General features: G+C 34.9%; 52 protein-coding genes and 1 tRNA gene (1 of these 53 only partly in view). 25 read left to right on the forward strand and 28 right to left on the reverse strand.

Annotated elements, in window-relative coordinates; all coding sequences use genetic code 11:
- The 13 genes from BUB95_RS04295 to BUB95_RS04355 all read right to left on the reverse strand — a co-directional run.
- On the reverse strand, positions 1-1,145 hold the beginning of the coding sequence (locus BUB95_RS04295; RefSeq protein WP_073083560.1) for a leucine-rich repeat protein. 3,214 nt of this gene lie to the left of the window's left edge; only the first 1,145 of its 4,359 coding nucleotides appear in the window; it begins with the start codon at positions 1,143-1,145; its stop codon lies off the left edge, out of view.
- 58 nt (positions 1,146-1,203) lie between these two features.
- Entirely contained in the window at positions 1,204-1,938 is a 735-nt protein-coding gene (locus tag BUB95_RS04300; RefSeq protein WP_073083561.1) for a hypothetical protein, read from the reverse strand.
- A gap of 226 nt (positions 1,939-2,164) precedes the next feature.
- On the reverse strand, positions 2,165-3,820 hold the full coding sequence (locus tag BUB95_RS04305; protein WP_073083562.1) for an alpha/beta fold hydrolase: 1,656 nt from the start codon (positions 3,818-3,820) through the stop codon (positions 2,165-2,167).
- A 156-nt stretch (positions 3,821-3,976) separates the two neighbouring features.
- Complete coding sequence (locus tag BUB95_RS04310) at positions 3,977-5,611, reverse strand: tetratricopeptide repeat protein (protein WP_083573311.1); 1,635 nt, start codon at positions 5,609-5,611, stop codon at positions 3,977-3,979.
- 25 nt (positions 5,612-5,636) lie between these two features.
- Positions 5,637-6,542 (reverse strand): DUF5777 family beta-barrel protein, encoded by a 906-nt coding sequence (locus BUB95_RS04315; protein WP_073083564.1) that lies wholly within the window; start codon positions 6,540-6,542, stop codon positions 5,637-5,639.
- The gene (locus BUB95_RS04320) at positions 6,532-7,077 is read right to left on the reverse strand and encodes a YceI family protein (RefSeq protein WP_073083566.1); all 546 of its coding nucleotides are present in this window, start codon (positions 7,075-7,077) and stop codon (positions 6,532-6,534) included. Before BUB95_RS04320 ends, BUB95_RS04315 begins: the two co-directional genes overlap by 11 nt.
- Complete coding sequence (locus BUB95_RS04325) at positions 7,070-7,516, reverse strand: OB-fold protein (RefSeq protein WP_073083567.1); 447 nt, start codon at positions 7,514-7,516, stop codon at positions 7,070-7,072. The genes BUB95_RS04320 and BUB95_RS04325 overlap by 8 nt, the downstream gene beginning before the upstream one ends.
- A gap of 92 nt (positions 7,517-7,608) precedes the next feature.
- Positions 7,609-9,114, reverse strand: coding sequence for a hypothetical protein (locus BUB95_RS14385; RefSeq protein WP_073083568.1), 1,506 nt, complete (start codon positions 9,112-9,114; stop codon positions 7,609-7,611).
- 232 nt (positions 9,115-9,346) lie between these two features.
- Complete coding sequence (locus BUB95_RS04335) at positions 9,347-9,598, reverse strand: hypothetical protein (RefSeq protein ID WP_073083570.1); 252 nt, start codon at positions 9,596-9,598, stop codon at positions 9,347-9,349.
- Positions 9,599-9,609: 11 nt separating this feature from the next.
- Positions 9,610-10,455 (reverse strand): DUF5777 family beta-barrel protein, encoded by an 846-nt coding sequence (locus BUB95_RS04340; RefSeq protein ID WP_073083572.1) that lies wholly within the window; start codon positions 10,453-10,455, stop codon positions 9,610-9,612.
- A 10-nt stretch (positions 10,456-10,465) separates the two neighbouring features.
- Positions 10,466-10,861: an OB-fold protein gene (locus BUB95_RS04345; protein WP_073083574.1), complete on the reverse strand. Its 396-nt coding sequence runs from the start codon at positions 10,859-10,861 to the stop codon at positions 10,466-10,468.
- Entirely contained in the window at positions 10,858-11,421 is a 564-nt protein-coding gene (locus tag BUB95_RS04350) for a YceI family protein (RefSeq protein WP_073083575.1), read from the reverse strand. Before BUB95_RS04350 ends, BUB95_RS04345 begins: the two co-directional genes overlap by 4 nt.
- Positions 11,422-11,556: 135 nt before the next feature.
- A complete protein-coding gene (locus BUB95_RS04355; protein ID WP_073083576.1) occupies positions 11,557-11,976 on the reverse strand; it encodes a hypothetical protein in 420 nt (139 codons plus the stop codon).
- 415 nt (positions 11,977-12,391) lie between these two features.
- On the opposite strand from BUB95_RS04355, the gene BUB95_RS04360 reads away from it, so the two are divergent.
- Positions 12,392-13,495, forward strand: coding sequence for a LytR/AlgR family response regulator transcription factor (locus BUB95_RS04360; protein ID WP_073083577.1), 1,104 nt, complete (start codon positions 12,392-12,394; stop codon positions 13,493-13,495).
- Between the two features lie 164 nt (positions 13,496-13,659).
- Positions 13,660-14,253: a DUF4136 domain-containing protein gene (locus BUB95_RS04365; protein ID WP_159432636.1), complete on the forward strand. Its 594-nt coding sequence runs from the start codon at positions 13,660-13,662 to the stop codon at positions 14,251-14,253.
- 164 nt (positions 14,254-14,417) lie between these two features.
- Here BUB95_RS04365 and BUB95_RS04370 read toward each other — a convergent pair.
- A tRNA-Asn gene (locus BUB95_RS04370) sits at positions 14,418-14,491 on the reverse strand.
- Between the two features lie 85 nt (positions 14,492-14,576).
- Complete coding sequence (rseP, locus tag BUB95_RS04375; RefSeq protein WP_073083582.1) at positions 14,577-15,917, reverse strand: RIP metalloprotease RseP; 1,341 nt, start codon at positions 15,915-15,917, stop codon at positions 14,577-14,579.
- Between the two features lie 191 nt (positions 15,918-16,108).
- Between rseP and BUB95_RS04380 the strand changes: the two genes are divergently transcribed.
- The 3 genes from BUB95_RS04380 (at position 16,109) to feoB (ending at position 19,192) form a co-directional block, all read left to right on the forward strand.
- The gene (locus BUB95_RS04380) at positions 16,109-16,789 is read left to right on the forward strand and encodes an SCO family protein (RefSeq protein WP_073083584.1); all 681 of its coding nucleotides are present in this window, start codon (positions 16,109-16,111) and stop codon (positions 16,787-16,789) included.
- Between the two features lie 80 nt (positions 16,790-16,869).
- Positions 16,870-17,100: a FeoA family protein gene (locus BUB95_RS04385; RefSeq protein ID WP_073083586.1), complete on the forward strand. Its 231-nt coding sequence runs from the start codon at positions 16,870-16,872 to the stop codon at positions 17,098-17,100.
- Positions 17,093-19,192 carry a ferrous iron transport protein B gene (gene feoB / locus BUB95_RS04390; protein ID WP_073083589.1) on the forward strand — a complete coding sequence of 700 codons (2,100 nt, stop codon included), beginning with the start codon at positions 17,093-17,095 and terminating at the stop codon, positions 19,190-19,192. The genes BUB95_RS04385 and feoB overlap by 8 nt, the downstream gene beginning before the upstream one ends.
- 169 nt (positions 19,193-19,361) lie before the next feature.
- Here the strand turns inward: feoB and BUB95_RS04395 are convergent, their stop codons facing one another.
- Positions 19,362-19,790 carry a hypothetical protein gene (locus BUB95_RS04395; RefSeq protein ID WP_073083592.1) on the reverse strand — a complete coding sequence of 143 codons (429 nt, stop codon included), beginning with the start codon at positions 19,788-19,790 and terminating at the stop codon, positions 19,362-19,364.
- 121 nt (positions 19,791-19,911) lie between these two features.
- Between BUB95_RS04395 and BUB95_RS04400 the strand changes: the two genes are divergently transcribed.
- From BUB95_RS04400 to BUB95_RS04425, 6 genes are all read left to right on the forward strand, one after another.
- On the forward strand, positions 19,912-20,571 hold the full coding sequence (locus BUB95_RS04400; RefSeq protein ID WP_073083594.1) for a metal-dependent transcriptional regulator: 660 nt from the start codon (positions 19,912-19,914) through the stop codon (positions 20,569-20,571).
- The gene (locus BUB95_RS04405) at positions 20,558-21,361 is read left to right on the forward strand and encodes a transporter (protein ID WP_073083595.1); all 804 of its coding nucleotides are present in this window, start codon (positions 20,558-20,560) and stop codon (positions 21,359-21,361) included. The genes BUB95_RS04400 and BUB95_RS04405 overlap by 14 nt, the downstream gene beginning before the upstream one ends.
- A 3-nt stretch (positions 21,362-21,364) precedes the next feature.
- Complete coding sequence (locus BUB95_RS04410) at positions 21,365-22,273, forward strand: metal ABC transporter solute-binding protein, Zn/Mn family (protein ID WP_073083597.1); 909 nt, start codon at positions 21,365-21,367, stop codon at positions 22,271-22,273.
- A gap of 291 nt (positions 22,274-22,564) precedes the next feature.
- The gene (locus tag BUB95_RS04415; protein WP_073083599.1) at positions 22,565-23,299 is read left to right on the forward strand and encodes a metal ABC transporter ATP-binding protein; all 735 of its coding nucleotides are present in this window, start codon (positions 22,565-22,567) and stop codon (positions 23,297-23,299) included.
- A complete protein-coding gene (locus tag BUB95_RS04420; RefSeq protein ID WP_073083602.1) occupies positions 23,299-24,426 on the forward strand; it encodes a metal ABC transporter permease in 1,128 nt (375 codons plus the stop codon). The genes BUB95_RS04415 and BUB95_RS04420 overlap by 1 nt, the downstream gene beginning before the upstream one ends.
- On the forward strand, positions 24,419-25,579 hold the full coding sequence (locus tag BUB95_RS04425) for a metal ABC transporter permease (RefSeq protein WP_073083604.1): 1,161 nt from the start codon (positions 24,419-24,421) through the stop codon (positions 25,577-25,579). Before BUB95_RS04420 ends, BUB95_RS04425 begins: the two co-directional genes overlap by 8 nt.
- Before the next feature lie 5 nt (positions 25,580-25,584).
- Here BUB95_RS04425 and BUB95_RS04430 read toward each other — a convergent pair whose 3' ends face one another.
- Positions 25,585-26,379 carry a TerB family tellurite resistance protein gene (locus BUB95_RS04430; protein WP_073083606.1) on the reverse strand — a complete coding sequence of 265 codons (795 nt, stop codon included), beginning with the start codon at positions 26,377-26,379 and terminating at the stop codon, positions 25,585-25,587.
- Positions 26,380-26,494: 115 nt separating this feature from the next.
- On the opposite strand from BUB95_RS04430, the gene BUB95_RS04435 reads away from it, so the two are divergent.
- The 3 genes from BUB95_RS04435 to BUB95_RS04445 are packed head-to-tail and all read left to right on the forward strand — an operon-like array spanning position 26,495 to position 28,353.
- Complete coding sequence (locus tag BUB95_RS04435; protein ID WP_073083608.1) at positions 26,495-26,905, forward strand: BrxA/BrxB family bacilliredoxin; 411 nt, start codon at positions 26,495-26,497, stop codon at positions 26,903-26,905.
- A gap of 60 nt (positions 26,906-26,965) precedes the next feature.
- Positions 26,966-27,706, forward strand: coding sequence for a lysophospholipid acyltransferase family protein (locus tag BUB95_RS04440; RefSeq protein ID WP_073083610.1), 741 nt, complete (start codon positions 26,966-26,968; stop codon positions 27,704-27,706).
- Positions 27,703-28,353 (forward strand): HD domain-containing protein, encoded by a 651-nt coding sequence (locus BUB95_RS04445; protein WP_073083612.1) that lies wholly within the window; start codon positions 27,703-27,705, stop codon positions 28,351-28,353. The genes BUB95_RS04440 and BUB95_RS04445 overlap by 4 nt, the downstream gene beginning before the upstream one ends.
- Positions 28,354-28,362: 9 nt before the next feature.
- On the opposite strand, the gene BUB95_RS04450 is transcribed toward BUB95_RS04445, so the two are convergent.
- The 11 genes from BUB95_RS04450 to BUB95_RS04500 form a co-directional block, all read right to left on the reverse strand.
- The gene (locus BUB95_RS04450) at positions 28,363-31,650 is read right to left on the reverse strand and encodes a VCBS repeat-containing protein (RefSeq protein ID WP_159432637.1); all 3,288 of its coding nucleotides are present in this window, start codon (positions 31,648-31,650) and stop codon (positions 28,363-28,365) included.
- A gap of 81 nt (positions 31,651-31,731) precedes the next feature.
- Positions 31,732-33,042 (reverse strand): vanadium-dependent haloperoxidase, encoded by a 1,311-nt coding sequence (locus BUB95_RS04455; protein ID WP_073083615.1) that lies wholly within the window; start codon positions 33,040-33,042, stop codon positions 31,732-31,734.
- A gap of 69 nt (positions 33,043-33,111) precedes the next feature.
- Entirely contained in the window at positions 33,112-34,185 is a 1,074-nt protein-coding gene (locus tag BUB95_RS04460; RefSeq protein WP_073083617.1) for a PA0069 family radical SAM protein, read from the reverse strand.
- Between the two features lie 108 nt (positions 34,186-34,293).
- Positions 34,294-35,076 carry an enoyl-CoA hydratase/isomerase family protein gene (locus tag BUB95_RS04465; protein WP_073083620.1) on the reverse strand — a complete coding sequence of 261 codons (783 nt, stop codon included), beginning with the start codon at positions 35,074-35,076 and terminating at the stop codon, positions 34,294-34,296.
- Between the two features lie 48 nt (positions 35,077-35,124).
- Positions 35,125-36,579: a sensor histidine kinase gene (locus BUB95_RS04470; RefSeq protein WP_073083622.1), complete on the reverse strand. Its 1,455-nt coding sequence runs from the start codon at positions 36,577-36,579 to the stop codon at positions 35,125-35,127.
- A gap of 43 nt (positions 36,580-36,622) precedes the next feature.
- Positions 36,623-37,186, reverse strand: a complete 564-nt coding sequence (locus BUB95_RS04475; RefSeq protein ID WP_073083625.1) for a CopD family protein — start codon at positions 37,184-37,186, stop codon at positions 36,623-36,625.
- A 60-nt stretch (positions 37,187-37,246) separates the two neighbouring features.
- On the reverse strand, positions 37,247-37,708 hold the full coding sequence (locus BUB95_RS04480) for a VOC family protein (RefSeq protein ID WP_073083628.1): 462 nt from the start codon (positions 37,706-37,708) through the stop codon (positions 37,247-37,249).
- An 11-nt stretch (positions 37,709-37,719) separates the two neighbouring features.
- The gene (locus BUB95_RS04485; protein WP_073083630.1) at positions 37,720-40,806 is read right to left on the reverse strand and encodes a VPS10 domain-containing protein; all 3,087 of its coding nucleotides are present in this window, start codon (positions 40,804-40,806) and stop codon (positions 37,720-37,722) included.
- A gap of 56 nt (positions 40,807-40,862) precedes the next feature.
- Positions 40,863-42,209, reverse strand: coding sequence for an MATE family efflux transporter (locus BUB95_RS04490; RefSeq protein ID WP_073083631.1), 1,347 nt, complete (start codon positions 42,207-42,209; stop codon positions 40,863-40,865).
- Positions 42,209-43,246, reverse strand: coding sequence for a ferrochelatase (gene hemH, locus BUB95_RS04495; RefSeq protein ID WP_073083632.1), 1,038 nt, complete (start codon positions 43,244-43,246; stop codon positions 42,209-42,211). The genes BUB95_RS04490 and hemH overlap by 1 nt, the downstream gene beginning before the upstream one ends.
- Positions 43,247-43,341: 95 nt before the next feature.
- Complete coding sequence (locus BUB95_RS04500) at positions 43,342-44,244, reverse strand: helix-turn-helix transcriptional regulator (protein WP_073085077.1); 903 nt, start codon at positions 44,242-44,244, stop codon at positions 43,342-43,344.
- Positions 44,245-44,444: 200 nt separating this feature from the next.
- Here BUB95_RS04500 and hemA point away from each other — a divergent pair, with 200 nt between their 5' ends.
- The 11 genes from hemA (at position 44,445) to BUB95_RS04555 (ending at position 57,625) form a co-directional block, all read left to right on the forward strand.
- On the forward strand, positions 44,445-45,692 hold the full coding sequence (hemA, locus tag BUB95_RS04505) for a glutamyl-tRNA reductase (RefSeq protein WP_073083633.1): 1,248 nt from the start codon (positions 44,445-44,447) through the stop codon (positions 45,690-45,692).
- Positions 45,685-47,262, forward strand: coding sequence for a hydroxymethylbilane synthase (gene hemC / locus BUB95_RS04510; protein ID WP_073083634.1), 1,578 nt, complete (start codon positions 45,685-45,687; stop codon positions 47,260-47,262). Before hemA ends, hemC begins: the two co-directional genes overlap by 8 nt.
- 92 nt (positions 47,263-47,354) lie before the next feature.
- Positions 47,355-48,386 (forward strand): uroporphyrinogen decarboxylase, encoded by a 1,032-nt coding sequence (gene hemE, locus BUB95_RS04515; protein ID WP_073083636.1) that lies wholly within the window; start codon positions 47,355-47,357, stop codon positions 48,384-48,386.
- Positions 48,387-48,447: 61 nt separating this feature from the next.
- The gene (locus tag BUB95_RS04520) at positions 48,448-49,236 is read left to right on the forward strand and encodes an EI24 domain-containing protein (RefSeq protein WP_073083638.1); all 789 of its coding nucleotides are present in this window, start codon (positions 48,448-48,450) and stop codon (positions 49,234-49,236) included.
- The gene (locus tag BUB95_RS04525) at positions 49,236-49,775 is read left to right on the forward strand and encodes a GNAT family N-acetyltransferase (protein ID WP_073083640.1); all 540 of its coding nucleotides are present in this window, start codon (positions 49,236-49,238) and stop codon (positions 49,773-49,775) included. Before BUB95_RS04520 ends, BUB95_RS04525 begins: the two co-directional genes overlap by 1 nt.
- Positions 49,776-49,837: 62 nt before the next feature.
- On the forward strand, positions 49,838-50,740 hold the full coding sequence (hemF, locus tag BUB95_RS04530) for an oxygen-dependent coproporphyrinogen oxidase (protein WP_073085079.1): 903 nt from the start codon (positions 49,838-49,840) through the stop codon (positions 50,738-50,740).
- A 53-nt stretch (positions 50,741-50,793) separates the two neighbouring features.
- Entirely contained in the window at positions 50,794-51,783 is a 990-nt protein-coding gene (gene hemB, locus BUB95_RS04535; protein WP_073083642.1) for a porphobilinogen synthase, read from the forward strand.
- Positions 51,784-52,136: 353 nt separating this feature from the next.
- Positions 52,137-53,531 carry a sensor histidine kinase gene (locus BUB95_RS04540; protein WP_073083644.1) on the forward strand — a complete coding sequence of 465 codons (1,395 nt, stop codon included), beginning with the start codon at positions 52,137-52,139 and terminating at the stop codon, positions 53,529-53,531.
- Positions 53,532-53,541: 10 nt separating this feature from the next.
- Positions 53,542-54,228, forward strand: coding sequence for a response regulator transcription factor (locus tag BUB95_RS04545; protein WP_073083646.1), 687 nt, complete (start codon positions 53,542-53,544; stop codon positions 54,226-54,228).
- Positions 54,229-54,336: 108 nt separating this feature from the next.
- Positions 54,337-54,975 carry a hypothetical protein gene (locus BUB95_RS04550; RefSeq protein ID WP_073083648.1) on the forward strand — a complete coding sequence of 213 codons (639 nt, stop codon included), beginning with the start codon at positions 54,337-54,339 and terminating at the stop codon, positions 54,973-54,975.
- Positions 54,976-55,108: 133 nt separating this feature from the next.
- A complete protein-coding gene (locus tag BUB95_RS04555) occupies positions 55,109-57,625 on the forward strand; it encodes a T9SS type B sorting domain-containing protein (protein WP_073083651.1) in 2,517 nt (838 codons plus the stop codon).
- Positions 57,626-57,671: the final 46 nt, after the last annotated feature.

Genomic DNA, 57,671 nt, shown 5'->3' on the forward strand with positions numbered 1-57,671 from the left:
GAAATACCATTTTTAGTGGTTGTTGACGGTAATACTAAATCAGTAATACCGTTTCCGCCACTTCTTAATTCTACCGTATTTGGGTTAACGCCATTAATTCTATAGTTAAAACCATCAACAGAAAAATCAGAACCTATAGAAGGTATTCCATTGACTGAAAAGAAACCTGTCCAACCGCTATTTTCATATACTGTTTCTGAACCATTGGGAACCGTTAAATTAATATTGCCACGATTTGTAAAACTATTTGTTTGAATAGTTGGTGCAGCAACGGCATCTAAAATGACTTCTATGAGCGAGTTATTACTATTAAACGCTTCATTATCAATAGTAATTAGAGAAGCAGGAAGTGTAACTGTTGTTAGATTATTGTTTTCAAACGCTTCGTTTTTAATCACTTCTATCGTATTTGAAAAGGAAACACTATTAATTCCTGCATTTCTGAAAGCACGACTTCCAATCGCCGTGACAGTATATGTATCTCCTAATTGTGGTTCTACAACTGATGCTGGTATAACTACATCAACAATTCCATTTAAACGACCGGCAACTTCAACTTCTAGCGGGTTTTGTGAAGTCACTCTATACCGTAAATCACCCACATCAAAAGTTCCGCCAACGGGAATTTCTCCATTAACGGTTCTAAAACCTGTCCAACCGCCACTTATATACGTAGCTTCAAATCCATCAGGAACTATTAAATCTACATTAGCGCGTGTACCAAATGAACTGTTACTAATATTTGCAGGCACAGTTCCTTCAGCAATAACTTCATTTAATCCGCTATTCAAAAAAGCTTCACCGTTTACATTAGTAACACTCGCTGGTAGAGTAACTGAGGTAAGATTGCCATTATCTCTAAATCCACGAAAATTAATAATGCGTAAGGTGTTGGGTAAAATTACACTCGTCACACCTTTGTTTCTAAATGCCTGACTTCCTACTTCAGTAACCGTATAGCTATCTGTACCATCGGTGACGGTACTCGGTATTGTTAATGGGTTTGTAACTGTTCCGCCAGTAACCTCAACTTCGTTAGGGTTGGTTGAAATGACATTGTAGTTAAGTCCGTTATCAGTAAAGGTTTGCGAATAACTTAGTGTTGTAAAAACAACGGTAAGTAATGTGAGCAATTTTGTTTTCATTTGGGTGTGTTTTAAAAATATTGTGTGATTTTTATAGCATTGATAATGAGTTGATTGACTAGTCTAAAAAACTAAAATCTAAGAACTGAATACATATTTCATTGAATAATTCTTCTGCTTCGGGTTGTCTTATTAAGGCTTCTAGTAATCCGTTAAACGCTTGCGCTTTAGCAGCTTCAATAGTTTCATCGCTAAAAATAGCTGGGTCGTAATCTCCTAAATATTTTGTTGCTGCAGTTTTTAGACTCTCAAAAGCTTCGGGTTGTCTTGCTATACCTATAAATAAATCAATCATGGCTATGCCTCTTGCATTGCCGTTAATAATAGCATTATCACTCATGTGTTCTGGGTCAAAAGGCCCAACAAACTGCGTTGCTGCGGTATCAAAAGTCTCAAAAGCTTCGGGTTGCCTTGATATACCTTGAAACAACTCCGCAACAGCCTGTCCTCGAACTATAATTGTATTATCAGTAAAAGGCAATAACTCTGTATAATCAGTATAAATTGTTTCTGTAAGTGCTATTAAAGTTTCAGCAGATTCTGGTTGCCTTGTGATATTTTCTAATAATGTAATAGCGACACTCATCTTAATAGCGTTGATATCTGAGTCTGCACTATTATCTAATAAATTTGAAATGGAATCTAAAGAAGTTGAAAACTGATTTTCAATCTCGTTTTGATTCTCTGATAAGTCATTGATTTGATTTTGCAAATTGTTTATATCGTCTTCGTAAGTACAACTTGTTAATACTAAGAGTGTAATTCCTGTTAGTAATAGAATAATTTTTTTCATGATTATGTAGGTTTCTGTTTTATGATGCAATACTATTTCTATACCTGTTTTTATAAAAAATAAACTGCCTCAGAGGGAAAAATTGGGTTTAAAAGTGAAAAAAATGACTTGAAAAATTCTTCTAATTCAATTTAAAACAAAGGTAAATTGAGGTCTCTCTTTGTACTGTAACAATCCCGAACTAGACTGTTACAATAGCGACATAAAGTGTAGTAAAATTGGGTGGTTATTCGGTAATGTCTGATGGGCTCACACCAAACTCTTTCTTGAAACATTTAGAGAAATAGGAAGGACTTGTAAACCCATATTGAAACGCAACTTCTGATATGGTGAAAGTTCTAGTCAGCAAAGCTGCTTTTGCTTTATTAAGTCGAGTAGTAGTAATAATCTGACCAGGCGTTTTACCTGTGAGTTCTTTTAGTTTACGCTGTAGTTGACGCTCGCTAATACCAACTTTTCGGCTTAGCTCATCAACTCCAAAATTGCTATTTTCTAAATTCTGCTCAATAATTACCAATACATCTTCTAAAAACGAATCGTATTGAACGACTTGAACTGTATGTAGATTTCCTTGAATTTTTGCAACGTTACTTTTAGATACACTATAGACACTTTGCAAGTCATTATTTTTGTTAACCAAAACTGCACCTTCTTTTTTAAACTGAAAGGCAGAACCAGACAATAAATGTTTTATGGTTTGTATCGCATATATTCCGTTACGCTTAGATTGCGTTTTTAAATTATTGATAATGTATTTATCGTTTTCTGATACGGATTCTTTAAGCGACAATAACCCTTGTCTCATAAAAATGCAAAATGATGCTGTAATGCCTAATTGCTTTAAGTGCTGCTCAAAATCTATTGCACAATTTGTAGCTCTTCCGGGCAATCTAAATGCAGCTACAAAGCTTTTTCTACTGGAGACGATTGTCTTTCCGTCATATTGTTCTATAAATTGTTTAACTAAATTGGGTTTTAAATTAGTTATTACTTGCTCAGAAACACATCCGCAAACAAGAGTTATTAAGCCTTTTTCTTGAGGTTTTTGGGGACTAATTTCGTCTATGAAATTTTTCATCTCGTTTAATACCTCATCTGTATTTCCTGCCCAAAATAAATGGTCGCTACCGCTAAATTCTACAAATTTTGCATCTTTTAAACGCTCTGCAACAAAGCGTCCTTCTTCGATTTTTACATCAATATCGTTGGTACGTTGCATTAATAATGTAGGTACTTTAATGTGTTTTAGTACATCAATGATATTAACTTCAGTATTCATTTTGGTGAGCTTAATGGCAGCCGATGGACTTGCACCAGACCTAAAATAGTTGGCTAGCCAATCCATAAAAATTGGGTCATTAGCTTTAGACGGTACAAGACTTTGCAAGTATAGTTTACCACTGCCCCAATTGTTTTCTATCATATCGTATACCTTTTGACGCTCATCGTCTGTTGGAGCCCAAGGATAATCTTCAGAAAAACGACGTTTTGCAAAGATGCCAAATGCCATTAGTGCTAATACTCTGTTAGGATACGTGGCACTAAATAATGCGGAAACACTTCCACCTTCGGAATGCCCAAACAAAACGGCTTCACTAGAATTTACGGCATCCATAACAGCTTTGATATCTTCCATGCGCTCCTCAAGCGTAGAAAGCTCAACGACACGATCAGATAATCCAGTTCCTCGTTTATCAAAAAGGATAACTCTAGCGACTTTGCCTAATTCATGAAAAAAATGAACCAATTCTGGGCAAGACCACATCCAATCGATATTAGATATCCAACCTGGTATGTAAACTAAGTCAATATTACCATTACCAAATACTTGATAAGCAATACTAATGTTTCCACTTTTGGTGTATTGAATTTGGGGTTTCATTTCTTGATATATGACATTTATCCAAAGATGAAACACTATAACAAATCCGACAATAAATTAGGGGTAGCAACAGGGTATCACAACAAGAAAAGCTTTATAAATAAAATGATTAAAGCAAACTGTGAGTGAAAAAAATACGACACCAAAAGATGAAAACTAATTTTTTTTTGTTTCTAAAAATGCAATAATATCTGCTTTAGAATCGAGATTTAGTTTTTTACGAATACGGTAACGTGACGATTTTACGGCTGCAACTGTAGTATTAGTTAATTTTGAAATTTCAGTAGCGTTTAAGTCTAACTTCATAAGGCTTAATAGCTGTTTTTCGTTGGCGTTAAGCTGGGAAAATTCACTGTCTAAAAGTACTTTAAAGTCTATGCTTGTTTTGTCTAGATAAGATTGAAGTGTAGATGTTGTTTTTTGAGAGGATTGTTCTGAGAGTAAAGATGCTCTTATAGATTTAAGTGCTTGTTCACGTTCGGTTTTGTCATTGATAGCAATAACATTTTTGACCTCATCAATAGTTTGCTTTATAACCTCTTCTTTAAGTGAGTTTTCTATGACTACTTTCTTGAGTTCAGTTTCACGGTTTGCCAAGGCTAAATCTGCATTTAATTTTTCGGCTTCTTTAAGGCTTAGTTTTTGCTTGGTGTTCTTTCTTATAAAAAAGATGATTAAGGCACCTGACAGTAATGCAACAACTAATAAAACTAAGTAAAGTTGTTTTTTTGAAGCTTCATTTTGAAGCTTCAAGTCTGCTATTTCTCTTTCTTTATTAAATTTATAATTGAGGTCTAGTTTTGTTATGCGCTTATGCTCCTCTAAATTATTTACTGAATCTGAATATATCTTATAAATAGCTTGTGCGTTGTAAGCCTCTTTATATCTTCCTAAATTATGTAAACAGTCTGCCTTAAAATTATAAGCAAGTTCTAATTGCCTTTTTTTTCCTATAGATTCATAAAAATAAATACAAGAATCTACAGCTTTTAATGCATTGTTCCAATCTTCTAATAAGCCATATGTATGTGCTAAGTTGCCGTAACGCACACCCATATCGTTAAAATCTTTTGGATTTGTTAGCTTTAAAGTTCTTTTATTTATTTCTAATACTTTCTCGTATTTATTTTGTGCTTTATATACGCTAGAAAGATTTGACTCTACAATGAGAGCTCTTTGTTTAGTGGTATCTATTTTTTTTGCTTTATTAAACGCTATTACTGCAGAATCTAGTTCCTTTTTTGCGAAATAAATATGACCTAATTTTATATAGGAATATGCATATTGGTCTGGAGTACTATTGTATTTCTGTATTTTTAGCGCTTTTCTTATATATTTTTCTGAAGCCAGTAGATCTTCCAGCTTTAAGTAAATACTGCTCAAACCTGTGTACGCAATTCCTAAACCAATTGAATCATTGATTTTTATGTAATGTTTTACTGTCTGAAATTGATAATCTAACGCATTAGCCCAATTTTCTTTAGTAGTTTCTGCATTTGCTAAGCTCCTTAAAACTGTACCCTTAGTTTTTTTATAGAATGAAGAGTTTTTATCAATATTTTTAATGTCTTCTTCAACATCTTTAACAATAGCAATTGCTTCATCCATATTAAAAAGAGCTACTCTTCCTGATAAATCTAGTTTAAGATTAATCCTTAAAGTATCTGAAGTTGCTTCTTCTATTTGTAACTTAAGTGCATCTGCTATACTGTCTTTTACTTGAGCTTGCACAGTTAATAAACAAACACAGCAGGTTATTAAGCTAAATATCTCAAAACTAGAGTACCTCATGAAGCTAGTGTTTTATATGAAGAACTTATTTTTTCTTCAACTTATTACTTAAGTGAAACACATAAGTGGCATTAAACCCAAAATGAAGATTTGGGTCTTTAAAGTTGAAGTTATTTCGGGTTTGGGTGATAAAAGTATCTTCAACCATGTTACGTGTATTAGTTAGCATGAGTTGAATTAAAATATCCCCAACTTCCCAATTTACCCCAATTGCAAACGGGTCGTACGTATTAAAAGAATCAATAGGATTGAGTGTTCTGTAATACTCAGAAACCAGTTCTAAGTGCGGTCCTAATTTGTATCGTGCTCCAAAACCTAGAGCAAAAAAGTTGTTGTTGTCCGCATTAGATAATCCTAAACTTTTATGTACAAACGTAGGCGCTACTTGAAATGAGAACTTTGGTGAAAATCTTCGAGATACTAAAAGTTGGGTTGTATACCCTAATCTATCTGAGAAATCATCGGCAACTAATGGATTTGGTATAGAACTACTATTGTAACTCGCGCCTTGAAATAGGGTAATATTAAACGGGTTGTTCTTCTCGCCTTTATTTTGGGATACTAAATTGTATTTTAAGTACCCATCAAAAAGACCATCGAAAGTAGTACCACCAACCCCAAAAGATAAGCGGTCTGTAATACCGTATTCTAAAGCTATGCGTGTCGTGACTTTATCTGCAACAAAACTCTCTGAGCGGTCTCCAGGGAAATTCCAAAAGCGCGTTGCTGTAAACAATTCTAAAACACCTTGGTTTCTAACTTCGGTAGAATGTCCAAAGGCTACACGCGTCATCTTAAATGCAGGAGAAACATAATCTGAAGTTTTGTTTTGCTCTCTATCTAAAATATCTTGTAAATCGTCTTGAGCAGTAGCTATTTGAATACTCCCAAGAACTAAAAGACATCCGACTAAAATGGTTTTAATTTTCATAAGGCTGATATTCAAATTTAAAATTAACTTCTATACTTTTTGCAATATTACCAGCTAACAATGGCGGTATATTAATGTTATAATCTTTTACAAAAGTCTCAAACGTACCAGACAACATGTAACCTCCATTATTGTTTTCGATTTTAGTTTTTATTTCGATGTCTTTGGTAACGCCTCGCATGGTAAAAGCACCTTTAATTATTTTTACCTGTGTGCCTTGTTGTTGAGCATCAAAACCTTCAATTCTGCCATTAAAAGTGGCTTTAGGATAGATATCGGTTTCTATGTAACTTTCGTTAAAATGCTCTCGCATCAGTGCTTTTTCAAAAACAAAAGCATTCATTAGCATATCTACGGCTATTGTTCCTTCTTCTAAGTCTATTATACTTAAAACTTGATTGTTTTCTGCTTTTATATTTTCTACAGAAGTATAGGAAAAGAAAGAGACTTGCCCTTGCCTGGCAATTACTTTTTTTGAGTTAGAAGTAATGCCTAAACCAAATAAAAGGAGGACTATTAAAGTAAGTTTATTCATTGTTTTTTGGTTGGGGAATTATACAATTTAGTAGAATAATATCATTTAATGAGCCTTTGAGGATGCCTTTAACATCAATTGCATCTCCAATACTTAATTTTTGAAGAATTTGTTTTTGATTGTCTTGCATGTCGCATATGACCAATCTATCATTACTACGTCCTTTCAAGATAATTGTAGAACGCTCATTTAAGTAATTAATGTCTTTTATTTCGCCTTTAACCAAAACGACGCTTTCTATTAAGTTTGAATTTTCAAAATTAAAACTTTCATCATTAATCTGGTCTACAGCAAATTGTTTTACATCTGAAGATTCTGAAACAATTTTATCTGAGTTTTCTGTACAGCTAGTGATTCCTATAAGTAAGAACAAAAAAAGTATTGCCAATATTTTTGCTGGCTTATATCTTATTTTAAACTTTTTAAATATCAATTGCATTATTTACAAATTTAAGGACTCTTTTTGCTTAACCTATAATTACTGAAAATAATCCCCAAAGTAAAATTACTTTGGGGATTATAATTTAAAATCTAATCTATAATAGAAATAGTTCCTGTCATTGAACCATGAAATTCGCAGTTATAGAATAATGTATCAGGGGCATCTGTTGGAACTGTAAATGTAATAGTGCCATTAGCAATACCATTATTAGTAACTCCATTATCAAAAGCGTTTCCTGTACCTGTACTTTGAACTGATTTTATAATGAAAGGATGACCAGGTGTAGACACACTAAACGTATAGGTTTCACCTCTTTTAAAAGTAAAGTTTGGATTTTCGATATCACTAAACCCGTCACCACTAAAAGTGTAAGATGTTGCGCCATTATTACCAACATTAAAAGCTCTTGTTGCATTGGCATCTACAACTCTTATTCTTCCGCTCATGGAAGCATGAAACTCGCAGTTATAGTATAAAATATCTGGTGCGCTTTCTGGGACTGTGAATGTAATTGTACCATCGGTAGTACCATTATTGGTAACCCCATCATTAAAAGCATTATCTGTACCTGTGCTATTTACAGATTTAATAAGAAATGGATGTCCAGGTGTATTAACACTAAATTCGTAAGTTTTACCACGTTCTAATTCTAACTCTGGGTTTTGTACATCTGTAAAACCAAATGTGTAAGCCGTAGCTCCAACATTAGACACTTGGAATGTACGTTCAACTTCTGTTTGTCCTCCACCATTATCTTCTGGAGCAACCTCAGTATCAGTATTTACAATTGGCCAAACACCGGCAGTAGGGAAACCAACACCAAAGTTATCACCTCTATTATCGTCGCCGCCAAATTTATATAATGGCCAACCTCTGTAAGTGAGTTGTGGTTCTCCAAAAACGTCTATTGTACCAAAACCACTAGTACCAAATGCACTTGGTACGTTTACAACATCTGTATGAAAAATAGGCCAAGCGTTATTATTGGAAAAATCGGAATTGGTAAAATTATTTGTGCCGTTTGTGTCATTAGAAAAACGGTAAAGTGTGTTTCCTCTATCGTCTGTGAAGTAAAACGTTTCTTCAGCTCCAGGCTGAAAACTACTATTCAAATTGATTTCAGTTCCGTTAGAATCTCTACCGACTAATTGCGCACGTACTATCATAATAGAATAATCTGGTTTACCAACAAACCAAGTGCCGCCTGCACCATCACCATTGATTGCTCCAGCGACTAAATCGTTGGAAAATGTGTAAAGTGGCCAACCCTTGTAAGTGGTTTGGCTTTGGCCATCTGCGCGGGTAATTGTTCCAAAATCTGAAGCATCTAAACCAGAATCTAATGTTAGATTTTGTTCAAAAAATGCTGGCCATACGTCTGCACAACCACCATTACAGTTAGATTCTCCTTTTGCGTCTGGTGCAAAAAAGTAAAGTGTAAAACCTTCAGAATTTGTTAAAACATTTCCAAAAGTGGCATCTGTTCTAAGTCTTACTGAGTTTTGAACTTCTGGTTCTGGAGTATTGTCATAATCATCAGAACTGCAACTCAATGCAAATACGCTAACTAATAGGATAATAAATAAATTTTTCATTGTTATATTTTTTTGATTAAAATTATTTGATGCAAATGAACGAGCTGTTTACACGTTTTATCTTATAAATCTGTGTGAGAGGGAATATTTGGCTGTGAAAGGGAATAAAAATTCCTTCTTTTGTGATAAAAACAATCCCCGAAGAACCTACATCTTCAGGGACTATTCAAATCAACCAATAAAAAACTAAAACTCTGATATTTGTTTTTGGTCTATGAGATAAAAAGAATGCTTAACAGCGACATAAAGTTTTAAAAACTGAATTATCAACCCGTTCTCCCTTTTCTGGATATCCTAATCTAGATAGCACATTAAGTGCTGCAGAAAGTCTATCCGCTTTGAAAAAATTAAACGTAATAAGCGAATCTTTAGGATACAATCTTACGTTATTTACATCTTCGATAACTTGTAACTCTTTTTTTATACAATCAGAGCAATTTTTACAAAAGCTTTGTTGCACCTCTATTCTTGCTGTTGAAGTCATTTGTTTATTTTTTAAAATACTCTTGATAAATTGAAGCCAAAAAAGATGTCGCCATCACCCCAATCTCCTGTAGCTTGTCCTAAAAATGGATTGGTATTCATAGGCTGTGCATTAGTAAAGTGTAATTGAAAGACATGACCGCCAGTTTCTAAATCAAACCCAATAGAAAACGGATTAACAAACGGTGATGTTTCTGCTCTGTTGAGGTGAACACCATAATCGAAGTTTACTGACCAACGCTTAGTGAGTTTGTGTCTCCCTCCAAAACCGATGACATACTGAGAATTGTCTTGCTCGTTAACCTCTACATAATTATCATGAAAAAATGTTGGCATCAATTGTAAAGAAAAGTTTTGATTAAACTTTTTAGAAATTAATAATTGAGTGGTGTATCCTAGTCTGTTTTTGAACTCTAAACCAGGTAAAAAAGCTTCGTCTAATGAGGTATTGATAAGTATATTACTTGAACTAACAACAGTAAACGGGAAGCCTCCTTTCTTTTCCCTGAGTAATCTTATTTTTAAAGAAGACTCATAAATTTTACGGAAAGAACTTCTTGAAACACCAATGTTTATAGCGTCTGTTACACCATAAATTAAGTTGAGTCGTGTGACAGCTTGGTCCAATCCAAAAAAGTCTTCGAACCCTGTTTCTATTGAGCCAAATCTGTGCGAAACAACAAAGTAAAGTTCCTTTTTGGATATCATTTTTGTAGATTCAAAATTCACGATTTTAAGCCCTTTAAAAGCTGCTGTTTTATAATCTTCTTCTGTTTCAGAATCTATTTCTGAAAATAGGTCATCCTGTGCAAAAAGTAATGCTGGAAATAGAAAGGTTAGAATATATAAGTATTTCATTTTAGTTGATTTATTTAATTAGTGTAGATTGGTCAATTTTTACAAGTTCAAGGAGTTCGTCATAGCCTACGCATCTTCCTTTTATGACAATTTGCGTTCCTGTTTTTAGATTCGAATCTTTGTTATTTAAAAAGCTTACTTGTACACCGTTGCTTAATACAAGGTTGTTGTCTTCAATTTCGGTAACTTCGCCTTTCAACTCTATAACTTTGTCTAAGTATGTTGTTGTTGCTAGAGCTTCGTTGACTTTAAAATGGTCAAAAATCTCTTTAGCTGTCATGGTTGTTACAGCCTCTTCTGCGGCTATATCTCTATGCTCAGCATTAAATACATAGTTATATACGGTAAATACTGAAAGTAAAATAACTAGTAATACACCTGTGACTATAAGTTCTTTCTTTTTCATTTGGCATCGAGTTTAAAGTCTAGACTTACTATTATTTCATTAGCTATTTTTTTCCTTACGATACTAGGGATTTCGATATCAAAATCAGCTGGGGTCACCTTGAACGACCCCTGCATGATTATTGAGCCATTGGATTTTTTAACGCTTAGTGTTGTACGAATTGGTTTTTCTTTTCCACGTAATTCAATTTTTCCTTCAACAACAACGCTAGTGTTCTCATTCCCCAATTGAGAATACTCAAAATCCAATAGCTTCCCTCTAAATTTTGCCTTTGGATATGTTTCTGACTCTATGTAATTTTCATTAAAATGCTCTTCCATTAAAGAATTTTTGAATCTAAATCCTTTCATTAAAGCAAGAGCTGCTATTTCGTTAGTTTCGGTATTTACAATTGCTGTAACCGATGAATTTGAAGCCTTTACAGGCTCGAAAGTTTCTTCTGAAGCTTCAAAAGTAATTTTACCCTTTTTATCAATTAATTTTTGTGCGGAAACAGATGCTGTAATAAATAGCATAGCCATAAAACATATCTGTAAAAGTGCTGATTTTGATAATTTCATTTTTTAAAATATTTATTGATTAATTTATATCGATTGTGCTTAGCCTTTTTGCAGTATTCCTTACCAAGAGCAAAAGCTCTTGGCTTGGAACTATCAACTAAAAACTTACTTAAGCACAGTAAAAACTGTCTGTTATTAATTTTCTGGTTTACCATCATCAATCCACTGTTGGATTAAGTCTATGGTAGATTGTGGTAATCTTCCAGAAGGTGGCATTGCACCTGGCGCGCCGCTAGATAAATTCATTCTATTAAAAATCCCGTTAGCTCTTTGGCTTACTTGACTAAAGTTAACAAGTGCAAAAGGAGCTCCGTTTGTTGGTGGTTGTCCATGACAACTGATACAAGCAGCTCTCATAATTGGTTCAATGTCGTCTACATAATTAACATCAGAAGCTTGCTGACCACCTCCATTACCATCTCCGTCACCATCTCCATCTCCGTCATCAGGATTTTCTATAACATCTGAGTTGACAAAATCGTCTTCGCTATCGTTTGTACAAGCAATTATACAAAGTGCAAACAGCATTAAAAAAAGTAGTTTAGTTGTTTTCATTTTAATGTTTTTTGAGGTTAAATTTTAATTTTTAAAATAACTGCCCTAAGACTTTTATTTGATGAACTAATACGCCAAATGGGTATATAATTCCGACATAAACAGTATTGAAATTCTTTTAATATTCGTTCTGAGAATTACTTGTCAGATGTCGTTTAACATTTATACTGCAATACTACGCAGCTATTGTAAACACTGAAAAAAAACCTACTTGAAGCGGAAAAAAAAGGTCTGAAAGTGAAAAAAATCATCTGAATAAACCACATGATTTAATCAATTAGGCTATCATTGACGTAAAACAGAAATATAAATAATGAATTAAGCTAAAATTATTTTGAGAATTAATTTCAATGTCGCTTTTATTCTCTCATCTGCTTTTCAAATTTTATATCTTCGTTGATATTTTCTAAAACTCATGCGCAAGGACAAACTATACCTACTCACTTTTCTATCACTATCAATTGTTTTCATTATTATCTCTAGTGTAGCTATTAGATACTTTGTTAATGAAGCTGCCGATAAGGTATTAGACACGCAATTAGAGTTTAGCAAACGTGAAGCTAAACAAGTGGCTATGCTTATTGGTAACCAATTACAAAATGGTATTTCTAAAGAAAATGTTGCCGAAAGTGTACAGAAAAGTATAGAAAACTCCAACTTAGATGCTGGCTTTGTAAGTGTTTTTAACTGGTCTGGAGAGATTGTTTGCCATCCAGATATAAAGCAATTAGGGCAACAAATAAGTAATAAAGAATCTTTTGTTTCTTCTGTTTCTGATGAAGTAACCTCAGAAGATTTATATAAACTTCTTCAACAAAATGAAGCTGATACGGACCCTCTTAATTTTAAGGACAATACAGATTCTGAAGTCGTCTATTTGTATCCTGTTTCTAGCTCAGACTGGATTGTTGGTGCGCATGCCAACACCATAAAAGTATCTCAACAGATTAAAGCTATAAAGAGCAATTTTCAGATTATACTAGTAGTGATGGGATTTCTATTTATCTTATCTTCTGTATTAATTGTACGCTTAATTGGTAGTAAGTATGAAAAGAAACTAGAAATAAAGAATGAAAAACTTTCGGATGAAATTATTAATCTTTCAAAATTAAATAGTGCTTTAGATACCTATCAACAACAAGTTTCTGACAGACCGCAACTAGAAGATGACGAAAACAGCTCAAAAAAGAGAATTCTCACTTATGTAAGAAATGAGCTTTTACCAGTCGCCACAGAAGATATTGCTTATGTTTACACGGATACAGGAATAACATATGTTATGTGCTCTGATGGTAAACGTACGACGTCTAACTTAAGCTTGGATGAATTACACACCAACTTAGATAGTACTTATTTCTTTAGAGCTAATCGTCAGTTTATCATTGCAATCTCTTCTATCGATAAGATTGTAAAGTATGGTAATAATCAGCTTAAGATATTAATTAATCCAAATTCTGAAGTTGATATTATTATAAGCAAAAACAAAGCTGCTGAGTTTAAGAAGTGGTTGAATTTATAAATCCAAATTTTTATCTTAAAATAAGTCTTCCTTTATTTAAGCTAATTGACTTAGCGCATTCAAGAACTAGTTTAACAGAAAAATAACAAAGCTCAAACTTTTGATAATCAATTAATTATTATTTTTATAATATGAGAAAAATTATAAAAAATAAAGTTTACGCTATGAAAAAATTATCACGCTATTTATTGCTTTTTGCTGCACTTATATTAGTAAGTTGTGCTACCAAAAACGTTAAAACAGAAAAATACACAGATAAAGATTTATCGAGTTTTAAAACTTTTGCTTATTTGCCAAATACGACTTTTAGTTCAGAAGAATTTAATACAAATTCAGACCAATCAATTGAAGAATCTTTAGTAGCTACCATGAACACTAAAATGATAGAAAACGGCTTTATAGTAGATAAAGACAATCCCGATTTACTTGTACTACTAACAACATCTAACGATATAAAAGGTAATTTTGTTAATAGAAACAAAAATAAATATAAGCAAGCAGAAGCAGCAGAAGTATCTACAAGCCCTAACTACGCAACAGTTAGCGCTTCTCAATACAAGAGATACTTTGATAAAGGAAGTGATGAGCTGAGCAACAGGCCTTATAAAGAAGGCTCTTTAATTGTTGAAGTTTTTGATAGAAAATCGAAAGAACTAGTCTGGTTGGGAATTGCAGACGACTTTAAAGCACATATATCTGACCAAACATTAAGAACTAGAATGATAAATGAAATTTTTAAAGAATTTCCAGTAAAGTAAATAAACATATTAAACTCATAAACTATTTTCCAACAAAAAAACCGATGCTTACGTATCGGTTTTTTTGCTCCTCTTCTTGGGCTTACTTCGGCTAAGCTCAACATAAACTTCTCGCCCAATTTATTCCACAAAAAAAGTCCAACATTTCTGTTGAACTTTTATTGCTCCTCTTCTTGGGCTCGAACCAAGGACCCTCTGATTAACAGTCAGATGCTCTAACCAACTGAGCTAAAGAGGAAGATGTTTTTCGCTTTAGCGAGCGCAAATATAAATTAAATTTTCATTTACAACAAAATGAAACATTACTTTTTTACTCTATTTTTTTAATTAGTAATTGCTTTAAAGATATCGTTTCCGTTGGCAAATAGAACTAAGGCTATTAAAATAAAGAAACCTATAACCTGTGCGCGTTCTAAAAACTTCTCGCTTGGTGCTCGTCCAGAAATCATTTCGTATAGTAAAAACATGACATGACCACCATCTAAGGCTGGTATTGGTAATAGATTTAATATGGCTAGCATAATAGATAAAAATGCAGTAAGCTTCCAAAAAGAATACCAACTCCATACGTCTGGGAATACATCGTATATAGCTTTAAATCCTCCAAGACCTTTATAAGCACCAGTACTTGGGCTAAATATAGCTTTGAGTTGACTAAAGTAATTTGTAATGGTCTTTGTGAATTTTTTTCCTCCGGCACTAAAACTTTCTCCAAAAGTATATTCTCTCCTGAATACTTCATAATACCCTAACTTTTCAAAATCTGGATGTATTCTATATGGGTTAAACCCAAACTTACCATCCTTATCTAAAGTTAGTTGTGTGTTAATTACATTTCCATCTCTAAGCAATTCTACCTCAACCTTTGTATTTTTTATTCCGTTGAGATTTTCGTCTAGTTCATCGTAATAAACAAGTTCTTTACCGTTTATGGACTTAATAATATCTCCTTTTTTAATATCATTGGATTTGTTTGCAGAACTATCAGCAATATTTGCAACCATAAAAGGCACACGATACTCAAATAAATCTTTGCTGCCGCTTGATGATAATTGACCTAAGAAATCTTCTGGTAAATCAAAAGTCTTGGTCTGCCCATCTCTTTCTATAGTTATGGATTGCGCTTCAATAAGATATTGTCCTATATCAGAATCGTTGATGATAGGGTTATCATTAATTTTTAAAACTTTATCGCCCGTTTTAAACCCCGCCTCTTTTAATACAGGATGCTCAATCCAATAACCATCTTTTAAACTTGCGACTTTTACATCAGCATCACCATAACCAAAAGAAATAAACACATAAATAACATAAGCCAAAATAAAGTTCACCGTAACACCACCAAGCATTATGATTAAACGTTGCCAAGCTGGTTTAGAGCGAAACTCCCAAGGTTTTGGCGGCAGTGCCATCTGCTCCTTGTCCATACTCTCGTCAATCATCCCAGCAATCTTTACATAACCACCAAGAGGCAACCAACCAATACCGTAAACCGTTTCTCCTATTTTCTTCTTGAATAAAGAGAACTTTACATCAAAAAAGAGGTAGAATTTCTCCACCTTGGTTTTAAATAATTTGGCTGGTATAAAGTGCCCTAGCTCGTGTAATACGATAAGCAAGGATAAACTGAGTAAAAATTGAGATATTTTAATTACAAACTCCATGTATTCTTTTTCAAAAATTCGATTGACAAAAGTAATGCTTTAAATAGATTTAGAAAATTATTGACTTTCTATTCAACAGTTTTTTAACAGCTTCTATACTAATGGTGCTTTTAAAAGTTAAATGCTGATAAAAATCATGGATAAAATTTTGTCGAGATGTATCTTTGCAAAACTTAAAATAGGTCAACAATATGTCTCTAGCCACATTCTTTAAGGATTACAAAAAGTTTGGAGTTTTCTTCTCGGTTTTATGTATCGTAATTATTGGGATTATCTACAACATCCTTAACCAAAAAAAACCTTTACCCGTTTGGAATCCCGAAAGTGTTAACTTAGAAATGGTAGACGAAAGTATTCGTCACGTTTCTAAATATCACACTATAGCGGACTTTAGTTTAACCAATCAAAACGGTAAAACTATTACCCAAGAAGATTACAAGGATAAAATCTACGTGGCTGATTTCTTTTTCACAACCTGCCAAACCATTTGTCCTATTATGACGGACCATATGTACCAAATACAAAAAGAAATAGTTAGTGATGACGAGGTTATGCTTCTTTCACATTCCGTAACACCAGTAAAAGACAGCGTTCCTGTTCTTAAAGCTTATGCCAAAAAGAAAGGTGTTATAGACCGTAAATGGAATCTGGTTACTGGCGATAAAAAACAAATTTATGAACTCGCTAGGAAAAGCTATTTAGCTGTAAAAACTGAAGGTAACGGTGATGTTTACGATATGATACACACAGAGAATTTCTTACTTATCGATAAAAAACGTCAAATTCGCGGCTTCTATGATGGTACCAATCCTGAAGACATCAATAGGCTTCTTGATGATATTAAAACCCTTAAATCTTTCGGTGGTTCTTAAAAATGTGTGAAGCTGACATCTTACACTAAATATTTTCACTTATTTTTGCTTCTTTAAAATTAATCTAAATAAGAAAAAGCTTGACTTTAGCTGAATTAAAACGTGGACAACAGGGTATTATTAAGGACGTTTCTTCCAAAAGCATTCCTTTAAAACTACTAGAAATGGGATGTTTACCTGGTAACGCAGTAGAGTTAGTACAAGTTGCACCTTTTTCAGACCCTATGTATCTTAATATTAATGGTACACATTTGGCGATTAGAAAAGAAACTGCTACACACATCCTAATTGAAACTGCAACTAATGAGTAAACAAATAAATGTAGCTTTAATAGGAAACCCAAATACTGGGAAAACATCCGTCTTCAATGCACTCACAGGACTCAACCAAAAAGTGGGTAACTATCCTGGAATCACTGTTGAAAAGAAAGAAGGCGTTTGCAAACTTCCAAGAGGTCTTAAAGCACACATCATAGATTTACCTGGGACGTATAGTCTTAATGCATCTTCTCTAGACGAAAGTGTCGTTATTGAGTTATTACTAAACAAAAATGACAAAGACTATCCGGACGTTGCCGTAGTGATTACCGATGTTGAGAATCTAAAACGAAACCTTTTAGTTTACACTCAGATTAAGGATTTAGAGATTCCAACAATATTGGTTATCAATATGTCTGACCGAATGGCTTATAAAGGCATTTCTTTAGATGTCCTACATCTTGAAAAGCAATTAAAAACTAAAATTGCCCTCGTAAGTACTCGAAAAAATAAAGGTATTGATGATTTAAAAGACCTAATTTCAAATTACAAAACACTATCAGCTGAGCCTTGCCTAGCAACCCAAGATATTGATACGGCATATTTTGAAGGTCTTAAAAAAGCATTCCCTAATCAATCTTTGTATAAACTGTGGTTGGTGATAACGCAAGATGTCAACTTTGGAAAGGTAGATAGAAAAACAATCGCAGATACCTCAGCATTTAAAACCAAATCAGAAACCGACCTTAAAAGGCTTCAGCAAAAAGAAACCATCAAACGTTACCAGTTTATAAATAACGTGCTGAAAAAAGGGCAAACTATAGACCTTAACTCTGCTAAAGATTTACGAATTAAATTAGATAGAATTCTCACCCATAAAGTCTGGGGTTATCTCATTTTCTTTCTTATTCTACTAACTATATTTCAAGCTATATACGATTGGGCTGAAGTACCAATGGATTTTATAGATAGTGCTTTTGCAAGCCTAAGTGAATGGACAAAAAACACACTTCCTGCTGGCGCATTTACAAATCTTTTAGCAGAAGGTGTGATTTCTGGGTTGGGTGGAATCGTTATTTTTATTCCTCAGATTGCTTTTCTGTTTTTATTCATTTCCGTTTTAGAAGAAAGTGGCTATATGAGCCGCGTTGTGTTTTTAATGGATCGCATTATGCGTCGTTTTGGACTTAGCGGAAAGAGTGTTGTGCCTCTAATATCTGGTACAGCATGTGCTATCCCAGCTATAATGGCCACACGTAATATCGAAAATTGGAAAGAACGCTTAATTACCATTTTAGTTACACCATTTACAACATGTTCAGCACGTCTACCGGTATATTTGATTATTATTTCCTTAGTAATTCCTCAAGGAAGATTCTTAGGTTTAAGCTATCAAGCCTTGACCTTAATGCTATTGTATTTAATAGGTTTTGGAGCAGCTGTTGGCTCAGCATACTTACTGAATAAATTCATGAAGATTAAGTCAAAATCGTTCTTCGTGGTAGAAATGCCAAACTACAAGCTACCCCTATTTAAAAACGTGGCTTTAACTGTTTTAGAGAAAACAAAGTCTTTTGTTTTTGGTGCAGGTAAAATTATCCTTGCTATTTCAATTGTTTTGTGGTTTTTAGCCTCGTATGGTCCTGGTAAAGAATTTAATAATGCTAAAGAAATTGTAACGGAACAATACGCTTCTCAAAATCTTTCTCAAGAGGAATTAGACCAAAAAGTAGCATCTCACAAATTAGAACATTCCTTTATTGGTATAACAGGTAGAGCCATCGAACCAGCCATTCGTCCATTAGGTTACGATTGGAAAATTGGTATTGCTATCGTAAGTTCTTTTGCTGCGCGTGAAGTGTTCGTAGGAACTTTAGCTACAATATACAGCGTTGGAAGCGATGAAGAAGTCACTATAAAAAACCGAATGGCGGCAGAAGTTAACCCAATTTTAGGTGGGCCTTTGTTTAATTTAGCTTCGGGTATTTCACTCCTATTGTTTTATGCCTTCGCCATGCAATGTATGAGTACGCTCGCCATTGTAAAACGAGAAACAAATACTTGGAAATGGCCAATGTTTCAATTAGTAACCATGACTGTTTTTGCATATATTGTAGCATTAATAGCGTATCAGGTTTTAAAGTAAGGAAATAGAAAAATCTACAACTAAAATAATATGAACGACATTCTGCAAAACATATTAGTTTTTATCACCTTAGGATTAGCATTGACGTTCTTAATACGGAAATTTATATTGAAACCAAAGAAGAAAGCAGTCAAAGCTTGTGGAAATAATGACTGTGGGTGTCATTAAATTATTGTACTAACTCTTCAAGCAAAAGTTTTAACTTATAATCTTCTTTTGGAACTTGATTATCTGCACTTGGATACGGAAAAAGTTCTACACCTGTTACTTTAATCTTTTCAGAATCAAATAAATTTCCTTTTTTATTTGGCATAAAAACAGTCGGCGTAAAGACTATATTTTTTGTTGAAAGTTTTTTATTTTCTTTATAAACTTCGACAACAACCTTTGCTTCTCCTGCCACAACACACATTACTGCTTTTGGGCAACGCGAATCAGACAACACATCAATAAACCGGATTTTGTAATCATCAAATTCAAAACTATTTCCGATGGAGAGGCTGTATACTTCTGTTAAAATCTGTGGTTCAGTTTTAGCTTCTTGTCCAAATAAGAGGAAAAAACAAAAACTGAATCCTAGTGTAAAAATTTGCTTCATACGTTAAAGACTGTTATTAAATAAAAGTGTGACAAAATATGGAAAATCATTTCTAATTAATTTTTTAGTTATATTTGAAAAATATTTAAGTATACTTAAATTTAAATTAAAGCTATAAAAAATGTCTGTTGCTATAGAGAATTTTGTAAAAGCCATTTACAACAACGAGAATCAAGATATTACTAATACAAAACCTGGGAATATCGCTTCTAAATTAGGTATATCTAACGCTGCTGCAACTGACATGGCAAAAAAGCTAGACGCTAAAGGATTACTCAATTACGAAAAATATAAGGCACTTAGACTAACAGAAGTTGGCGAAAAAATGGCACTCAATGTCATTCGTAAACATCGTCTTTGGGAAGCCTTTTTGCATAAAACTTTTGATATGTCTTTGCATGAAATTCATCGCGAAGCAGAGCTTTTAGAACATGAAACATCGGACTTTTTAGCCGAAAAAATTAGTGAATACTTAGGTCATCCAAAATTTGACCCACATGGTGATCCAATTCCAAATGCTAAAGGAGAAATCACCAATAACGACGCTTCAATTCCGCTTTCTCTAGCAAAAGAAAATACAGAATATAAAGTTTCTAGATTAATAAGTACAGACAAAGAATTCTTTGAATTTTGCGCACTTAACGGAATTAAATACGGTAATACGCTTACTGTAAAGAAGCAGTTTCAAAGCTCTAAAATGACACAAATCAAAATTTATACAAACACCATTGTCCTAAATAAGGATTTTACTCAAATCATATACGTAAATGAAACTAACTAAACACATTGTACAAGGACTTATAGTCCTATTCACCATTCAATCTTTTTCCCAAGAACAAGAAGACAGACTCAGTAATCCTTTAGTTACTGACAGACCAGATGCGACTGAAGCGTCTTCTACTGTTGGCAAAGGCGTACTACAATTTGAAACTGGTGGACTTTACGAATCTTTTGAAGCAAACAATATTAAAAATGAAACATACACTTACAACACGATGCTTATCCGTTACGGACTTTTAGATAATCTTGAGCTTCGAGTTGGCTGGGATTTTGTTGAAGGTATTACCTCCGTAAATGGCAATAAATTAGATAATGTTACAAGTGGGCTTTCTCCATTATTATTAGGTCTTAAATTAGATATCGCTGAAGAAAATGGCGCTATGCCCGAAATTGCTCTGATCGGACATGTATTTCCTGTTTTTAGTGCTGGCGCAGACTACAGACCCGAAACCACAGGCGTTGATTTTAGATTATCCTTATCACATACGTTAAACGAAAAATCGAGTCTTGGCTATAACATCGGTGCTCAATGGGGTGACGATTCGCCAGAAGCTTCCGCCATCTACACTTTAGCTTACGGCTATAGTTTATCAGATAAATGGGGAATGTATGCCGAAGTTTACGGCGACTTCCCCGAAGATAGCAAGGCAAACCATTATTGGGATGCTGGTTTTACCTATTTAGCAAACAATGATTTACAGTTTGATGTGTATGTTGGCACAAGTATTACAGAGGGTCAGGATATATTATTAGGATTAGGATTAAGTTACCGCATAAAACCAAAGCAATAAACAATGAAAAAATTAATATATATTTTAGCTATAGCTCTCGTTTTTGGATGCAAAAACGATACCCAAACCAATGGGAAATTAAAAGTTGTGACAACAACTACAATGATTACCGATTTGGTAAAAAATATTGGTGGCGATTTTATAGAAGTTGAAGGATTAATGGGAAGCGGTGTTGACCCGCATTTATATAAAGCCAGTGAAGGTGATGTTACTAAATTAGTTAATGCAAATATCATTTTTTACAACGGTTTACATCTCGAAGGAAAGCTTGTTGAAGTGTTCGAAAAGATGGAGCGCAGCAATAAAACTCAAGTTGCCTTAGGCGAAAATCTAGACAAATCTCAATTAATTGGTTCCGATTATTTTGCCTCTAATTACGATCCACATGTTTGGTTTAATATTGAATTTTTTAAGCAATTTGCAAAACAAGTCACTAAAACATTGTCTGAAAAAGACCCGAAAAACGCAGTGAATTATATTGAAAACGAAAAGAACTATTTAGCCAAATTATCGGCTTTAGAGTCTGAAGTTTCATCGGTAATTAATGCACTTCCAAAAGAAAAACGCATCTTGGTAACAGCACATGATGCCTTCAATTATTTTGGGAAAAATTATGATTTTGAAGTGGTTGGCTTACAGGGTTTATCCACAGCAACAGAAGCTGGTGTAAAAGATGTAAGAAAGTTAGCAGAATTCATAATAGAAAATAAAATCAAAGCTATTTTTATTGAAAGTTCTGTGCCAAAACGAACGATTGAAGCTTTAGTGGCAGCTGTAAAAGCAAAAGACCACGACGTTGAAATTGGAGGTACACTTTACAGCGATGCTTTAGGAAATGCTGGAACTTTAGAAGGCACTTACATTGGCATGTTTAAATACAACGTGAATACAATTGTTAATGCATTGAAGTAGCAGGAAGCAGGAAGCAGGAAGCAGGAAGCAGGAAGCAGGAAGCAGGAAGCAGGAAGCTAAATTGTGAAAAACATTGAATAAAACAACAAATAAGTAAAAATTAATGTACTAAATTTCGACATAGTCGAAAAACATCAAAATGCAGAAATAAAGAGCGAAAGAACGAAGGTGCGAGGCAAAGCCTCAGGCACGCAGTTCTGAAAGCGAATGGTGCTTTAGCAATTTCCTCATTTTGATTGTGATTTTTTGGTTCGTTTTGTATCAAGACAAAATGAACAAATTAAAATAAATATGAAGAAGATAGCCGTAAAAATAGATGACCTTACTGTAGCTTATAACTACAAACCTGTATTATGGGATATCGATTTAGAAATCCCTGAAGGCGTACTTATGGCTATAGTTGGTCCTAATGGCGCAGGAAAATCTACACTTATTAAATCTATTTTAGGTATACTAAAACCCATTGCAGGTAGTGTTAGTATCTACGATAAACCATACGAAAAACAACGTCAACTTGTAGCCTATGTACCTCAAAAAGGAAGTGTAGATTGGGATTTCCCAACAACAGCATTGGATGTTGTGATGATGGGAACATACGGAAGTTTAGGCTGGATAAAACGACCAGGACAAAAACAGAAAAAAGCGGCACTTGAAGCTTTAGAAAAAGTAGGTATGTTACCTTTTAAAGGCCGACAAATCAGTCAGCTTTCAGGTGGACAACAACAACGTATATTTTTAGCACGTGCTTTAGTTCAAAATGCATCGATTTATTTTATGGATGAGCCGTTTCAAGGTGTTGATGCCACAACGGAAATAGCCATAATAAACATTCTAAAAGAATTACGAAAAGCAGGAAAAACAGTAATTGTCGTTCATCACGATTTACAAACCGTACCCGAATATTTCGATTGGGTAACGTTTTTAAACGTAAAGAAAATCGCCACTGGACCAGTTAAGGATATTTTTAATGATGATAATTTAACCAAAACCTACGGTATTAATTATAAAGTGAGTATCCAAGAATAATGGATTTACTAGAATACATAGAACTCGTTTTCACCGACTACACTTTGAGAACCATTACTCTGGGAACAGCCATTCTTGGTGCCGTAACCGGAATGCTTGGTAGTTTTGCTGTACTGCGAAAACAAAGTCTTCTCGGCGATGCCATTTCTCACGCTGCACTACCTGGAATTGCTATTGCCTTTTTAATTACAGGTGCGAAAGACACAAATACGTTATTGTTGGGGGCCTTAGTAAGTGGTTTAATTGGCACATTCTGGATACGTGGTATAATCAAAAAAACACACTTAAAATCTGATACTGCTTTAGGCTTAATTCTCTCATTGTTTTTTGGGTTTGGAATGTTGTTACTCACATTCATTCAAAAGCAACCCAATGCCAATCAAGCAGGATTAGACAAATATTTATTTGGGCAAGCGGCCACTTTGGTAGAAAGTGATGTTTGGCTCATGACCATGGTTACTGGACTTTGCGTTATTGTTTTATTATTATTCTGGAAAGAATTCAAAATCCTATTATTTGATGCAGATTACACAAAAACACTTGGTTTTAATACCAAAACCATCGATATATTAATTACCAGTTTTATTGTTTTAGCTATTGTTTTAGGATTACAAACTGTTGGTGTTGTGTTGATGAGTGCCATGCTTTTAGCACCTGCTGCTGCAGCTCGACAATGGACCAATAGCTTGGCAAAAATGGTGTTTCTGGCTGCCATTTTTGGTGCGTTTTCTGGTGTATTTGGAACGGCAGTTAGTGCGAGTCAGAATAATCTATCAACCGGACCTGTTATTGTTTTGGTTGCCGCCGTATTTGTTATTATATCTTTTGTCTTTTCACCAAGTCGTGGGCTACTATTTAAACAAATTCGCTTCATAAAAAATAGACGTGATTTAGAATTGAATAAAACCTTAGCTTTTATGCATCAAATTGCGGAAACCCATGAAGATATTTCGCATCCGCATACCATTAAAATCCTCAATAATTTTCAAGGTTACACTAAAGGAACACTCCAAAAATTGGTTGACAAAGGCTTTGTGACTTTGGAAGGCAATATGTGGAGCATGACAAAAAAAGGCTATTCAACCGCAGCAAATTTATATAACCAGCAAACAAACGACGATGAATAGCGCTCAAATAGAAATACAACTTATTGCCAGTTTAGTTGCCATAGCTTGTGCTATTCCAGGAACGTTTTTGGTTCTCCGAAAAATGGCCATGATTAGTGATGCTATAAGTCATTCCATCTTGCCAGGAATAGTAATAGGTTTTTTTATAACGCACGATTTAAATTCGCCTTTACTGATTGTTTTGGCTGCGCTCTCAGGAATATTAACTGTAGTTTTAGTAGAATATATTCAGAAAACAGGCTTGGTAAAAGAAGATACGGCGATTGGTCTCGTTTTTCCTGCGTTGTTTAGTGTCGGCGTTATTATGATTGCCAAAAACGCCAACGATGTCCATCTTGATGTTGATGCCGTTTTGCTGGGCGAATTGGCATTTGCTCCATTCGATAGACTGATTATCAATGGCATGGACGTTGGACCAAAATCTTTATGGATTATCGGTGTAATCTTACTCATTACTTTAATACTTTTATTTGCGTTTTTTAAGGAATTAAAAGTCAGCACGTTTGATAAAGGCTTAGCAACATCTTTAGGTTTTTCTCCAGCGATTATTCATTATGGATTAATGTCAGTTTCATCGGTAACAACGGTTGGCGCGTTTGATGCTGTAGGTGCTATTTTAGTTGTAGCCTTGATGATTGCGCCTGCCGCAGCTGCCTATTTATTGACAACAGATTTAAAGAAAATGCTTATGCTATCAGTTTGTTTTGGTGTATTTAGTGCCATTTTGGGTTATTGGGTTGCGCATTGGTTAGATACTTCCATCGCTGGTTCTATAACCACAACTTTAGGCTTACTGTTTTTAATGGTGTATTTGTTTGCACCAAGCAAAGGTATAATTGCCGTAATGTATCGCGAAAAACAACAGCGTGCAGAAGTGTCTCTCATCACATTTTTACTTCACCTTCAAAATCATAATGAAGTTGAAGAACGCCATGTGAATCACCTTCGAGAACACATCAATTGGCAGAAAGTAAGAGCAACAAAAGTTTTAGAATTAGCCAAAAAAAATAACATGATTCATATTGAAAATGATGTCGTGTCCCTAACAGAAAAAGGTGAAACCTTTACATCTAAAGCTATCGACTATATTATCACTAATAAAGATGCACAAATTGAAGACATGAAGGATGACTTCTTTTTGTTTAGAGGATAACGGGTTTACTTAAACCCGCGCTCTTTCTGGATATGTTCGTAAGCTTCTTGCACTTGCCTAAACTTTTCTTCGGCGCCTTCGCGATGCTCATCACCCAAATGACTTAAACGGTCTGGATGATACTTTTTCGCCATCTTACGGTAGGCACGCTTTACCTCATCGTCAGAAACTGTTTTTTCAATTTCTAAAATCTTATAAGCATTATTAGTGCTATTGTAAAACATGGCTTTTATACTTTCATAATCACGACTACTAATTCCCAAATAACCTGCTATGGTATAAATCTGTTTAATTTCGTCTTGAGTCACTAATCCATCTGCTTTTGCAATACCGAATAAAAAATGAAGCAATTGTAAACGTGAAGCGTGGTCCATCATCTGCTTTATTTGCATACAGACTTGACGTGTAGAAATATTTTGCTTGGTTATACCTTTAAACAATCGAAACGCCATATTTGCACGGTCTTTACCATACATATTGGTAAACTGCTGACGCACAAAATCGAGCTCACGCTGATCTTGTTTTCCATCGGCTTTAATAACTACTGAAGCTAAAATTAAAAGGCTTACCTCAAAATCTCCAGAACGGGTTTGTGCGCGTTGCTCTCGTTGTCTCCTTTGATATGTTGGTTGCTTATAAGGGTCGCGTCTACGCTTTTTCCCTGCTTGACGCTCGCCTAATAGCGGACTAGAATCTGCGGCATTATCGACTATACTTCCTAAAGCCAACCCAATTATAGCACCAATTGGTCCTCCGAAAGACCATCCTATTGCGGCACCTATCCATTTTGAAAAACTCATTCTATCATAGATTTTATGAATGCATAAATATACTATTTGTTAGTGTATAGTCACCTTGTTTTGTTACACATTTGGTATCTTTGCAACTCAACTTGATAATTAAAAATTAAAAAATATGTATCCACCAGAATTAGTAAAACCAATGCGTGAGGATTTAACCAATGTTGGTTTTGAAGAATTACATACAACAGAAGCTGTTGATAGTGCTATTGCAAAAGAAGGAACAACACTTGTGGTTGTAAATTCGGTTTGTGGTTGTGCCGCAGCAAATGCTAGACCTGGCGCTCGCATGAGTTTACAGAATGCTAAACGTCCAGACAACTTAGTAACTGTATTTGCAGGTGTAGATAGAGAAGCTACAAACAAAGCTAGAGAATATATGGTTCCTTTTCCTCCGAGCTCGCCAAGTATGGCATTATTTAAAGATGGAGAATTAGTACATATGTTAGAGCGTCACCACATCGAAGGTCGTCCTGCAGAATTGATTGCGGAAAATTTAATGGACGCATACAATGAGTATTGCTAAACATTAAAAACATAAATTTAAACCCTGACTTTTATCGTCAGGGTTTTTTATTTTTACTGCATGATGAAACTCTTAGCCTATCCACTTACTGTTTTATACTTTCTATGTTTTGGTTTAACCCTTGTTGTATTTCATCCTATACAATGGTTTTGCTTTAATGTCTTTGGTTATAAAGCGCATAAGGTGAGTGTAGATTGGTTACAGTTTTTTTTAATGCGCTGTCTTAATATTTTGGGTACACGCTTTAGTTTTAATAACCCTCATAAAATTGAGGTAGGACGTCCTGTAATTATTGTGGCTAACCATCAAAGCATGTACGATATTCCACCTCTAATATGGTATTTGCGCAAACATCATGTAAAATTTGTGAGTAAAAAAGAATTAGGAAAAGGCATACCAAGTGTTTCTTATAATTTAAAACATGGCGGCTCTGTTTTAATAGACCGAAAAGAGCCTCTAAAATCAATTACTGCTATTAAGGATTTTGCAAAACGTATTACAAAGAATAATTGGGCTGCTGTGATTTTTCCTGAAGGTACACGAAGTCGAACAGGAAAACCAAAACCATTTAAAGCCAAAGGCCTTTTAACCATGTTTGCTAATGCACCAAATGCTGTAGTTTTACCAATTACTATAAATAACTCATGGAAAACGTTACGCTACGGAAAGTTCCCTATGGGATTAGGAGCACATATAAAATTTACAGTGCATCAACCTTTAGAATTGAATACATTTGATGATAAAGAAGCACTTATAGAACAACTTGAAGAAACCATTACAAAAGCTGTTATAGAAAAATGAGCCAACTCATAGAAAATACCATAAGCTTTGTAAAAACTGAGCTTAAAGATGCTGAAGGCGGACATGATTGGTTTCATATTGAGCGTGTTTACAAAAACACTTTACTAATTGCTAAAACTGAAAATGTAGATATAGAAATTGTTTCTCTTGCAGCTCTACTTCATGATATAGCTGACCCAAAGTTTTATGATGGTGATGAAACTGTAGGTCCAAGAAAGACTCGAGAATTCTTATTTAAAGAAAATGTAGACAGCAAGATTATAGAACACGTCGTTGCTATTATCGAAAATATGTCTTTTAAAAACTCACTAGACACTGGAGTGAAATTTACCTCAAAAGAGCTTGAAGTTGTGCAAGATGCAGACCGTTTGGATGCTATTGGTGCCATTGGTATTGCACGTTGTTTTAATTATGGTGGCTTTAAAAATAGGGCGTTGTATAATCCGGAAATTAAGCCTAACCTCAAGATGTCTAAAGAAGAATATAAATCTTCCAAAGCTCCCACAATCAATCATTTTTACGAAAAGCTATTGCTTTTAAAAGATAAAATGAATACTAAAACTGGAAAGCAGATTGCAGAAAAACGCCATCAGTTTATGGAGTTATACCTCACACAGTTTTATTCGGAGTGGGAAGGAAAACTATGAGATTTTTTACTACTTAATATTAATTAAACTCGCACTATCATTATTTCTTATAACTAAAACGTGACGCGCTCCATTAACTGAAATTGCTTTAAGGTGCTGAACATTCCCGCGTATTTTTAATCCACTTTCTGATGGCATTACCGCTTCAAAATTAGAATTGCCCCTATTTAATAATGTTGCGCCAATGGAAGCATCGTATCTGCCATACTCGGCATCTGTACCATAGAAATTTCCGCCTGTGATAATATCTTTATTTCCATCTTTATCAAGGTCAATAATTACAGCATCATTAAGTACTGAGATTTGTGTTTCGGACGGGAGAGGTTGCGATTTAAATCGTTTTCCGCCTTCATTAATAAACAGATAATGCTTAAAGTCATTAGCTTTTAAAATCTTTACATTCTGAAGCTCCTGCGGTGTAAAAATATCTGTCATCGTTGCATTAGAATATGGCGCATAACGCGTAAAACGTTTTTTTAGAAACGCCATTTGGTCTAAAACACGATCACGATTATGAAGTGGGTAACTTACACCTTCATTATACGTTGTAATTATTGGATCTAAACTTCCGTTACGATCAAAATCTTTATAATATAGCTCCACAGGCTCACTATCCGAGGCTTTAAATATTGAGTTTAAGCCTAAGTTTCCAGCAATAATATCCTTAAAACTATCGCCATTAATATCTGCAATTGTTACGGAGTTCCACCAGCCTATTTTATTATCTAAGCCATAATCTGTGGTTCTATTTCTATAAGTCCCATTTTCAAATTTAAATACTGAAACTGGCATCCATTCACCAGCAACAATTAATTCTTTTATACCATCATTATCTAGGTCTGCAAATTCTGCATCAGTGACCATACCAATATTAGAAATATCCTTTCCCCATTGAATTGTAGTTTCTTTAAACGAGCCATTTTCATTTTTAAGAATATAGCTTTTTGGTGTTTCTGGATAGCGTCCAGGTTTTACTCTAGAACCTACAAAAATATCTTGCTGACCATCGCCATCAACATCATGAACTTTTACTACCGAGCCACTTTCTAAAATAGTTGGCATGACATTGCGGATACGACTAAAGTTTCCTTTTCCGTCACCAAAATACATACGGTCTAAATAGTTCTGTGTATTTGCTTTAGTTTCGTTTCCTCCGCTCACAACATATAGGTCTAAATTTCCATCGCCATTAGCATCGAAAAAGACAGCATCAGTATCTTCGTGGGTTTTATCGACTTCAAAATCTAATATCTCCTTTTTGCTGAAATTACCTGAATTAGTTTGTAAAAATAATTTTCCTGAGAAATCTTTTGCTCCACCGAGATAAACATCTTCGAAACCATCGCCATTAACATCTGCTATAGCAACTGCTGGTCCTTCTTCACTTAGCTTGTGGTGTAACAGAGGTTCTCTTTTAAAGTCTATAAACTCATTTTCTATATGTGAAAATCCTTTGCCTAACACGGCTGAATTATCCTCAAAAAACTTGGCATTTATAGACGCTTCCTTGAATACAGAAGTAGGGTTTCGTTTTACGGTAATAGACTTATTTAACTCTGGCTTTTCGATAATTTGCATGCCCTTATCTGGCCATATAATTTCTAATTTCTCTGCAACTACTCCCTCTGGAATTCCATAATGTAGTTTATGCTGTGAAGAGGACAAAAAGCCTCTTGTAGGGTTATAGGATTCTGTAATTGTTTCACCGTTAGATAAGGTTAGCTTTCCTATTGTCCCTGTAAATACTTTTCCTTTTTCATATTCAAAATCAACAGATAAAAAATTGTTTTCTAATTGTTGTTTTCCATTATTCTTCATGATGAATGGAACATCATTAATATTATTAACGACGACGTCTAAATAACCATCATTATCTAAGTCTGAATACGCTGCTCCGTTAGAAAACGTAGGTTTCCCACTATTCCAAACTTCGGAAATATCTTCAAAGTTATTAGAGCCTTTATTCTTAAAAAGAAAGGCCGAAACTGGAATGCTTGGAATTTCTTCAACCCAATCTTTTAAGGTGATTTGCTTAGTATTGAGCTTCTTCTGAAGCTCGTCCATTTTATATCTTGAGTAATCATTGTTGGTAATATCACGCATGTAGCCATTAGTGACGTGAACATCCTTTAGACCATCATTATCAAAATCTGCTAAAAGCACACTCCAACTCCATTCGGTTTGAGCAATATTGTTTAAAAATGAAATATCTGAAAACGTGTCATTTCCATTACTTATATTAAGAATATTTGAGGCGTATTGCGTCCCATAATCGTATTTAACCATTTTTTCAAACTTGTCGTAATTCTGCATCATCATCATCATTTTTCGGCGGTCATTTTTGTTTGGCGCCATATCTAGAGTGAGCAAATCCGAGTTACCATCGTTATTAATATCTGCAAAGTCAGAACCCATAGAAGAGAATGAGGTATGACTGAAATATTCATCTATTTTATCTTCAAAACTATTTTTCCCTTTATTGATTAAAAGTCTATCTAGCTTAATGTAATCATTACACACATAAATATCGGGCTTAAAATCGTTATTAAAATCCCCAATAACAGCACTAAGACTAAAAGCATCATTTAAGATTCCAGCTTTTTCAGATTCGTCTTTAAAGCCTTTGCCATTATTAACGTAAAATCTATTGGATAAATTGGTGAAGTCGCTTGGTACAGCTGGTGAGATTTTACCTTTTTCATCTCGAGCTATCTTGATAACGCTTGCTTCTTTAAGTTTTCGTGGATGATTAAGAACATAAACATCTAAATCATTATCTCCATCAGAATCGAAAAAATAAGCCTGTACTGAATATCCTGAATCTGTAAGTCCATAAGCTTCAGCTGCTTCTGTAAAGGTTAAATCGCCATTATTAATGTAGAGTACATTTTTTCTCAATTCATCTTGACTAGAAACAGACTTGCAAACGTAAATATCCAATAACCCGTCATTATTAATATCTGCCATGGTTACGCCTGTCTTAAAGCCTTGACCTCCGCCGACTTTTGCAGAAAGTGTGATATCTTTAAATTTAAAGTTCCCTTGGTTGAGATAAAGTTTATCACTTACCGTATTTCCTGTAAAATAAATATCGTCTAATCCATCATTATTAATATCTCCTACTGCCACACCACCGCCGTTATAGAGATACTCGTAAGTGATAATATTTAAGTTATCCGTTTCGACAATATCATTTCTAAATGAAATATTTGTTTCCGAAGGTTCTAAATATGTAAAAAGAGGTGGTTGTTTGTTGATTTCCTTTTTTTCAGTATTTGGTTTTGAATCAGTCTTCACTTGTTGCTTATCTTCATTGCAATTAACACACATCAACACTGAAATTATAAATCCTAAATACCTCAAAAACCTCGTCATCTTCTATTGTAATTTTTTCATAATTAAATTTGCGATTTCACGACCTTGCCTTGCACCTTCTTCGACGCCTTGCATGTAATGGATACCTCCATAAAAACGACTCATATTGACCTGGTTTGCAGCCTCTCTAAAGGAATTGAAGGTTCGCTGTTCCAATCCAAAACGCAGTTGGGTATTATCTGTAAAACTATAATCTTTTCCGTATATAGATGATAAAACTTCTGCTGCAGAAGCGGACGTTGCACTATGTCCACTTGTATATTCTGGAAATGGTGGTGTTTGCAAAACAGGTGTCCATTCTGGGTCTATATTCTCTTGTATAAAAGTCACAGGACGCACTAAATCAGTTTTGTATTTTACGTGCCAAGCAGCTATAATAGCATCGAACATCGCCATGGAAGTCAATGTGTAGGCTTTGGTCGTGGTGTAATAATGTGAATTTTCTTTAGAGGAAATCTGATTGATAATATTTAACCAGTGTCCTGGCGGCGTGAATTTGTGAATGGTCGTTACCATATGCCCTTTATGTACCGTCATAATAGGATTACAATCCCAAAACCAAGCGGTTTTTTCGGTGTCTCCCGTCTTATTATTCACCGCTTCATAAACTTGGTAGACCATTTTATAAAAATCTGAATTCTCATCAGTGCTATATGTTGGTAAAGGCTTATACTTAAAGATATTAGCGCTATCTATAACCATAGGTCTTAGCTTATCCCAATGCGGTTCTAATCCGGTAGCGTAATCTGGCGGTGTTTCTCTCCAATTTTCAGGTTGTTTTGTACTTGTAAAGCGTGGATAAGTCCGTGTTTCGGAATACATGTCTTTATCTATCCAATTGCTTATCTGTTTTGAAACTTCTAAAGCGTAATCTTCAGAGTTCTTTATCGCTAATTCTGAAAGTCCCAAACGTGCTGCCTTTGTTTTAAGGCTATCGGTTAAATCTTCAAAAAAGTGCTCTGAATAAATGAGTTTTTTACCAATAGTTGAAAATGCTAAAAGTGAGGCTAATTCTGGATTTACATCATCTCGCTTTGAAATCTTAAAATCCTCTAAACCATTTATTTTTGTTGTAATTTCTGCTAAACTATCTTGATGCATGCTTTGCAACGTTGTATAATGTGCTAAATACGCATAAGCATATATCCGACTTGCCACTGGTGGCGTAAACGCATCTTCCATAACTGCTTCTAACAAAACGGTGTTGGCATCGTTTAAATCTGATGTTTGAAAAACTTGAGCGTTAGGTTTTGTATCGTTTTTACAAGAGAACAGAAGAACAGTAATAAAAAGGGCAAAAAGTCTTGATTTCATTTTTAGTTGATTAATCGACTAAATATACTTAAATATTCAAACTAATCAAGACTGCTCGGGATTTGAGATCTAAAACAATTTAAGTTGTCCGTTTTTGTATTGTTCATGAAGTTCCTTATTTAGTCTAGGCATTGATTTGTCTTCAAAATACTTAAGCCTGGCCAACTTTATAGTGTCGTTTATTTGCTTTGCGATATGGCCTTCGCCACGCATACGCTTCCCATATCTGCTTTCATTAAGCGTACCTCCATGACAATCTTGAATTTGATGCAATACTTTATCGGCTCTATCAGGCATAGTTTTTCTAATCCAATCCGTAAATAGTTCTCCAATAGCACCATTAAGTCTTACAATGGCATGTGCAATACTTAAAGCACCTAATTCAGACACTTTTTTAGCCATTGGTAAGATTTCATGACTATTTATAGATGGAATTATTGGCGCTAACATCACATTTACGGGGATTCCATTTTCACTCAAAACCTGAACGGTTTCTAATCGTTTTTTAATAGTTGCTGTTCTGGGTTCTAAAATTCGTCTAGTATCCTCGGATAAAGACGTAATTGAAATATTGACACCTATGAGATTATCTTTTGCTAAGTCTTTTAGCAAATCCAAATCGCGAAGAATGAGACTATTCTTGGTAATTATGCCTACAGGATGTTTGTACTTTAAGAAAACTTCTAGACATTTTCTAGTCAGCTGAAACTGCTTCTCGGCAGGCTGATAACAATCTGTATTGCCAGACATAACAATAGTTTGGGCCTTCCAGCTTTTCTTTTTCAAGAGTGCTTCAAGTAGTTTTGGAGCGTCTTTTTTGACCGAAATTCTACGCTCAAAATCTAGGCCAGCACTATAACCCCAAAATTCATGACTGTTACGTGCGTAGCAATAAATACAGCCATGCTCGCAACCTTGATACATATTCATTGAATAGGCCATGCCCACATCTGGACTGGTCACTTTGTTGACTATAGTTTTTGGAAAAACATTGAGGTATTGCGTCTTGTTTTTATCTGCAATCTCACCTTCTTTATGGCAAAATTCTAAGAAATCGTCACGCATTTCATAAGACAACTCCAAAAAACGATTGTGACTATTATGTTGTGCGCCGCGACCTTTTATTACAGATGTATCACTCATACTAACTTTAGACTCCTTAGAAATGGACTTCTAAAATTAGACGTAATTCTGCCTTAAGACTGTTAATTACTCAAAAGGTTTTGAACAAATTTTGTAGGAAGAGGACTGTTATTCCCCTGGAAAATCAGCTTTACGTTTTTCTAAAAATGCTGTCGTGCCTTCTTTAAAATCTTCAGTGCCAAAACAATTACCAAAGGCTTCAATTTCGGCTTGGTAACCATCTACACCATCTTTGTAATTAGCATTAATTGCAGAAATAGCTTCGGCAATGGCCACAGAAGAATTGCGCATAATCTTACCTGCAATTTTTTCGCAAAGTGGTAATAATTCGTCTTGCTCTACCACATGGTTTACTAAACCGTAATTTAAGGCTTGATTAGCGTCTATCATTCCTGCTGTCATCACCATTTCCATAGCTCGGCCTTTGCCTACTAATTGCGGTAAACGTTGTGTCCCACCATAACCTGGGATAACACCAAGAGAAACTTCTGGCAAGCCCATCTTAGCATTAGTACTTGCTACTCTAAAATGACAAGCCATTGCCAATTCTAATCCGCCACCCAATGCAAAACCATTGACAGCTGCAATAACTGGTGTGCTTAAATTCTCTACAAAATCGAATAGCAGCTCTTGTCCTTTTGCAGCCAATTTTCCGCCTTCTTCAACATTAAAATCGGCAAATTCGCTAATATCTGCTCCAGCAACAAAAGCCTTTTCGCCACTACCGGTTACGATAATCACTTTTGTGTCTCTATAATGGTCAGCTTCATCAAAAGCATTGTGTAATTCTTGAATAGTTTCACGATTAAGTGCATTTAGCTTGCTAGGTCTATTAATGGTAATTGTAGTTATTCCGTTTGATGTTTCGGTAAGAATGTTGTTGTAACTCATAAATTCGTTTGTTTAAAAAGACCCTGAAACGAGCTCAGGGTGACAAAATCATTTCTCTGGAAAAGTTACTGTAAATATAGTGCCTTTTCCGTATTCTGAAGTAAAAGTAATAGTTCCGCCATAAGTTTCTACGATATTTTTTACCATGGCTAATCCGAGTCCCATCCCACTTGTCTTGGTAGTGAATTTCGGTTCAAATATTTTAGTTTTATTATCCTCACTAACTCCAGAACCATTATCTTCTACAGTGATATTCACAGTATTGTCTTTTGTAAAAACCTTTACCTCAATTCTTGGATTCTCAGCATCATCAGCAATGGCTTGTATGCCATTTTTAACTAGATTGGTCACTACTCTAATGAGCTGTGTTCTGTCGAATTTTGCAATAATTTCTTGCTCCTCAGGGAAATAAGTGATATAGCTTTCATTGAAAATATCTAAAGCCAACTTTACGACATGCACCACATTGAGTTCTTCTTTTTGCTGTGCTGGCATTTTAGCAAAATTTGAAAATGCCGAAGCTATTGAACTCATGGTATCTATTTGCTGAATTAAGGTATTACTATATTCTGAAACCTTTTGCTCGATGTTTTCGTCATTGGGATTAAACTTTCGTTGAAAACTTTGGACACTCAATCGCATAGGTGTTAATGGATTTTTAATTTCGTGTGCCACCTGTTTTGCCATTTCTCGCCAAGCTTGCTCACGCTCGCTGGTTGCTAATTGTACCGCTGACTCTTCAAGTTCATCAATCATACCGTTGTACGATTTTACTAAAGTTTCAATCTCAATACTAGACGATTCTATGTCTATTTTCTTGTTTCGTTTTTCTAAACGAAACTCATTCATCTTATCGCTAATGGTTTTAAGAGAACGTGTAATATATTTGGACACAAAATAGGCTAGCACTATCGCTGCTAAAATCATGATTAAATAGGCAATCCCTATTCTTGTTAAAAACTCATTCAACTCTCGGTTAAAAATATCATCATCTTCTAAATAAGGAATGTTTAGAATGGCAATATTTTTGAATTTCTCGTCTGTGATGTACGAATATGAAGACTGAAAGACTTTACCATTAATTTCATTTTTAATAACATAACGATGCTCTGCGGTATTAGCAAGCTGATTTAAAACCTCTGCGCTTAAACATACATCTACAGTATTTTGTTGTAGTGCTGCTTTAGAAGATTTAAGCAACTGGCCTTCTAAATCGTACAGATTAATTTGAAGCCCATGAACATTAGCTATATTAAATATTTCATCTCTAAAAATAAAAGGTAATTTTTCTGTAATTACAGGAAAAGACGTCTCGTCAATTACCAAATCAATACTTCGCCTTATAGCTGCCTCTTTACGCTCTAATCTATCGGCATGATACTCTCTAGCCTCCTCATTATATTGGTATATGGTAACTACGGCAATTAAAATAGATGCTAATAATACGAGAAGTATCATAGCAATAAAGATGCGCGAACGAAGAGATAGTTTTTTTAACGCCATGCAGTGATTTAAGATTATTTAAATATAGCAATAATCAAGCCAATTAAGCATTGGGATTTTTTGCTCTAATGTTTTTATAAATCTTAAAACCGAGCATAATCAGAATTCCTAAAACAACAATCCCTATAACTCCAAACACCCAATTTAGTGCGTTTTTTAATACCACCAAAAACACTACAGCAAATAGAATGAAGGTTGCACCCTCATTCCAAATGCGCATAAAACTCGATGATTTTTTTACGATATCTTTTTGAAGTTGTTTGTAATAGACATGCGTTTGTATTTGATATACAATGAGCAATAATACAAAGCCTAATTTGACTTGCATCCAAGCGTCTGTTAAGTAAAATAGCCTTGACCAAACCAGCAAGATACCGAATATAATTGCCAAAATACTTGAAGGCCAAGTAATAATAAACCATAAGCGTTTTGCCATTAGTTTTAGCTGTTTCCCTAAGATTTCTTTTTCTGGAGATGGTTTATGAAACGCCTCAATTTGGTAAACAAATAATCTTGGTATGTAAAATAAACCTGCAAACCAAGTGACTACAAAAATGATATGTAGTGATTTTATGTAGTTGTAATATTCTGCTAAAATGTTTTCCATATGTAATCTTACCTATCAGATTTTATATAAGTTCTCTAAGATTGAGATGCTATTTAATGCTTATTCGTCTTTTATTTTAAGCCATTCTTCATACGTGACCACTCGCTTTTCACTATCGGATTTTGGCTTGCCTGGCAGAATACCAATAAATTCTAGATAATGTCCATCAGGGTCGCAAAAATATATGGAAATTGCTGGCATCCAAACAAAAACCATTGGGTCTTTTGTTCCATCATTTAAAAAATTCCAATATTCAATATTTCGAGATTTTAAAAAATCGACTGACTCATTTAACACCCAATCTGGCTCACATTCAAAGGCGAAATGTCTAACATCAATTAGCTCTTTTGGTTTCTCCCAAAGACCAAGCATATACTGCTTGTCATCTCCAATCCAGAAAAAGGAAGTGCGTCTTTCATTATTAAAACGGCATTGTTTTAAACCAAGCGTATTCTTATAAAAATCAATAGAGCGTTCAAGATTTTCAACAAATAAATGCGTTTCATAGAGTCCTTTTATCATCTGAATCTTTATTAATCCTCTACAAATAAATAATTCAATTGTTTAGAATTAAATGCATTATTAAATGCTTTTACTTCATCACTTAAAATAGTATTAAAAGCTGAAAGTTCTTTTTCAATTTTACCAGTTAATTCATTTTTTACAGCAATATCTTGAGCCGTTGGTGCAAAATCGCCCATACGAACTAAAGAATTAAGATGCCCTAATTTATTGGTTAAACGAATTGGAAAATTCAACGGGTCTTGACCACTTCTATTTTTAGTTTGGTATAATGCTTTTTCGATATCGCTTAACTTTTCTTGGAGTGCTTTTGCTTTTTCAACTAAATCTTTAACATTCTCATCGTCTTTGTATTGGCTTTGGAAAGCGCCTAACTGCTTATTGATATTTCTAATCTTTTTAATGGATTTGTGCGCTTCATCCATCGTTGCATTTACATCTTCAATAAACTTGAATTGTGCTTCCATATCTGCTAAAGTGCTTTCTGCTCTTGGGTCAGCAAGAATTGTGAAAGGCTGCGATAATTCTTCACCATTGACATTTAAACTCACCTTATACTTACCTGGTGTAGCCCTTGGACCTTCTAAACTTGCCCACCATAAAATCATGCCTGGCAAACGTTCTGCTCCATCGTAGGTCATATCCCAAACAAACTGATTTGCACCTTTTTTTACCATAAGTTTATTCTTCTTGTCTTTGTTAGAATAAGTTTTTATTGTATCTCCTTTTTTATCAAAATACGTCAAAGACACTTTATCATCATCCTTTAAATCTTTCAAATTGAAATATGTAATAACACCATTTGGATGATTGGTACCTGCTGTTTTGCTGCCTTTACGACTTCCGCCACGCATTCTGTAAATGTCTTTTGGTTTGAATAATATATTCTTATTCAAATCGGCATTGTACAACTGATGAATAACCGATAAGTCGTCAATCATCCAAAGGCTTCGACCTTGAGTCGCTACAATAAGATTATTGTCTTTTATGGTTAAATCTGTAATTGGTACTATTGGTAAATTCAGCTGAAATGGTTTCCAGTTTTTACCATTATTAAAAGAAATATACATTCCAGTTTCTGTACCTGCATATAGCAATCCTTTTTGTTTTGGGTCTTCGCGAAGCACTCTTGTAAAATGCTCGTTATTGATGCCTTTTGTGATTTTTGTCCAGCTTTTTCCGTAGTCGGTAGTTTTATATAAATACGGCGCAAAATCACCTGTTTTATATTTTGTTCCTGCGATGTAGCACGTCCCTTCATCAAAAGCACTTGGCTCAATACTATTTATCATCATCCATTCTGGCATTCCTTTTGGCGTGACGTTATCCCAGTTTTTTCCACCATCTTTAGATACATGTATCAAACCATCATCACTTCCAACCCAAAGTAAACCTTCTTTTAATGGCGATTCTTGCGCTGCGAAAATGGTACAATAATATTCTACCGACGTGTTATCTTGTGTAATTGGTCCACCTGAAGATTTTAGTTTTTCTGGGTCATTACGTGTTAAATCTGGACTAATAATGTCCCAAGATTGCCCTTCATTTTCAGTCACATGTACATGCTGTGAAAAGGTGTACATTCTATTTGGATTATGCTTGGAGAATATAATCGGAAAATTCCACTGAAAACGATACTTCATACCTTCTGCACCATGACCCATTGGGTTGTCTGGCCAAACGTTAATGGCTCTAACCGTTCCTGTTTTATGGTTTACTCGGGTTAAGAAACCGTCATAACTTCCGCCGTAAACAATATCATTGTCTTCTGGGTCAACGGCAATATGTGCCGATTCGCCACCTGCTGTGCTTTCCCAATCGTCTTCAATAATGGCTCTTCCGTCTGTCCTGTGCGGAATTCTAATCGTAGAATTATCTTGTTGCGCAGCGTAAATTCGGTATGGAAATGCATTATCCGTAGTCACGCGGTAAAATTGTGAGGTTGGCTGATTATAATAGGTGCTCCATGTTTCGCCACCATCGTAGGTGACTTGTGCGCCACCGTCATCTCCAATAATCATACGGTTTGGGTCTTCTGGTGCAATCCATAAATCATGATGGTCGCCATGAGGCGCGCGATAATTTCCGAATGTTTTTCCACCATCTGTACTTTTATGGTAACTTACATTCAACACATAAACGGTATTAATATCTTTGGTGTCTGCATAAACACGTGTGTAATACCAAGCACGCTGGCGTAATTTACGCTCGCTATTAACTTGGTTCCAAGTTTCGCCACCATCGTCGCTTCGGTATAAGCCACCTTTATCTTTATTTTCTACAATTGCCCAAACCCGCTGGTTATTTAATGGCGAAACAGTAACGCCAATGATGCCTAAAGTGCCTTCAGGAAAGCCTTTCATCTTAGAAATTTCAGTCCAAGTTTCTCCGCTATCTGTACTTTTCCATAAGGCTGAACCTTCGCCACCAGAACTTAAACTATAAGGTGTACGCTGGATACGCCATGTTGAAGCGTATAAAATTCTTGGATTTGTTGGGTCCATGATTAAATCGACCACTCCAGAATGTTCGTTAGAAAATAAGGTCTTTTTCCATGTTTTTCCGCCATCAACACTCTTATAAACACCGCGTTCTTCTGTTGGTTTATAGATATTCCCCATAACACCTGCATAAACGATTCTGTGATCTGTTGGGTGAATAGCAATACGCGGAATATGGCGCGATTTTGGTAATCCTGAAGCTTGCCAAGTTTTACCTGCGTCAACGCTTTTCCACATACCATAACCTGATGATACGTTGCCTCTTACTGTTTTCTCTCCGCCACCAACGTAAATAACGTTAGGGTCGCTTTTTGAAACTGCAATGGCACCAATACTTCCCCCGAAAAAACCATCAGAAATGTTTTCCCATTGGCGACCACCATTCATGGTCTTCCAAATACCACCACCAGTAGCACCAAAATAATAGAGGTTGGGTTGATTCGGCACGCCAGTTACGGCGGCACTTCTTCCGCCACGGAAAGGTCCGACAAGCCTATATTCCAATCCTGAATAATGGGATTCGTCAAAGTTTTGGGCGTTAAGATTTAAACTAAAAAACGATAGCAGAACTGCTACAATAATGGTTGATAATCGCATGAGTAGTTATAAGTTAGTTTTCGAAATCTAAAAATAAAGAATAAAATCTAGAAGATTTAGGCTGTTTCTAACTTTAACTTTACTTCGCGTTTTAGGAAAAAGAAAGTGACAATTGTAGATAACACATCAGAAATAGGAAATGCTATCCAAACGCCCAATTCGCCATAAAACTTTGGAAGAATTAGAATAAGAGGTATAAAAAATAAGCCCTGACGTGTTAGGGTTAATAGCAACGCTGGAATTGCTTTCCCAACGGCCTGAAAATAAGCTGCTCCAATAAGCTGCAGTGCAATTATAGGCGTAGCTGCAAAAACCCATCGCATTGCTGATGGTGTTTCTTTAATGACTTGCGCATCTTGTGTAAATACTTTTGTTATGGTTTCAGGGAAAATCATCAAAAACACAAAAATAACTGTCGCTAATAGTGCAGCATACCTAATCGCCGTATAGATAACTTCTTTTACACGTTTATACTTTTCTGCACCATAATTATAACCCGCAATAGGCAAGAACCCTTGCGTTATGCCATAGATTGGAAAAAGCGCAAACATAAGCATTCGTCCCACTATAGCGTAAGCTGTAACGGAAGTCTCACCACCTAAATCGAACAAAATATTATTCATTAATAAATAGGTAACACTAACAATTGCTTGTCTCGAAAGGGTTACAAAACCCAAAGCTCCAATTTCTTTTATAATGGGTAAATCAAGTCCAAGATGTTTTGAATTGATTTTTAATTCGGAATGTTCTGAAAGAAAAAACCATAGAATAAACAAAAAGCAAAGTATGTAAGAACCTGTTGTAGCCCAAGCAGCACCAGCCATTCCTAAGTCTAAAATGTTTATAAATAATACATCTAGAAGGAGGTTACCAACCGATGGAAACATCATGGCGTACATGGCAAATTTTGGTTTACCGATAGCACGAATTACGGTATTTCCCATCATACAAAGTGCTAAAACTGGCACACCATATAAAACAATAGTATAATACGTTTTTGCAGGTTCGAAAATTACACCTTTACCTCCAAAAGCTGGAACAAGTGTATCTACAAATAAAAGTCCGAAAATCACAAAAACAATAGTAAACAAAATGGTAAGCGTAATTTGATTACCAAATGTCTTACAAGCTTTTGCATTTTGGTTAGCGCCAAGTGCTCTTGAGATTATGGATGAGCCACCAACACCAATGGCCATACCCAAAGCTGCAATAAAAAAAGATACCGGAAGGACAACATTTATAGCGGCAATGGCGGTTGAGCCTATCCAATTACCAACAAAAATAGTATCAACAAGAATGTTTAAAGACATCACCAGAATACCAATAGAAGCTGGTACGGCTTGCTTTATTAGGAGTTTGCCAATAGGCTCATACCCTAAGTCTTGTGAAGATACGTTTGCCATTAAACTATGGCATTTTCAGGCGTCTTCGCCCATTCTTCAATAATATTGGTTAACACTTGAGCGAAATCATCACGCTCATTGAGGCATGGAATCACAGTAAATTCTTCTCCGCCAACTTCGTGAAAAATTTCTTCGCCTTCCATAGCTATTTCTTCTAAAGTCTCCAGACAATCACTTACAAAAGCTGGTGTTACAATAGCCATTTTTTTTATGCCTTCTTTTCCCATACGTTCAATCGTTCGGTCTGTGTATGGCTTTAACCATGGGTCAAATCCTAAACGCGATTGAAAGGTTGAGGAATACGTTCCGTTTTTTAAACCTAGTTTTTTAGCAACGTTTATAGTAGTGATTTCGCATTGGTGACGGTAACAAAATTCGTGTTGCGGACTTCCTTTTTTAAAACAGCATTTACCATCCATTTTACAATTACCGTTAGTGACGTCACTTTTACGGATATGACGTTCAGGCACACCGTGATAACTGAATAAAATATGTTCATAATCCAATCCGTTAAGGACTTCGCCTATACTTGTGGATAAGACATTAATGTAATCTTCGCGCTTATAAAATGCCGGTGTTCTTGTAATTTTTACTTGTGGGAAATGCTCTGCAACCAACTCGTCAATTTTCACATCAATCGTTTCCGTTGTCGCCATGGCAAACTGTGGATATAGCGGAATGGTTTTAATCTCCGTACAACCTTTATCAACCAACTCTTGTAAACCATTTTTAAGCGTCATACTTCCGTAACGCATCGCCAAAGCGACTGGATAATCAACGCGTTTTTGCACCTTATCTTGAAGACGCTCGGATAATACAATCAACGGTGAACCTTCTTCCCACCAGATTTTTTTATAGGCTTTTGCCGAAGCTTTTGGTCGCGTATTTAAAATAATTCCTTTCACCAAAAGTGTACGTGCCCAAAGCGGTACGTCTATAACTCGCTCGTCCATTAAGAACTCGCCTAAATAACGTTTTACGTCTTTTGGGTTTGGTGTGTCTGGTGAACCGAGGTTGACAAGAAGTATTCCTTTCATATTATATTTTCTTTTTCAAGTGTAAAGATACGACCGTTTGAGTAAAGTGTTTTTTATTAATCTATTGTATTTTGTTATAAAAGTATTTAAATAAATCAACCATTCGTCTCCGTGATATACTTTTTCGGCGTTGTTCCATATTTCTTCTTAAACGCAGCTATAAAATGACTTGCGGTGCTATAACCTACTTTCAATCCCACTTCATTTACATTATAGTTACCCGATTCCAGAAGTTTTCGAGCGACTTCCATTTTATAATCAAATAAAAAGCCATAAACCGTATCCCCATAGATTTGCTTAAAGCCTTCTTTTAGCTTTTTTAAACTTAAATCAATTGAATCTGCCAATTCTTGAAGCGTTGGTGGCTCAGCCATTTGCGCAATAATGATATCTTTAGCTTGTTTCAACTTAGCCACATTAGTTTCGTCTACCAAAAACGGACATTGCTCTACATTTGCATCTTCACTACGGTTAAAAAACAAGCTTAATAATTCATAGGCTTTCCCTTTAAAATACAAAGGTTTAATGGAATTATTGAGATTAAAACTTAATAACTGATTAAGAACAACTGCCATCGATGGTGTAATGCTTCCATCTTTATAATATTTTTTATCACGGTTATCTTCTGATAAAAACGTTACATACGATGCATCTTGAGAAAATAAACGATGAAATTTTTCTAGCGAAATCACCAACGAAATAAGCATACATCCTGGCTGAACTTCTAAATGTATAGGTAAATCGCGTTGTGGATTATACAAAAGCAAAGAGGTGTCCGCGAGAATGGGCAAGCGATAACTACCTTGATTAAATACAAACGTGGCTTGCCCTTTAGCACAAAAATGAAACTGAATGTAACTGCTATCTATCTGGCGTTCTGCGATTTCTATGGCATTACTATCATTTTTATAAGACAGAACAAAAAAGCCATCTTCAAGATAGGTTTCTTCAAAAGACCCTTGAGCGACACTTTTAGAAATGGAATTTTCAATTTTCATTTTCTTGTTATTTAGATTCATTCTAAACAAAAGGTGTTAAAACCCCTATTTTTACTGCAAAAATATGACATTTATCATGTTTTTATTTAAAATGACGTTAAAAAACCACAAACGTTATTTTAAGTTCTTCTAGCGTTATTTTTATGTTATTAACAAAATTACATTTGCATTGTTAATTCCGAAGTCAGGTAAACGAGCGAATGCAACACAAACAAACACATTTTTATGCTATTGGGCTTAGCTACAAAAAAGCTGATGCTGAGGTGCGTGGTCATTTTAGTTTAAGTGATGCTGCTAAAGAAGCTATTTTGACACAAGCCAAAGCTAGTAGTGTTGAAAGTTTGCTATTAGTATCCACTTGCAACCGTACAGAAATTTACGGATTTGCTGAGCGTCCATGCCAGCTTATTGAGTTGCTTTGCGAAAACACAAAAGGCACTGTTGAGGAATTTAGACAAGTCGCTTACATTCATAAAAATTCTGAGGCTATTTCACACATGTTTCGTGTGGGCTCTGGTTTAGACAGCCAAATCCTTGGTGATTTTGAAATTATTGGGCAACTTAAAGCTGGTGCACGGAAGTCTAAAGCGCTTGGCTTGCTCAATTCTTATATCGAGCGTCTTCTTAATGCTGTAATTCAAGCTAGTAAACGCATAAAAACCGAAACTGAATTATCTTCTGGAGCAACATCTGTTTCATTTGCCGCTGTTCAATACATCATGAATAACGTTGAGAATATTTCAGATAAAAACATTCTACTCTTTGGAACTGGGAAAATTGGCAGAAACACGTGTGAAAATTTAGTGAAACACACTAAAAATCCACACATTACTTTAATTAACAGAACTAAAGATAAGGCTGAAGCTATTGCTGGTAAATTCAATTTAATAGTCAGAGATTACGAAGATTTACAAAGCGAAATTAATAGGTCTGATATTGTCGTCGTGGCTACAGGCGCGCAAGACCCTACAGTGTACAAATCACTTATTACAAGAGAAAAACCATTGCTGATTTTAGATTTATCTATTCCTAAAAACGTGAATGAAGATGTTAAGGAATTAGATAATATCACACTTGTTCATATGGATGATTTGGCAAAAATCACAGACGATACTTTAGAAAAACGTAAGGCGTATATACCAGCGGCAGAAAACATAATAGCTGAAGTTACCGCAGATTTTAACGCTTGGTTAGACACCTTAAAGTTTGTGCCAACCATTCAGGCGATAAAACACAAGTTGACAGATATTAAAAACTCTGAGGTTAACAATCAGCGCAAAAAGTTAGATAACTTTAACGAAGAGCAAGTTGAATTAGTGACAAATAACCTCATCCAGAAAATTACCAATCAATTTGCACACCACTTAAGAGAAGACTCCAATACTTCAGATGAAAGCTTAGAGCTCATCAAAAAAATATTTCAGTTAGAAAGCACCCAAAATGTCTAGACTAATTCGCATTGGCACACGCGACAGCCAGCTCGCTATGTGGCAAGCAAAAACGGTTCAATCTCAACTTGAACAACTCGGTCATAAATCCGTATTAGTTCCTGTAAAATCTACAGGAGATATTGTTTTAGACAAGCCTTTATACGAGCTTGGCATTACTGGAATTTTTACAAAAACATTAGATATTGCTATGCTTAACGGCGATATTGATATTGCGGTACACTCTCTAAAAGATGTACCCACAGTTTTACCAAAAGGCATTGTACAAGCTGCCGTTTTAAAACGCGGAAACATTAATGATTGTTTGGTGTTCAAGAAAAATGAAGAGTTTCTCTCGCAACGCGATGCCGTTATTGCCACAGGAAGTTTACGTCGTCGTGCGCAATGGCTTAACCGTTATCCTACACATACCGTTACTGATTTAAGAGGAAATGTAAATAGTCGCTTAGAAAAGTTAGAAAATAACGACTGGAATGCTGCAATTTTTGCCGCTGCTGGTTTAGGGCGTTTAGGCATAAAACCAGAGAATGCGATTAATCTCCATTGGATGATTCCTGCACCTGCTCAAGGCGCTGTTATGGTGGCTGCTCTTGAAGAAGATGAAGAGATACTTACTATTTGTGCCGAAATTAACCATAGAGAAACGGAAATTTGCACGAGCATTGAGCGTGAATTCTTAAACCGTCTTGAAGGCGGTTGCACAGCTCCCATCGGTGCAATTTGTTATATCAACAAAGAGGAAGAAGTCAATTTTAAAGGCATTCTTTTAAGTAAAGATGGCACACGAAAGATTGAAGTTACTAAGGTTGTTCCGTTAGGTAAACACGACAAACTTGCGGAATTCTGTGCAGACTATATTATTGGCAAAGGTGGAAGGACCTTGATTGACCAGTTGCAACGCAGTGATAAAACGACCAATATATACTCTACAAAAACGCTTACCGAAGCGCAGTTAGAATTATTTCACAGAGATGTAGTTGCAGAAAGTAATGATGCTATAAAAATCAGTCTTAATCGTATTCCTAAAAGTGTGGTTAGAAACGAAATTAAGAATGTGATTATTACAAGTCAAAACGCTGTTGAAGCCTTATTGACTAGCTTTTCAGTACCTGAATTGCAATTCAAAAATATTTACTGTGTAGGACGTCGAACCAAGCGTATGATTGAAAAACGTATTGGTAAAGTTGCTCACATGGCTTCTAATGCTAAAAAACTTGCTGAGTATTTAGTAGAATATATAGATGGCACAGAAGTCACCTATTTCTGTAGTGATTTACGCTTAGATGATTTACCAAATATTTTGACAGAAAATCACATCAAAGTGAATGAAGTTGAAGCCTACCAAACCAAATACGACGCTATAAAAGTAGAACAAAACCTTGATGGAATTATGTTCTATAGTCCTTCAACAATTGAAAGTTTTTTGAAACAAAACAAAGCCAATGGTATTGCTTTTTGTATTGGAGAAACGACTGCAAACATAGCACGCAAATATTTTGAAGATGTCCGCGTAGCTAAAGTGCCAACTGTGGAAAGTGTGATAGAATTAGTGAATGAATATTATATATAAGCCCATCCTAGCCTTCCCAAAGGGAAGGAACCGATGTGGTTAAAGTTTAATAATTAAAATTCCCTTTCCTAAGGAAAGGGTTAGGGATAGGAATGATAAAAAACGACTTATTTTTAAGAGCATTAAAAGGAGAAACTGTAGAACGTCCACCTGTATGGATGATGCGTCAAGCGGGACGTTACTTGCCAGAATTTATGGAGATTAAGGCCAAGTACGATTTCTTCACACGTTGCCAAACACCAGAGTTAGCTAGTGAAATTACAGTACAGCCCATCCGCAGATACGGAATGGATGCAGCCATCTTATTTTCAGATATTTTAGTTATTCCGCAAGCCATGAATATTGAGGTGCAGATGAAACCCAATTTTGGACCTTATTTACCAAACCCTATTCGCTCTCAAAAAGATGTAGACAATGTCGTTGTTCCAGATGTTACTGTAGAATTAGATTACGTTTACCAAGCCATAAAAGCCACAAAAGAAAAACTGAATGACGAAATTCCGTTAATTGGTTTCGCGGGTTCACCATGGACTATCCTTTGTTATTGTGTACAAGGTCAAGGCAGTAAAAACTTTGATAAGGCCAAAAAATTCTGTTTTACAAATCCAGTTGCGGCACATGGATTACTTCAAAAAATAACAGATACGACCATTTCGTATTTAAGACAAAAAGTGAAAGCTGGCGTAAATGCCGTTCAGGTTTTCGATTCTTGGGGAGGTATGTTATCTCCCATAGATTATCAAGAATTTTCATGGCAATACATTCAGCAGATTATTGATGCTTTAAAAGATGAAACACATGTGATTGCTTTTGGAAAAGGATGCTGGTTTGCACTTGGTGAAATGGCAAAATCTGGCGCTTCTGCTCTTGGTGTAGATTGGACATGCTCTGCACGTAACGCACGTTATTTAACAGGCGGAAACATAACTTTACAAGGTAATTTTGACCCAACACGTCTGTATTCTCCTCCAGCCGAAATCAAAAAAATGGTCACGAAAATGATTAACGATTTTGGAAAAGATAAATACATCGTTAACTTAGGTCATGGGATTTTACCAGATATTCCTTTAGATAATGCTAAGGCTTTCATAGATGCGGTTAAGGAATATAAAAGCCCAGATTAAACGTAACACATCATGTGTTTTTGCGTCTATTTAATAGACAACTCTATTAAAAAACAAAACGATGATACAAGACATTTTTAGAGGTTTACAAGTATACTCTGGAGCTTACGGGCTTATTTCTAAACTAAAACTTTGGAAATACTTCGTAATTCCTATGTTAATTAGTTTTGTGGTTTTTATTTTAATATTTGTTTCGGCTTATGGTCTTTCAGACAATCTAGGTGAATGGATTGCGGGTATATGGGTATGGGAAACTGGTAAGGCAACAGTAACTTTCATTTCAACACTAATTGCTGGTGTCATCATTTTTGCGCTTGGTATTATTATGTTTAAGCATATTATTATGGCGCTTTCTTCACCATTTATGAGTCCTGTTTCAGAAAAAATTGAAGAATATTACACAGGAAAACCTGCCGAAAACAAAATAAAATCATCTTTTGCGCAACAACTAATTAGAGGCATTAGATTAGGTTTAAGAAACCTTGCAAAAGAATTACTTTATACTATTCCTATTTTACTGCTGAAATTTATACCAGTTGTCAATATATTTTCAACGGCGCTCCTCTTTATAGTACAGGCATATTATGCTGGTTTCGGCAATATGGATTATACGCTTGAACGCCATTTCACCTATAAAGAAAGTGTGAACTTTATTAGAAAAAACAGAGGTTTAGCTATAGGAAATGGCATTGGGTTTCTACTCTTACTATTTATCCCTGTAATTGGTGTAATTTTAGTTCTACCATTAAGCGTTACTTCAGCATCCGTAATTGCCGTGGATTTATTATTTGATGATGATGAAGGCGAACACATTGGTTTCGAGCCATTTGAAGTTATAGAGAATAGATAATGGTTGCACAATTCGATGGTTTTGAAATCAACCCTGTGCATAATGGAGACGCATGGAAAATCTGTGATTTGTGTGTTGCAAATGCAGATCGTTTTAAACGTTATTTCCCAAAAACATTAAATCAAAATCTCAACCCAACGCTGTCTCAATATTTTGTCGAAGATAAAGTCAAAGCCTTTGAAAATAAAACGGTTTTTTTGTTCACATTAAAACATTCCGAAACTCGTAAATTAGTTGGTTTAATCTACATTAAAGAATTAGATTGGAGTAAAAATCAAGGTGAATTTGCGTATTGCATAGATTATAATTTTGAGGGGAAAAGCCTTATTTCTAAATCTATTAAAGCCTTATCAAAATATGCGTTTCAAAATCTAGGTTTAGAAATACTTCAAGTTATTTCGCACAAAACAAATACAGCAAGTATTAAAGTTGCCGAAAAGAACAATTTTAAGTGGATAAAAACACTAAAAGAATCCTATGCACCTCCAGGAGAAAAAGCACTCGACATGGAGTTGTTCGAATTATATAAATCTTTGTAATCCTGCAAGGTTTCTAAAACCTAGCAGGTCAAAACATAAAAACAAAAATGCAAGACCAAAAAATCAAAGACAAATTCTACGACTACATACAAAATCTACAAGACCAAATTACATCAAAATTAGAAGAAGTTGATGGTTTAGCGCGCTTTAGAGAAGACCTATGGAACCGTCCTGAAGGTGGTGGCGGAAGAACGCGCGTTATAGAAAATGGACGTGTGTTTGAAAAAGGTGGTGTAAATATTTCTGCCGTTCATGGCGAATTACCAAAAACTATGCAACAGCATTTTGGCGTAAAAGATGCTAACTTTTTTGCTTGTGGGTTGAGTTTGGTGCTACATCCTAAAAACCCAATGGTGCCAACTGTCCACGCCAATTGGCGCTATTTTGAAATGTATGATGCCAATGGCAAAATAGCCGACCAGTGGTTTGGTGGCGGACAAGATTTAACGCCCTATTATTTGTTTGAAGACGATGCTAAACAATTTCACCAAACGTGTAAAACCGCATGCGACAGACACAATTCAGAATTTTATCCAAAATATAAAGCTAGATGTGATGAGTATTTTCATAATGCACACCGAAACGAAGCGCGAGGTATAGGTGGCTTATTCTTTGATTATTGTAAGGCTACTGACGAGATGTCGATGCAAGATTGGTTTAATTTTGTTACCGAAGTTGGCGACAGCTTTTTAGAAGCCTATGTGCCAATTGTCGAAAAACGAAAAGATTTAGATTACTCACAAGAACAGCGTGATTGGCAAGAAATTCGTCGAGGTCGTTATGTGGAATTTAATTTGGTCCATGACAAAGGCACATTATTCGGACTAAAAACCAATGGCAGAATTGAAAGTATTCTCATGAGTTTACCGCCGCATGTACAATGGGTTTATGACCATCACCCCGAAGCTGGTAGCGAAGAAGAAAAATTAATTAAAGTATTACAGAATCCTATTGAATGGGTTTAGAGTTTGAGCGAGAAACTCATAACTTTACACTTACAACTTATTACTAAATAACTATGTTCCTAATAAGAAGAAATCGAAGACTAAGAACCAATGAAGCCATTAGAAGTTTGGTAAGGGAAACTATAATCTCTCCTAACGATTTTCTAGTGCCGCTTTTTGTAGTTGAGGGTAAAGGTATTAAAGAAGAAATTACTTCTATGCCTAACTATTACCGTTATAGTTTAGATTTATTAAAGGACGAAGTAAAAACACTTTGGAGCTTAGGTTTAAAATCGGTATTACTTTTTGTAAAGGTTGAGGATAGCCTAAAAGATAATAAAGGTACAGAAGCACTAAACCCTAAGGGTTTAATGCAACGCGCCATTAAAACCGTAAAAGAGGTTTGCCCAGATATGTTGGTTATGACTGATGTGGCGCTCGACCCATTTTCGGTTTACGGGCATGACGGTATTATTGAAAACGGAAAAATAATTAATGACGCTACGGTTGAAGTCTTAGCAGAAATGAGTATTTCCCACGCCGAAGCTGGAGCAAATTTTGTGGCACCAAGCGATATGATGGATGGTCGTATTTTGGGTATTCGTGAAGCTTTAGACCAGTCTAATTTAATCGATATTGGCATTATGAGTTATTCGGCAAAATATGCATCTTCGTTTTATGGACCATTTAGAGATGCGTTGGATTCTGCTCCTGTTGATATTCAAAATATTCCAAAGGATAAAAAAACATACCAAATGGACTTTGCCAATCGTGAAGAAGCCATCCGCGAAACCGAAATGGATATTAAAGAAGGTGCTGATATTGTTATGGTAAAACCAGGATTATGCTATTTAGATATTGTACGTGATATTAGAAATAGTTTTGATGTACCAATTGCTGTTTACCAAGTTTCTGGTGAATATGCAATGCTTAAAGCCGCTGCTGAAAAAGGTTGGTTAGATCATGATAGTGTAATGCTAGAACAAGTAACCTCTATTAAACGTGCTGGTGCAGATATTATAGCCAGTTACTTCGCAAAAGATGTAGTTAAGTTAATATCTTAATAGCAGTTATTGTTCACTGAAGTTGTCTTACCGCTGCAAATAGCTTTATTCACAGTGCTTTCTTTTATTTTCTAGGTTAATGCTAGGTTAACCTCGGCTATTTATGTGTTTTTCTGAAATTCCTGTTCTAGATTTGTATCATCATCAAAAAATCAGAACATTATGAGAACTTTAGACAACAATCAAATTACAAAAAGACATCAAGATTCTAAAGCTTACAACTGGAATACGAAAAGACGTTTTAGATAAGCATTTATAAAACAGTACTTGTATTTTCATCAATCAAAATCGTAGCCAATCAAGCCAAGTACTGTTTTATTTTTCTATTGTATTTTTAGAGTGAAGACATTTCTATGAAGAAAAAAATAAACGTACTAATTATAGCTGCAATTCTTGGATTAATTGCCCTATCTGTTATTCAAGGATATTTAATCAATAACACCTACAAGCTTAAAAAAGATGCATTTATAAGTGAAACAAGAAAATCTGTATCCAAAATAGATGATTTTTCTCCAGCCTTGGATTCACTAACTGACTTCTGGCGAGAAAACTTTTTAGAAAAACTAGCAGATTACAAAATAGGTGTTGCAAAAAAGAACGATGTTGTTGACGGATTGGAGTTTGTCATCGATTCAATTAATGATACTTACCGAAAAGAATATCAAAAAGAATTAGTGAAAAAAAACATTCCATATGGAATTAAATTTCACAAAAAGGTAAAAGCTGTTATCGTTTTAGATTCCGTGCAAAACGACACGCTTTTTGATACTTTAAAAGCACCTAAACAAATTATAATTGGCGATCTTATTGAAGAAGAGAATGCTATTAGAATAAGTACTACATCTTGGGAAACAGAGCATACATCTAACCGAGTAATAAATGACGTCAATCAAGAAGTTTCATTCTACTTACTTTTCTTAACTGAAGATGAAATTGATATAGCTGGTTGGAAAAACATTGTCTTCAAACAGATGTTAGGATTGCTATTACTTTCTCTACTCATCTTTGCATTTGTTATTGGGCTACTCTACTACTCTATCAAAAGTCTTATTACCCAAAAGAAAATTGCAGACATAAAAACAGATTTCGTTAACAATATCACACACGAACTAAAAACACCTCTAGCTACATTAACATTAGCAACAAAAATGCTGAAAAACGATAACGTAAAACAGCAACACCAATTGATGGATAATACCGTGAGTACTATCGAACGTCAAAACAAACGTCTTCAAAAACTCATAGATCAAGTCCTTAATAATAGCTTAGGATACAGCGAGATTTCTCTACAAAAAGAAACTATTGATATTGAAAGTTATGTCAACACCGTTTTAGATGATTTTCTGCTCTCTGTAACCAATAAAAATGTTACTGTAAACCGCACATTCAATATAGAAAAGCAAAACATTACTCTCGATAAATTTTACACTACGACAGCATTATTAAATATTCTTGAAAATGCCGTAAAATACAACACTGAGCCTGTTGTAATATCTTGTAGTATTGAAAGTAAAAATGAACTGAAAATTAAAATTTCTGATAACGGCATTGGCATTTCAGAAAAGAATCAGAAACTTATATTCGAAAAATTCTTTAGAGCAGGAAACAAGGAAGTACATGACGTAAAGGGACTTGGATTAGGTTTGTATTACACCAATCAGATTGTGAAAGCACATGGTGGAAGCATAAAACTAGACAGTAAACCTGAAAAAGGAAGCTCCTTTACTTTAACTATTCCATTTAATTAGCACTTCAAAAATGAAACAGATTTTATTAGCAGAAGATGATATAGATTTTGGGAATATCTTGAAGCAATATCTCGAAATTTCGGGTTATCAAGTGACTTGGGAAAAGCATGGTCAAGCTGCATTAGAGCGTTTTAAAAAAGACAACTTTAATATTTGTGTTTTTGATGTCATGATGCCTAAGTTAGATGGCTTTTCTTTAGCAGAAAAAGTAATAGATATAAAACCTGAAACCCCTTTTATTTTCTTAACTGCTAGAAAATTGAAGGAAGATAAAATAAGAGGCCTCAAACTTGGCGCAGATGACTATATCGTGAAACCTTTTGAAGCAGATGAGTTGGTTTTACGTCTTCAAAATATTTTGAAACGTACCGAAAAAGCTTCGGCTGAGCTCCCAAAAACGGATATTCTTAAAATTGGGAATTACAACTTTAATACCAATCGGCTTGAGCTCACTTGTGAAGATTACAAACAACAGCTTACTCAAAAAGAAGCTGAATTAATTCACTTTTTGTTTCAACACAAAAATCAATTACTCAAACGCGAAGACATCTTAAAATCTGTATGGAAAAACGATGACTTCTTCTCTGGTCGTAGTATGGATGTTTTTATTAGTAGATTACGAAAATACTTCAAACAAGACCCTTCAATTTCTATAGAAAGCATAAGAAATGTTGGCCTGGAGTTTAAGGTAAGTTAATACACTATAACAACTTGGTTAACGCTAGGTTAACGGTTGTGATTTTCTTTTTTTGAGCAAAACTGTAGTATACATTTGTGTCATTATCAACATAAAAATCGAACAGTTATGAATTTTTCAAAAACAACACACCGACAAGAAAGTATCAGAATTACAGATACTAAAAAAGGGATTTACTTTACAACCATAGCTTTAATGTTTTCAATAATCTCAGTAAATGCTCAAAGTACTCCTCCTACACCTCCAACGCCTCCTAACCAATCTTCAGGAACATCTTATTCTATATCCATAGAAAATGATGATGATGAAACGCACAACAGCTCTGTTTCTATTTCTGAATCTGATGACAACTATAAATTTAGAGCAAGCTACCATAAGTCTAAAAATGAAGGCGTAAAGCAAATTTTACTAAACAAACTTGGTAAAGACGGTCTTAAGGTAAACGGTAACACTTATTTGTGGTCTCAAAGTGAAAGCGGAGACGAGGTGTTTGAATGTAAATTAACCAACGGAAAAGTAAGAATCTACCTAGACCTAGAGTTTGCTTCAGATAAATTTTTAACAAAGCTTAAAAACATGGGGCAAGATTTAAAATATTACATCTCAGGTTCTAGCAAGGAAGAAGAGCAAGCCAAAAAAGTAGAACGCGCTAAACGTGATATGGAACGTGCACAACGCGATTTAGAAAGAGCGCAAAGAGATTTAGAGCGTAGCAAAAAAACAGCTAAACACTCTGAGCACAAATAAATTAATAATCTTAGAACATAAAAAAGCCTATGACTTAATAAGTTGTGGGCTTTTAAGCTATGAATACTGTGTTTTTAACTGAAAAAAATAAGAATTTGATTACAATAATTTTATTTTAGTAAAAAAAATCAGCTTGACAAAAAATACTTTTCTTTTCATATTTCTTTTGATTCTCTCTTTTCCGATTCATGCACAATTAGAAGCGCATCTTATTGACGGTGAAGGTTGGGCTAAAGGCGATTATGTTGAAATAGGCATTAATTCAAAAGGAGTTTTCGGGGCCAATACAAGTAATAGACCTCCTAATTTTCATCTTAACAGAGAATCTGACGGCAATAATCTCTTTGGGTTTATTGCAAATCCACTTAAAGATAATTGGGTGGATTATGATGGTGATTTTTTTACTCCTGGGACTCCTGAAGAGGGTTTTACTATAGAAGTAGATGGAGTTAATTATAGTAATAATAATTCGTTTGGCTTTTTTCAAATACCTGGACAGATTGTAAACGTAAATTCTATATCATCAGATTGTTTTGACGATACAGCTCAAATTATATGGGAAGGTAATGTTTCTGGTCTTAATATCAAGAGATACTACAGTGTCACTAAAGATGGGTTGTTCATTCAAATGAACACTGTTGTAAGAAATTTATCTCCAAACACCAAAGAAGACATTTATTTTTTACACAACGTTGACCCAGATAATAATATCACTTTGAGTGGATTTTATGATACGGATATGTCTCTAATTTCTCAAGCTTCTTCTCCAACAGATGATGTCTGCCTTGTAAAAGCATCTCAAGAACCATTAAATATCCCCGAAGATATGGATGGTTCTTTTGTAAATCTTTATGCAAAAAACCCTGACGCCAGAGTATCCTATGGTGGATTTGATAACAGAAATGCTAGCGCTATATGGAATGGTTTTGGCGTTACTAATGCAGAAGGCTCTACAACAGCCTTAATTGATGAGGCAATTTCTATTGCGTTTAATCTAGGCGATTTAGCTCCGAATGAAACTATAAGTTTTACTTACTATTATATATTAGAAGATGTAGATTCATCTTTCGTCCCTTTCATTGTAAATGCTTTTCAGCAAAATCCCACAACTTGTTTAGGAAACGACGGCAAAATTATTTTCTCCGGATTGCAAGAAGGTCTTACTTATACATTAGATTATGTAGATGATGGTGTTGCTGTTCCTAGTCAAGATTTAATTGCTGATGAAAACGGAAATATTGAGCTGATAGGCTTAGATTCTGGTGCGTATTCTAATATTAGAATTAGTTTTACGGGTTGCTCAACTAGCATTGATACAGTTTTTGAACTTACTGATCCTCTGGCACCTAACTTTACACTTTCAAAAGAAGATTTTACCACTTGTGATGGTGACAACGGAAAGCTAATTATTTCAAATTTAACGCCTTCAACAGAATATACTATACAATTCACAGAAGATGCTGTAGTAATTCCTCCTGCAAATTTTACTGCAAACAATAGTGGTCAGGTTATTATTAGCGGCTTAGACCAAGGCACATATTCAGATTTTATTATAGAGCAATTTAATTGCACTACGTCTAGTAATGAGGTTATTGAAATCCAAGGACCTGTGAGTCCTGTTTCGTATCCAATCCCAGATCAATTTTATTGCGACGATGATTATGACTATTTAACATCTAGTATTGATTTTTCTGAATTAGAAACTTTTATTTTAGGAGTAGATAATGCCTCTGACTTTGATATTACATTTTATGAAACCGAGCAAGATATTACATCAGACTCACCAATATCTACAATTACTTACCAAAGTCCAGGGAATCCCACTTATATACTATATGCGCAAAAAACAGATAGAGTATCTAATTGTAGTTCTTATATTCCTTTTAATGTAACAATAAATATTCCTGTTGATTTTGAACTCAATGATGGTCTTATTTGTCTCAACAGTGACGATACCGTAAATACTGATTATGAGTTGCCTATTTTATCTACTGGGCTTAGTGAAAGTTTACATACGTTTGAGTGGTATTTAAATAATGAGTTACTGCCTTCTGAATCTTCAAGTAGTTTAACGGCTGATACTTTTGGAGTGTATTCTGTAAAAGCTACAATTATAGATACAGGATGCGATATTACAAAGAGTGCTGAAATAACACCTTCTGGCCCACCTCGAGTATTAGAAGTTAACGTAATCTCAACCGTATTCTCGGAAAATCATAGTGTTGAAATAAATGCGTCTGGATATGGTAATTACATATTTGGTTTAGATGATGGTCCTTTACAAGCGGAACCTCTTTTTACAAATGTTTCACCTGGTTATCATTTGGTTAAAATTATTGATACAAAAGGTTGTGGTATAGTAACTGAGGATATTGTTTTTGTAGATTATATGAAGTTTTTTACGCCTAATAATGACGGAAAAAATGACTATTGGCAAATTATTGGTATTTCAGAATTAATAGAGCCAAAAATATATATTCATGATAGGTATGGTAAACTTCTTAAGCAATTAAGTCAAAGTTCAATCGGATGGGATGGCGCATACAATGGTAGTATCCTGCCTTCTTCAGATTATTGGTTTACGGTTGTTTTTAAAGATGAAAATCTTATTCAAAGACAATTTTCATCACATTTTACATTGAAACGTTAGCTTTAGAATTTCATAAAATGTAATATTGAAATTTTTACTGTTGATT

The sequence above is a fragment of the Winogradskyella jejuensis genome, from assembly GCF_900129745.1.
GTDB lineage: Bacteria > Bacteroidota > Bacteroidia > Flavobacteriales > Flavobacteriaceae > Winogradskyella > Winogradskyella jejuensis.

Bases quoted from the DNA above. Each gene is read 5' to 3' on its own strand.
- BUB95_RS04335 (WP_073083570.1), bottom strand. From the start codon at position 9,598: ATGACTTCAACAGCAAGAATAGAGGTGCAACAAAGCTTTTGTAAAAAT.
- hemA (WP_073083633.1), top strand. From the start codon at position 44,445: ATGCAACACAAACAAACACATTTTTATGCTATTGGGCTTAGCTACAAA.
- BUB95_RS04350 (WP_073083575.1), bottom strand. From the start codon at position 11,421: ATGAAATTATCAAAATCAGCACTTTTACAGATATGTTTTATGGCTATG.
- BUB95_RS04465 (WP_073083620.1), bottom strand. From the start codon at position 35,076: ATGAGTTACAACAACATTCTTACCGAAACATCAAACGGAATAACTACA.
- BUB95_RS04425 (WP_073083604.1), top strand. From the start codon at position 24,419: ATGAATAGCGCTCAAATAGAAATACAACTTATTGCCAGTTTAGTTGCC.
- BUB95_RS04340 (WP_073083572.1), bottom strand. From the start codon at position 10,455: ATGAAATACTTATATATTCTAACCTTTCTATTTCCAGCATTACTTTTT.
- BUB95_RS04365 (WP_159432636.1), top strand. From the start codon at position 13,660: ATGAAAAAATTATCACGCTATTTATTGCTTTTTGCTGCACTTATATTA.
- BUB95_RS04520 (WP_073083638.1), top strand. From the start codon at position 48,448: ATGATACAAGACATTTTTAGAGGTTTACAAGTATACTCTGGAGCTTAC.
- BUB95_RS04455 (WP_073083615.1), bottom strand. From the start codon at position 33,042: ATGAAATCAAGACTTTTTGCCCTTTTTATTACTGTTCTTCTGTTCTCT.
- BUB95_RS04540 (WP_073083644.1), top strand. From the start codon at position 52,137: ATGAAGAAAAAAATAAACGTACTAATTATAGCTGCAATTCTTGGATTA.
- BUB95_RS04545 (WP_073083646.1), top strand. From the start codon at position 53,542: ATGAAACAGATTTTATTAGCAGAAGATGATATAGATTTTGGGAATATC.
- BUB95_RS04395 (WP_073083592.1), bottom strand. From the start codon at position 19,790: ATGAAGCAAATTTTTACACTAGGATTCAGTTTTTGTTTTTTCCTCTTA.
- BUB95_RS04305 (WP_073083562.1), bottom strand. From the start codon at position 3,820: ATGAAACCCCAAATTCAATACACCAAAAGTGGAAACATTAGTATTGCT.
- BUB95_RS04550 (WP_073083648.1), top strand. From the start codon at position 54,337: ATGAATTTTTCAAAAACAACACACCGACAAGAAAGTATCAGAATTACA.
- BUB95_RS04470 (WP_073083622.1), bottom strand. From the start codon at position 36,579: ATGGCGTTAAAAAAACTATCTCTTCGTTCGCGCATCTTTATTGCTATG.
- BUB95_RS04430 (WP_073083606.1), bottom strand. From the start codon at position 26,379: ATGAGTTTTTCAAAATGGATAGGTGCCGCAATAGGATGGTCTTTCGGA.
- BUB95_RS04320 (WP_073083566.1), bottom strand. From the start codon at position 7,077: ATGAATAAACTTACTTTAATAGTCCTCCTTTTATTTGGTTTAGGCATT.
- BUB95_RS04355 (WP_073083576.1), bottom strand. From the start codon at position 11,976: ATGAAAACAACTAAACTACTTTTTTTAATGCTGTTTGCACTTTGTATA.
- BUB95_RS04480 (WP_073083628.1), bottom strand. From the start codon at position 37,708: ATGATAAAAGGACTCTATGAAACGCATTTATTTGTTGAAAATCTTGAA.
- hemB (WP_073083642.1), top strand. From the start codon at position 50,794: ATGTTCCTAATAAGAAGAAATCGAAGACTAAGAACCAATGAAGCCATT.
- BUB95_RS04360 (WP_073083577.1), top strand. From the start codon at position 12,392: ATGCGCAAGGACAAACTATACCTACTCACTTTTCTATCACTATCAATT.
- BUB95_RS04405 (WP_073083595.1), top strand. From the start codon at position 20,558: ATGAAACTAACTAAACACATTGTACAAGGACTTATAGTCCTATTCACC.
- BUB95_RS14385 (WP_073083568.1), bottom strand. From the start codon at position 9,114: ATGAAAAATTTATTTATTATCCTATTAGTTAGCGTATTTGCATTGAGT.
- BUB95_RS04440 (WP_073083610.1), top strand. From the start codon at position 26,966: ATGATGAAACTCTTAGCCTATCCACTTACTGTTTTATACTTTCTATGT.
- BUB95_RS04490 (WP_073083631.1), bottom strand. From the start codon at position 42,209: ATGGCAAACGTATCTTCACAAGACTTAGGGTATGAGCCTATTGGCAAA.
- hemE (WP_073083636.1), top strand. From the start codon at position 47,355: ATGATAAAAAACGACTTATTTTTAAGAGCATTAAAAGGAGAAACTGTA.
- feoB (WP_073083589.1), top strand. From the start codon at position 17,093: ATGAGTAAACAAATAAATGTAGCTTTAATAGGAAACCCAAATACTGGG.
- BUB95_RS04475 (WP_073083625.1), bottom strand. From the start codon at position 37,186: ATGGAAAACATTTTAGCAGAATATTACAACTACATAAAATCACTACAT.
- BUB95_RS04420 (WP_073083602.1), top strand. From the start codon at position 23,299: ATGGATTTACTAGAATACATAGAACTCGTTTTCACCGACTACACTTTG.
- BUB95_RS04500 (WP_073085077.1), bottom strand. From the start codon at position 44,244: ATGAAAATTGAAAATTCCATTTCTAAAAGTGTCGCTCAAGGGTCTTTT.
- BUB95_RS04525 (WP_073083640.1), top strand. From the start codon at position 49,236: ATGGTTGCACAATTCGATGGTTTTGAAATCAACCCTGTGCATAATGGA.
- BUB95_RS04410 (WP_073083597.1), top strand. From the start codon at position 21,365: ATGAAAAAATTAATATATATTTTAGCTATAGCTCTCGTTTTTGGATGC.
- hemH (WP_073083632.1), bottom strand. From the start codon at position 43,246: ATGAAAGGAATACTTCTTGTCAACCTCGGTTCACCAGACACACCAAAC.
- hemC (WP_073083634.1), top strand. From the start codon at position 45,685: ATGTCTAGACTAATTCGCATTGGCACACGCGACAGCCAGCTCGCTATG.
- BUB95_RS04345 (WP_073083574.1), bottom strand. From the start codon at position 10,861: ATGAAAAAGAAAGAACTTATAGTCACAGGTGTATTACTAGTTATTTTA.
- BUB95_RS04325 (WP_073083567.1), bottom strand. From the start codon at position 7,516: ATGCAATTGATATTTAAAAAGTTTAAAATAAGATATAAGCCAGCAAAA.
- BUB95_RS04300 (WP_073083561.1), bottom strand. From the start codon at position 1,938: ATGAAAAAAATTATTCTATTACTAACAGGAATTACACTCTTAGTATTA.
- BUB95_RS04415 (WP_073083599.1), top strand. From the start codon at position 22,565: ATGAAGAAGATAGCCGTAAAAATAGATGACCTTACTGTAGCTTATAAC.
- BUB95_RS04380 (WP_073083584.1), top strand. From the start codon at position 16,109: ATGTCTCTAGCCACATTCTTTAAGGATTACAAAAAGTTTGGAGTTTTC.
- rseP (WP_073083582.1), bottom strand. From the start codon at position 15,917: ATGGAGTTTGTAATTAAAATATCTCAATTTTTACTCAGTTTATCCTTG.
- BUB95_RS04315 (WP_073083564.1), bottom strand. From the start codon at position 6,542: ATGAAAATTAAAACCATTTTAGTCGGATGTCTTTTAGTTCTTGGGAGT.
- BUB95_RS04445 (WP_073083612.1), top strand. From the start codon at position 27,703: ATGAGCCAACTCATAGAAAATACCATAAGCTTTGTAAAAACTGAGCTT.
- BUB95_RS04400 (WP_073083594.1), top strand. From the start codon at position 19,912: ATGTCTGTTGCTATAGAGAATTTTGTAAAAGCCATTTACAACAACGAG.
- BUB95_RS04460 (WP_073083617.1), bottom strand. From the start codon at position 34,185: ATGAGTGATACATCTGTAATAAAAGGTCGCGGCGCACAACATAATAGT.
- BUB95_RS04485 (WP_073083630.1), bottom strand. From the start codon at position 40,806: ATGCGATTATCAACCATTATTGTAGCAGTTCTGCTATCGTTTTTTAGT.
- BUB95_RS04310 (WP_083573311.1), bottom strand. From the start codon at position 5,611: ATGAGGTACTCTAGTTTTGAGATATTTAGCTTAATAACCTGCTGTGTT.
- BUB95_RS04435 (WP_073083608.1), top strand. From the start codon at position 26,495: ATGTATCCACCAGAATTAGTAAAACCAATGCGTGAGGATTTAACCAAT.